Source organism: Cellulophaga sp. L1A9, assembly GCF_009797025.1.
Lineage (GTDB): Bacteria > Bacteroidota > Bacteroidia > Flavobacteriales > Flavobacteriaceae > Cellulophaga.
Genome location: NZ_CP047027.1, coordinates 2,595,217 through 2,652,887, shown reverse-complemented (window position 1 = coordinate 2,652,887; position 57,671 = coordinate 2,595,217). Strand labels below are relative to the sequence as shown.

Sequence of the window (57,671 nt, the reverse complement as noted above, 5' to 3'; positions counted from 1 at the left end):
TACGAAGCCTGCAGCAAAAGGAGCGGTAAAATTAGCTACTTCTGTAGACGAATTAATTAACTTATTACATAACGAAGCAAAGGTAATCTAACCGATATTTCTTATTGAAGTCTAAACTAGTCTCCCTTCATTGGGAATAAAAAAATAAAATTATTATGTCAGTATTAGTATATACAGAATCTGAAAACGGAAAGTTTAAGAAAAATGCTTTTGAGGCTGCTTCTTACGCTGCCGAAGTAGCAAAACAAATGGGAACTACAGCAACAGCGGTTTCTTTTAACGCTAATGAAAATGAAAGCCTAGGAAACTACGGCGTTTCTAAAGTATTAAACATTAGCAATGACAAATTAACAACATTTAACGCCAAGGCTTATGCAAGCAGCATCCGTCAAGCAGTAGAAAAAGAAGGCGCTAAAGTTATTATATTAAGTTCTAGCACCGACACCAAATATTTAGCCCCATTATTAGCGGGTTACTTAAAAGCAGGTTATGTGCCAAACGTTGTAGCAGCACCTGAAAGCACTGCTCCATTCACGGTAAAAAGAACAGCTTTTAGTAATAAAGGATTCGCCTTTTCTGAAATAAGCACGGAGATTAAAATTGTTGGCGTTTCTAACAACTCTTTTGGTTTGCATGAAAACAAGACTACAGCAACTGTAGAAAGTTTTGATGCTGCCGTTAGTGATGCAGATTTCTCTACAAAATCTGTAGAAATTGATAAAGTAGTTGGTAAAGCTACTATTGCTGATGCCGATATCGTGGTTTCAGCAGGTAGAGGAATGAAAGGTCCTGAAAACTGGGGAATGATAGAAGAGTTGGCAGATGTTCTAGGAGCAGCCACCGCTTGTTCTAAACCAGTATCTGATTTAGGATGGAGACCACATGGAGAACATGTTGGACAAACAGGGAAGCCTGTAGCAAGTAACTTATACATCGCAATTGGTATTTCTGGTGCAATTCAGCATTTAGCCGGAGTAAGCTCTTCTAAAGTAAAAGTGGTGATCAATTCTGATCCAGAAGCACCATTTTTTAAGGCAGCAGATTACGGTATTGTAGGTGATGCTTTTGAAGTTGTGCCTCAGTTAATCGAAAAATTAAAAGAATTTAAAGCTCAAAACGCTTAATTTTTGTTAAATTGTGCCTCTTAAAAGGGCTGTTTAAATACATAGGTCTAACCTTTTATTTAAACAGCCCTTAGTGTTTACATGATATTTATGAGCTTAGTTAGATTAAAAATAAAGGGGATATCTTACAGTCAGACGCAAAATGGTGCGTATGCCCTGATATTGAATGAAGTTGAAGGTGATCGGAAGTTACCTATTGTTATTGGTGCTTTTGAAGCTCAATCCATAGCTATTGCTTTAGAAAAAGAAATAAAGCCTCCTAGACCCTTAACGCACGACCTATTCAAAAATTTTGCTGATAGGTTTGACATCGTGGTCAAACAAGTGATTATTCACAAACTTGTAGATGGTGTTTTCTATTCTAGCATTATCTGTGAACGCGATAAAATCGAAGAGATCATTGATGCAAGAACTAGTGATGCTATTGCTTTAGCACTTCGTTTTAACGCTCCAATTTTTACCTATAAAACTATTTTGGACAAAGCTGGTATTTTCTTGAAATTTTCAAACAAAGACAAAGAAAATGAAACGGCCGATGATAGCATCATGGTTAATGAAATTTTACAAGAAGGAGAGACCGTAGAAATTACAGGATCTGCCTCCGACGGCTATTCTGAGCTTTCCATAGAGGAGCTCTACAAAGAATTAGACAATGCAGTGACCAGTGAAAATTATGAGAAAGCTGCCAAATTAAGGGATGAAATTTCCAAACGCCAATAATTACTTTATTTTAATTTTATTTTGATGAAAAAAAGCCTTTGGTTAACGCTAATCTTAATTGTACTAGCTCTCCCTGTTTTTGCTCAAGACATTATACCGTTAGACACTATTACAGCTTCTGCGGATACAAGCACCATAAATGATCTTTCTTCTTTTGAACTTGTTTCACCTAAAATACTTCCAAATGAAGGTTTTACGCTTAATAGCTTTTTAAGAGGAATTTTAGGAATGGTCTCTTTAATTTTAGTTTCTTTTCTTTTTAGCTCCAACAGAAAAGCCATTAATTGGAGAACAGTATTGATTGGTTTAGGCTTGCAATTAATTATAGCTATTGGAGTTTTAAAAGTGCCTTTTATTCAATACATATTTGACAAAATTGGCAAACTTTTCGTAAAAGTTTTAGAATTTACAACTGCGGGTAGTAAATTTTTATTTGAAGGTTTAGTGGTTGACATGGATACTTTCGGATTCATATTTGCATTCCAAGTGCTTCCTACCATTATCTTCTTTTCGGCATTAACCTCTGTCCTCTTTTATTTAGGAATCATTCAAAAAGTAGTAAAAGTTTTAGCTTGGCTACTCACCAAAACTTTAGGCATTTCTGGAGCAGAAAGCTTAAGTGTTGCCGGTAATATCTTTTTAGGCCAAACAGAAGCTCCGCTTTTGATAAAAGCCTATTTAGAAAAAATGAATAAATCAGAAATTCTTTTAGTCATGATTGGCGGTATGGCGACCGTTGCTGGTGCAGTTTTAGCAGCATATATCGGATTTTTGGGGGGAGATGACGAAATTCTTAGATTACAATTTGCAAAACACCTTTTAGCAGCATCGGTAATGGCAGCTCCTGGAGCCATTGTAATATCCAAAATATTATATCCACAAACGGAACCAATTAACACAGATGTACATGTGTCTACAGAGAAAATTGGATCTAACTTTTTAGACGCTATTGCTAACGGAACCACTGAAGGCTTAAAATTAGCGGTAAATGTTGGCGCGATGCTTCTTGTATTCGTAGCTTTCATTGCTATGATTAATTCGGTTTTTGCAGAAATAGGAGATTTCACCCATTTAAATGGTTGGATTGCCGAAAACTCATCTTATGGAAAACTATCTCTTGAATCTATATTAGGTACCATTTTCGCACCACTTATGTGGCTTATTGGTATAGGAAAAGAAGATGTTATGCTTATGGGGCAATTGCTAGGAATAAAACTTGCGGCTAGTGAATTTATAGGCTACATACAATTAGCAGACTTAAAAGATGCTGCCAATGGAGTACATTTTACCTATAATAAATCTGTTATCATGGCAACTTATATGCTGTGTGGATTCGCTAACTTCGCTTCCATTGGAATTCAAATTGGAGGTATTGGATCATTAGCTCCGGGCCAACGTAAAACGTTATCTGAATTTGGTCTTAAAGCAGTATTAGGTGGCTCCTTAGCCTCTTTACTTTCCGCTACCATTGCAGGGATGATTCTAGGGTAATTCGCTACGGTAATAGCAATCTCCTTTTAAATATATTACAAGCACATGAATTCTATTTATTTTAAAATAGAATCACATTCCATTTGATTTCTTATTTTTGATCCTAGATAAGCTTTCACACCATAAACATAAGCTACCTTACTATTATGAAACAATATCACGATTTATTAAACCACGTATTAGAAACAGGAAATCAGAAAGGCGACCGTACAGGTACGGGAACTAAGAGTGTTTTTGGGTATCAAATGCGATTTGATCTAAGTGAAGGGTTTCCAATGATTACTACCAAAAAATTGCATTTAAAGTCTATCATCTATGAATTGCTTTGGTTTTTAAAGGGTGATACCAATATTGCTTATTTGAAAGAAAATGGCGTACGTATTTGGAATGATTGGGCAGATGAAAATGGCGATTTAGGTCCTGTTTATGGCCATCAATGGCGTAATTGGAACAGTGAAGACATCGATCAAATAAAAGACGTGGTTGAAACGTTAAAAAACAACCCTAATAGCAGAAGAATGCTCATCTCTGCATGGAACCCTAGTGTATTACCAGATACCACTAAATCCTTCTCTGAAAACGTTGCCAACGGAAAAGCCGCGTTACCTCCATGCCATGCTTTCTTTCAGTTTTATGTTGCAGACGGGAAATTATCTTGTCAGTTATACCAACGTAGTGCAGATATATTTTTAGGGGTCCCTTTTAATATTGCTTCCTATGCTTTATTTACAATGATGATGGCGCAAGCTTGTGGCTATGAGGCAGGAGATTTCATTCACACTTTTGGCGATGCACATATATATAACAATCATATGGATCAAGTGGAACTGCAATTGAGTAGAGATCCTAGACCACTACCAAAAATGCTTTTAAACCCAGAAGTGAAGAATATCTTTGATTTTACATTTGAAGACTTTACCTTAGTAGACTATAATCCGCATCCACATATAAAAGGCGTGGTTGCTATATAACCACACCATGAAAAAAATCTATGTAATCGCTTTCTTATTTCTAAGTTTTCAAAACGTAGCAACAGCACAACAAGAGATAAGTATCGAAGAAATTGAAGATGACACCCCTGAGGTTCCTTTTATGATTTTAGACCAAGCTCCCATTTTTCCAGGTTGCGAAGGTGAAGAAATAGAAGATAAAACAGCATGTTTTCAAGAAAAATTGATGGACCATATTAATGCAAATTTCAGGTATCCGGAGGAAGCGAAAAAAGAAAACATTCAAGGGAGGGTTTTTTGTAGATTCTTAATCGATGAAACAGGAAAAATAACGAACATATCTGTTAGAGGATCTCACGAGTTATTGGAAAATGAAGCTAGAAGAATTACGGAGTTAATCCCCAATATGCTACAACCCGGCCAACATGGCGGCAAAATTGTTAGAACCCCATACTCACTTCCATTTACCTTTAAACTTTAATATGAAGCACATTTTCACATACCTCTTAGTACTAATTTCTAGCACAACACACCTTTACAGTCAAGAAGATACCGCAATAACTTATTTTCCTGCAGAACAATTGATACATCAAAATTGTAAAAATTCTAAAGCCCCCAATCAGTGCTTAGAATCTATTATTTTAAAAAAAGTAGAAACAGCATTATCCAACATAGAAAATCCCACTAAAACCTATAAAGACACCTTAAACATTTTTGTAAATTTTAATACAAACCCAGTAGGCGAAATTATTGAAGACAACATATTGACTTTTGCAAACGATTCAATCATTAGACGGAAAATTGGAGATTCGCTAAAAAAGTCTATTGCCAAAATTCCTGCGTTCAGAGTAGAAAATAGAAAAACGGAGAAATACGCATCAGTACACGCATTTAATTTCTATTTCAGACAAGGAGCTCGTCATAACTTCATACCAATCAACACTCCAGAAAATGAAATTTATCAAGGCGGAGAAATTACAAGAATCCCCATATTTGAACATCAGACATATATAGATCAACGTACGGATCAACGAAATTTTAATTCAAAAATAGCTAATCACATTAGAAAACAATTAAGATATCCTGAAATAGCCCTAGAAATGGGCATACAAGGAGTTGTCTATGTAAATTTCAAAATTAATAAAGAAGGAGAGGTAGAAAAAATGAGAGCAAAAGGACCCGCACCTTTAATTGAAGAAGCTCTATCCATTATCTCTAAACTTCCAACATTTAGACCTGGAACACTAAATGGACAGGCAGTTAGTATTGCTTTTACAATTCCAATCTCATTTAAATTATGAGTCGTCCTAAAATAGGTTGACAGTTTTTAAATAATTAATATTAAACCAGAGAAGCTAGCTTCTCTGGTTTTTTGTTGTGTATAAAGTTAGGTGTTTTATATTTTAGACTCAAGTGTGGTCTTTTGTTATTATACGTTCTTATTGATTCTGCTACGAGCTTTTTCAACTCTTTGCCACTGTTACATTTATAGATTAAGAATTCCCCTTTCAATATGCCGTTCATTCGTTCTGCCAATGCATTTTGGTAGCAATCATACCCATCTGTCATTGATGCGGTCATATTACTTAGCTGTAGTTCTTTTTGGTATATGGCCGAGCAATACTGCAATCCTCTATCGGAATGATGAATTATATCTTTGTTCGTTAATCTATTGTTGTTCGCCATTTTTACTGCCTTTACCACATTCTCGGCACTCATATCGTCACTAAGATGATACCCCATTATTTTTCTACTATAGGCATCGGTCACCAAGGATAGATAATGTGTACGCTCCCTACTTTTAATGTATGTAATATCACTGACGAAGTATTCCTCTGGTCTAGAAACTTTGATTTCTTTCATCAGATTAGGATGTTTTCTAAGCCAATGGTTAGAGTTTGTTGTCTTGGTGTAATTCTTCCTTGGCTTTATAAGCATTGATTCTGAGCGTAAATATCCAAACAGGGCATCTCTTCCTATTTTTAATTTGTGCTTTGCGAATTCATCCTTTAACAAATAATACAACTTTCGTGTACCGAGCCTGGGCATATCCTTACGAAGACCTTCGACCAAGTTCTTTACTTTTACTAACTCTTGATCTCTTTTTATGATACGTTTTTCTGCTTGGTAGACAGCTTGTCTACTTATCCCAAACAATCGACAACAACGAGATAAACTTAATCGTTGTTCTTGTCGGATGCGCTGGATTGAATGGGCAAATGCTTTTTTCTAATAGCAGTACCATACTGTTTATCAGAGATGTCGATCATAGTGTTGAGAATTTTATTCCTCAATTTTTCATCGGAAAGCTCTCTCTCCAAGCGTTTGATTTTCTGTGCAGGTGTTTCTTTTGATTTTGGCATTTGACGGCGTATAGGTTTGCTCCAATCTAATGTACCATGTTTTCTCAGCCAAACCAAAACAGTACTTCTACCTTGAATACCATAAGCCTTCTGCGCCTGCTTATAAGTCATCTCGCCTTTTTCAACCTGATGGACAACACTTAATTTAAAGCCCAGATTATAATCGCGCTGGGTACGCTTGTTTACTGTAATAATTGTACGTTTCATGAATAAGTCGATTTTATGTCAACTTATTTCAGGACGAGACATTACAATAAAAAAAGCCGAAACAATTTGTTTCGGCTTTATATAGGATTTAATACGTTCAATTATAATTCTAGCACAGCATTCTCTGCTCCTGCAAATTCATTCCATTGATAACGATCTGCCTCCGCTTCATTAACATAGGTATCATCAATAAGATATCTAAATTCGTATGACGCCTCTTTAGGTAAGTCCATAGTACCTTTAAAAGTACCATTCTTTAATTTCCTTAAAGTTCCTTTTTTAGGATTCCAATTATTGAAATCTCCTACTACATAAACTTTAGAAGCTTCTTCTGCTGGTACTGTAAAAGTTACTTTACATACCGGCTTACTTTTTAAATACTGTTTTGTGATGGCCATAGCGTTATCGTTTAAATTCATTACAAAGCAAATCAATATATAATTGATAAACAACTAGTTAACATCGATTTGTCAAATTGGTAAATTTACATTTACAAAAAATTAGAATTCTCAATTAAATATAAGATTTTTTTGTATATACGAAGTCTTTAGCTCATTTTTTTTATGACATTTATAACTTTAGCAACATTTTTGGTGGTATTAAAGAAATGAAAACTAAGTCTTATGCCATCTCCTCGTTGCGAACATATAATGTCATTATTGCGTAAAGCATCGAACATTTTCTGATCTCCCCTAATATTAAAAATAGTACTATGCTTTTTTCTTTTTAAAACAACATCTTCTAATAAATTTAATTTAGAAAACTCTCTAAATGCCAATTCACCCAACGCTTTATTAGTATCGCCAATAGAATCCATTCCTACATCTTTTAGGAAATCAAGAGAACATTTTAAACTTCCAAAACTCAATGTATCTAAATGTCCTGGTTCAAAATGTTTAATAAATTTTATGCTCTCAAATCCATCAACCATACCGTCCGCAGAATTAAAGCCAGCACTCTTTAAATTAAAATGATTTTTAACATCCTCCTTAAAAAGCATAAATCCATTACCACTTCCTGCCAATAACCATTTATAGCCACTGGCTCCCAAAACATCTATGGCAGAATTTTCAAAATCAAAATCTTCCGTACCACAGTATTGCGTACCATCTGCAATAATTATTAATTCAGGAAACTCCACCTTTAATTTTTTTAAAAAATCTAAATCAATTTTAATTCCATTTAACCACTGCACAATACTAAGTGCTAAAACCGTGATTTTTTTTGTTTTAATTTCTTTAAGTATTTCGTCCTCTAGATTATCTTGTTGTATAGACACATAATTAACATCAAACCCACGGCTCACAAATGGCCATTTAAGCGATGGATAGTCATCATCTAACAATAGTACCTTATGCTTTGCATCTAAGCCCTCTAATAACATATTAATCCCCAGTGAAAAATTCTGGACTAAAGCCACATTATCCGTAGAACAGTTAAAAAAAGAACCTACAGTTTCTCTTACGCCCTTTAATAATTTAGCTGCCTTAAGTTTAAAGTCGCTACCCACAATCAAATAATCTAAATCGTGTTCTTGACGCCAATCTAATAAGCCATCATACATGATACCGTATGCGGCTGTATTCGCATAAATGGATTGATCTAAAATTGGAAACTCTTTAATTATCTTTTGCATGATGATATGTTAAAATAGGATTATACTATCTTTGTGAGTAAAGATACTAATTGAGATGTTTTCAAAAGCAAAAAAAGAAACGGATATAAATTTAGAGCAGCATGAGCTATTAGAACATGCTCAAGTACGTATCAAGCAAAAGAAACGTCTTTACGCACATTTTATCATTTTTTTAGTTGGGAGTGTCTTTTTGGTGCTCATTAATAAAATACTTAAATACGGCGAAGCGTATGACTGGTTTATTTGGGCAATACTGTTCTGGGCATTTTTATTTGTAATGCATCTTATAAATGTATTTGTTACCCAAAAATTTATGGGTTTAGATTGGGAACGTAGTCAAAGAGAGAAGTTAGTTAAAAAACAAAAATTGCGAATTGCAGAACTTCAAAAAGAAATAGAGACTGAATTTCCTATTTCTCAAATAAATAAAAAAAAAGAAGATTGAAAACAGTTACTCTAATAGCAGCTGCAGCTGAAAACAATGCCTTAGGAAAGGATAATGACTTGCTTTGGCACCTTCCTGATGATTTTAAGCGATTTAAATTGCTTACGACTGGCCATCCGATACTCATGGGGCGAAAAACCTTCGAAAGCTTTCCTAAACCATTACCAAACAGAACACACATCATCATCACCAGAGACAAAAACTATACGACCGACTTTGAAAATTGCATCGTGGTACATTCCCTAGAAGACGCATTGAGTGCTGGCACATTACTTCATGATGATGTATTTATTATTGGCGGTGGTGAAATATATGCTTTAGGTTTAGAAAAAGCAACTCACATAGAACTTACAAGAGTGCACGCAAATTTTGAAGCCGATGCTTTTTTTCCTGATTTTGATAAAAATAGATGGAAATTAATCAAAGAAACTTACCATCCGAAAGATGAAAAGCACGATTATGATTTTACTTATATGACGTATCAATTAAAAATTTAAAAAATCTACAGACACCTCATAATCCATTAAAAAGTGTTTTAACTCTTCCGAACTTTTATTGCTATAAAACTTGTGTTTTGGTCGCTGATTATTTGCAGATAAATTAAATTTTTCTAGGATACTTTTAGTTTGCTTTGCTACGGCCTCTCCTGAATCAATTATCGTAACTTTATCTGACACTATATCTTGAATTACGGGAATTAAATAAGGATAATGTGTACATCCTAAAACCAAATAATCTATCCCTTTTTCTATCATAGGAGTCAGGTATTTCATCAAAAGCGCCTTAACTTCTATACTATCAACTTTACCTGCCTCAATTAAAGGCACTAAGCCCTCCCCATCTTGATCGAGAAGCGTTATCCCTTCAGAATAATTTTTGGAGGTCGTATTAAAAAGTGCACTGGTCAAAGTCCCCTTTGTTGCGAGCACTCCTATCGTTTTTGATTTAGAGTTCAATGCCGCAGGTTTAATCGCAGGTTCTATACCTATAAAAGGAACATCATAAGTCTCTCTAAGGTAGGCTATCGCATTGGTTGTGGCGGTATTACACGCGACAACTATTATCTTACAGCCTCGATTTAAAAGAAACTCTGTATTCTTAATGCTTAGTCTTAAAATTTCTTCCGCAGATTTTTCTCCGTAAGGCGCATTTTTACTGTCCGCTAAGTAAATAGTTTCCTCATGAGGTAATAATTTGTGTATTTCTTTCCAAATAGAAGTGCCACCCACACCAGAATCAAAAATACCTATAGGCTGTAAACTCATAAGATTAACAAAAATAATTATAGTTTAAAGTTACATTAAAAACACAATCAAAGAAAACAAGTACTACTGTAAATAAAAAAAGCCCACATAAAGTGGGCTTTTAAATAGTTTAAGTTCTTGTATTAGAAACCTAATTCCTTTTTTACTAATGGTAATAAATCTGTTCCTTTAGCAACGATAACACCGCTCCCTTGAGAAGAATCTAATACATAGTTTACACCTTGAGCTGCTGCTACTTTTTCGATAGCCGCTTTAGCTTTATCTGAAATAGGACCTAACAAAGCAACTTGCTTAGTTTGTAATTCCTGACTTGCTTTTTGCTGAGCGCTTTGAATATTTTTTTGAGCTTCTTGTAACTCTAAAGTTCTTTTTTGATTTTCTTCATCTGACTTACTTGGCGCTTCACTTTCGTACTGCTTAAATTTCCCTTGAAGAGAAGTCATTGAACTTTGAATATCTGCACCATACGTTTGCTCTAATTTCTTAAGCTCAGCTTCGGCAGCTTTCATCTCTGGCATTGCAGACATTAGTTCTGTTACGTTAATATGAGCCATTTTATTTTGTGCGTTAACAAAACTTGTAGCTGCTACAAATAAGACTACTGCTACTACTATTCCTTTTAAATGTTTCATGATTTTCAAATTACTTATTTTGAGTGTTAAATTAATGGTTTATTCCCGCTTGGGAGCTTTTTGAATTTAAAATTATTTAATTATTTTCTTTTTCCTCTTCTTCTTGAGCTGCTTTTTTCTTAGCCTCACGATCTTCTAGTAATTTCTTACGCCTAGCCTCATACGCTTTTTTGCGATCCTCACGTAACTTTAACTGCTCTGCACGCTTATCATCTGCTAATTTCTCTCTAGTTTCCTGAGCATCTTCCGCTTGTTCTTTTCTTTCTTTTAAAGCATCAGTCATTTCTCTTTCCACTGGCTCTAAATCACGCTTATTAATTTTCTCTCTTGCTGCACTAACTTTACGTGTTCTTGAAATAGCTTTTAAAACCAAATCACTAATATCTAATCTCTTCTCAGCATACAACATCACTACATCAGCAGATTTATCAAAAATCATATCGTAATTCTTGCTCTGACCAATTTTCTGTACTTCAGTAAAAACCTGATCTTGTATTGGCTGTATTAATCTTTGTTTTGATAAAAATAAATCGCCCCCTGGTCCAAATCTATCTTGCTGATAATCGAACATTTCCTTTTCAAGGATATTAATTTCTTCTTCGCGCTCTTCGATAAGCTCAGCGGTCAATAAAACTTTTTCAGCCATCAGATCCTTTTTCATTTGATCTACAGCACTTTTCTCTTGTTCAATTTCAAGCTTCCATTTCTGAACTTTATTATCGAGCTGCTCGTTTGCTTCTCTATACTCTTCAACGTTTTCTAAAATGTACTCCATATCTATATACGCTATTCTCACACCACGAGTTTGTGAGAAGCCATTTACAGACAGAAGAATTGCACTAATAACTAAAAGAACTTTTGTTTTCATTTCGTTTACATTTACTATAATAGAAAATATCGTGCCAAAATAATTAAATTATTTAAGAAAGCTATAAGATTATACAATTTAACTGCAAAAAACAGTTTTTATCTCACCAATAACAAAAAAAACACGTATTACTATCAAAATTAATAGAATTATTAATTAGGATGAAGGTAATACGTGTTTTTATATTTTTTATTTAAAACTGCTGACCAATAATAAAATGTGTCTGCCAACCGCTTGGTCCTACTGAACCTGGATTTAAATCGCTATCAAAGCCATATCCAAAGTCAATACCTAATAAACCAAAGGCAGGCATAAATATACGCAACCCAGCACCTACAGATCTTTTTATCTCAAAAGGATTAAATTCTTTAAAGCTAGAGAAAGCATTTCCCCCTTCAGCAAATACAAGACCATAGATTGAAGCAGATGGCTTAAGTGTTAAAGGATAACGTAATTCCATAGAAAATTTATTGTAAATCACACCCCCACCTTGCTCAGTACTTCCGGTAAGTTCATTCGTAACATAAGGAGTTATCGATTGATTCTCATACCCTCTCAGCGCAATATTTTCACGACCATCTAAGGTAAAGTTCCCCATACCATCTCCACCAACATAGAAACGTTCAAAAGGCACATCACCAACACTACTGTTATAATTACCCAAGAAACCAAACTCAGCATTGGTACGCAACACTAAAGATTTATTACTCACATTACCAATTAAGGTAGTATACCAATCTCCTTTAAAGTTAACTTTATAAAACTCTAGCCACTTAAAACGTTCACGTTCTATTCTTTCAATTTCATCAGCATCAGAATTTTCATAAGCTGCAATTTCATCTTCATTTAATTGATCATAATCTGTTCCATTAAGCAAAGACCATGGCGGCGTAAATTTTGCTTTAATCTCAAAGTTAGATCCTGATGTTGGAAAAATTGGATTTGTACCTGCCGATCTTCTAGAGATCCCCAAGGTATACGCCAGAGAATTTACTTTCCCATTTCCAAAATTAAATAGGCCTAAATTATAATCTTGAAAATTATATAATTGATATCCTACAGAATGAGATATCGTAAAGAAATCATCTGGCCATTGCACACGTTTTGCAATCCCTAAAGTAATACCTGTAATGGAGAATTGTTGATCTTTATCCACATCATAACTACCACTACTATTATAAGCAGCCGCAAACTGTTGTGTTCTTGATAAAGACATATTAAAACCTACTGGTTTTCTTCCTCCCAACCAAGGCTCCGAAAAGTTTAAGCTATACACTCTATACGTCTGACTTGCTTGTAAACGCAAAGCAAAGGTTTGACCATCTCCCATAGGAACTGGCTTATAAGATTCGCCATTAAATAAATTTTTAATAGAGAAGTTACTAAAAGACAATCCTAAAGTACCGATGAAACCACCACCACCATAACCACCTTGTAGTTCTATCTGACTTGAACCAGACTCTACCAAACTATAATTTAAATCTACAGTTCCTGAATTAGGATCCGGATTTAAAACATCTGGCTTTACATTCTCAGCATCAAAATATCCTAAAGCACCAAGCTCACGGATACTTCTAATAATATCTGCTTTATTGTATTTCTGACCTGGTCTTGTACGTAATTCACGATACACTACATGATCATTTGTTTTATCGTTACCATCTATAGTAACATGGTTAAGGAATGTTTCCTTACCTTCTATAATTCTGATTTCAAAATTAATAGTATCATTTGCTGCAGACATTTCTACAGGATTAATACTAGAAAACATATAACCATTGTTTTGATATAAGCTCGTTATATCATTTGGATCTGGCTTTGTATTATCTGCAATTCTCTCCTTAAGCAATACCCCATTATAAGTATCGCCTTTTCTAATTCCTAAAACAGTACTTAATTGTCTATCAGTATACACGGTATTACCAACGAAATTAATTTCTCCGAAATAATATTTATCACCTTCTTCTACCTTAATGGTAATATCAATAAGATCCTCCCCGTTTTTAGAAATAGAATCTGAAATAATACGTGCATCTCTATACCCTTTTTCCGCGTAGGTTTCTACTAATTTCACCAAATCAGCATCATACTCCTCAGGAATATATTTAGACCTTTTAAGTGTTAAAATATTTTTAAGTGATTTTTCTTTAGTCTTTTTTAGAGCTTTCTTAAGTCTCTTATCAGATAACTTCTCGTTTCCTTCGAAATTAATATTGCTGATTTTTACTTTGGTTCCTTTCTTAATATTAATTACCATGCTTTGTGCATTGGCTTCAGAAGTATCAACCGCTGTAGCAATAGTAACCTTGGTATTTAAAAACCCTTTCTTTTTGTATTTATTCTGAAGGTAATTTTTTGTATTAGAGATCAGGTTTTCAGTAATTTTCTTACCTTTCTTAAGGTCGGTGTCTTTTAAAATATCATCTACCTTACCTTTTTTTACACCATATACTGTTACATTAGAAAGTGTTGGTCGCTCTAGAATACTTAATTCTAAAAAAATACTCTCCCCTTCTATTTTTGTAATATAAAAGCTTATATCACTAAAAAGCTCTAAGTTCCACAACTTATTAATTATGGCACTAATTTCTTCACCAGGAACCGTAATTGGTTGCCCGTCTCTTAAACCGGTATAGGTTTTTACCGTTTGCTCATTGTAACTTTGAAGCCCCGTTACTTCTAAACCACCTAAAATGTACTTTTTACCTTCCTCGTAAGATGAATCATCTTGGGCGGTAGAAATTAGTGTGGATAGTAATAAAATAAAAGTAAGTGCTAATTGGGGAGAGGTGATTTTTTTTACACCTCTAGATAAGTTGTTCGCTAGTTTTTCCAAATCTTCGTTCTCTATTTTGGTAATTTAAAATTGCTTCCACCAAATGTTGCTCTGTAAAATCGGGCCATAAGACATTGGTAAAATATAGTTCAGCATATGCAATTTGCCAAAGTAAAAAATTACTAATCCTATGTTCTCCACTTGTACGTATAAGCAGGTCTACATCAGGTAAATCATGCGTGTAAAGATGGGTATTAATAATGGTATCGTCAATGTTTTCTGAGGAAATTATATTATTTTTAACTTTGATACTTATCTCTTGGATCGCATTTCTAAGCTCTTCCCTAGCACCATAACTAAGTGCCAAAGTCAAAGTCATACCTGTATTATTGCTAGTTTTCTGTATTACATCTAACAATTCTTTGTGCGCTCTTTTAGGCAAAGAAGCTATGTTTCCTATGGTATTTAGCTTAATACCATTTTCCATAAAGCTTGGCAACTCTTTTCGTAGTGATGAGACAAGAAGTCTCATTAAAGTATCTATTTCAAATTTTGGTCTTTTCCAATTTTCTGTAGAAAAAGTATAGAGTGTTAGGTAAGGAATTTTTATTTTAACACAAGATTCAACAACATCACGCACGGTTTTTACGCCATTCTCATGACCAAACACCCTCATTTTACCGTGTTGTTTAGCCCATCTTCCGTTACCATCCATTATGATAGCAAGGTGATCCGGCACTTTTGTTTTATCAATATTCTCTATAGTGTTCATATCTATTAATCAAAACAATCGGAGCAAGGTTTTCTCTTAAAGGTATACGTTAATGTTAACCCTGAGAAAACGTACCAATCGTTACTAAAAATATTTCCAAATTCCACATCTAAGGATTCAAGATTTTCATCTTCAGGATTACTAAAATCTAAGTTATCCGTAAAAGTATATCTTGCTCCTATTTCTCCTCCTAAGATAAGAACCTGGCTAATTCTATATTTAAATCCAATGGTCATAGGAATCGCAAAAGCTCCATCCCTTTGATCATCGTAATTTATCACCTGATTCGCATCTATATAATTGTAATCATATCTAAAATACGTTATCCCTGTATATAAATAAGGAGTAAATGCTGGCCCTAATCTATGCAAGTTATACTCCACAAAATTAAGTTCTAAACCCGCCGAAAACTCCAATATACTATTATCTACCACATAACCTCTTTGTTGCCTAGAGGTCATATCAGATTTTGTGTCGTCTGCAGTAAACTCGCCATACAAGATACTTGCACGCCAGGCATACCGTTTACTCTTATTCCATTTAAAAATACCTCCAAATGCTGGACCAGAGGGTAATATATAATTTGTACGTCCTACATCTCCTATATTATTTAATCCACCAGCCATTACTCCAACCTCGAACGTTTGTCCTTTCATTTCAAAAAAAGAAAAGACAATTATTAGCACCAAAAATGTCCTCATGTATTTTAAAAGTTTGCAAATATAACAATTTCAACAGTTTATAAAACTGAAATTATTAGATTGATGTTCTCTAAGTGATAAACAACATTTCGCAATATTTATTGTTTCAAAACCAATCAATTACGCTTATCCTCACCCCACAATAATTTATTGCGAAGTGTTTTCAAAAAGCTTTCAGAAGTATATTCTATCATTTTAACCGTAATTGCAGATTTCTTGATAATTATTTCTCTACCATTTTCCACGGTAGCAATCCGAGAATCTAATGAGACCAAATGATTTTCTTCTCTCCCGGACACTTTAAGTCTAATCTCTGTATCATCTGAGATCACCAAAGGCCTTGCGTTTAAATTATGTGGCGCTATTGGCGTTAAAATCAATGATTTCACAGATGGCGCTATGACTGGACCTCCGCAGCTTAAAGAATATCCCGTAGACCCCGTTGGCGTAGCAATGATAAGTCCATCTGCCCAATACGAGGTTAAATACTCATTATTTAAATGCGTTTCTACCGTTATCATAGAAGTAGTATCCTTTCTACTCACGGTAACTTCATTTAATGCAAAGTTTAAATTTTCAAATTCTGGTAATTGAGGCTCTGTATGCACCTCCACTAAACTCCGCTCTACAATAGTATAATCTCCAGAAATAAACTCCCTAACAACTTTACGAACATCTTCTTTTTTAAAGGTTGACAAAAACCCCAACCTCCCTGTATTTACACCTACAATAGGAATATTTAAATCGCGAACATAAGTAATTGCACGCAATATTGTCCCGTCTCCCCCAAAGCTGACAAACATGTCAAATGAATCATCCAATCCACTTTCTGCCGTGAAGACTTTAAAATCAGCTACAGTTCTAAAATTTTTCAACAAGTGATAAAACTCTTCTTCAAAATAAACTTGAGCAGGAATAGTATTTAACTCCTCTAATAATTCAACAACATATTCAAGTGCGTTGTCAGAATAGGTTTGTCCATAAATGGCAACTTTCATAAGTACTAAACGTTTAAATATTTATTTAAATAATCAGATCTTTCTTTCAAATCTTCTAAAAATTGATCGTCATTATTACCAAATAAAATGGTGTAATTATACCTTCTAAACGTTTGTATAATTTCATTCAAATTAGAAGCCCCAATTTTTAAAGTTACCTGAATTACATCATTTCTAGAATCTGTAATGAACCCCCCAATTAGTTTAGCATTATTACTTTCTACTATTTGAGCAATTTCACTAAACGAATAATCCTTCACCCCTTTAGCTACTACAAGAATTCCACCAGGCTCCGTAAAAAATGGAGTATCAATAAAAACAGTAACAATATCTGTCAATAAATAATAACCTATCACTTGCGAGTTTTCATCTAAAACAGGTAATATATTCGCTTCGTTTCTAGCAAAGGACTCTAAAACATCTAACCAAGAAGTTTCTTTAGTAACAAAAACAGATTCAAGACTATATCGATATGATTCAACTTTATTCGAAACATCAAAAACCGCCATATCATTTTCTGCTATAACTCCTTGAAACTTTTCATTATCTACGACAGCGACATGAGAATGTGTGGTGTCTTTAAAAAACTTTACAACATCTTTCATAGCACCATCCAACTTAAAGACAGGGAGCGTAGTTATTATATGCGATTGTATATTCATATTCCTTATTATTACTGCAAATTACTAATTATATATGGCAAAAAGCATGCCTTATTTGTATTTTTGTTTTTAAGAAAAACGAAATAATGACAAAGTTAAGTGTTAATATAAATAAAATTGCAACGCTAAGGAATGCCAGAGGAGGCAATGTACCTAATTTATTAAGTGTAGCTAAAGACATTGAAGCGTTCGGAGCTCAAGGCATTACCATACATCCAAGGCCAGATGAGCGCCATATTAGGTATGCAGATGCACGTGAACTAAAGCGTATTGTAACAACAGAATACAATGTAGAAGGCAATCCTAACCAGAAATTTATAGATTTAGTTTTAGACCTTAAACCAACACAGGTTACGCTTGTCCCTGACGCAGAAGATGCCATTACGTCTAATGCCGGCTGGAACACTATAAAACACCAAGATTTTTTAAAAGACGTTATACAAACATTCAAAGAAAAAGGAATCAGGACTTCAATATTTGTTGATCCCGATACTACTATCATAGAAAATGCTGCCAAAACGGGCGCAGACCGTATTGAATTGTACACTGAAAGTTATGCTCACGATTACGGTTTGGCAAAAAATACGGAAGAAAAAGCAGCAGCCGTAAGCCCCTTTACAAAAGCAGCAAAAATAGCTACTTCTGTAGGGCTTGGAATAAATGCTGGTCACGATTTAAGTCTAGACAACATACTTTATTTTAAAGAAAATGTTCCCAACTTACTAGAAGTTTCCATTGGCCATGCTTTAATATGCGAAGCGCTATATTTTGGACTAGACAATGTCGTTAACATGTACTTACACAAATTGAAATAATGCAAATTTTACACTCTCAAATACTAGGTAGCGGAAAGCCTTTAATTATTCTCCATGGTTTTTTAGGCATGTCTGACAACTGGAAAACCTTAGGTAATCAATATTCGGAAAACGGATTTGAAGTACATCTTCTAGATCAAAGAAATCACGGCAAAAGTTTTCAAAGTGATGCTTTCAATTATGATGTATTAGCAGAAGATTTAAAGCTATACATGAATCACCATCAACTTGACAAAGCAATCATCTTAGGGCATTCTATGGGTGGAAAAACAGCAATGCTTTTTGCATGCACCTATCCAGAAAGAGTTGAAAAATTAATTGTAGCAGATATCGCCCCAAAATATTACCCGCCGCACCATCAAAGCATCATTAACGCATTAAATTCAATACAATTAGATGCGCTAACCTCTAGAACCGATGCAGACACAGCTTTAAAAAAACAAATCCGTGATTTCGGAACACGTCAATTTTTATTAAAGAATCTATATTGGAGAGAGAAAGGAAAATTAGATTTTAGATTTAATTTGAAAGTGCTAAGTGAAAAAATGGAAGAAGTAGGAGAAAACATAAACAATACCGCAAGTTACTCAGGTCCTACTTTATTTTTACGCGGAGACAAATCAGAATACATTGCTCTAGAAGATTACCCTGAAATAAAAAGACACTTTCCTGAAGCACAAATAAAAGATATTGAAAATGCAGGGCATTGGCTACATGCCGAAAATCCGAAGCAATTTTATGACATCTCATTTGCTTTCATGACTACTTAAAAAAACATGGTTCCCTCTTAAAGGCATTTTAATTTTTAATTTAAAATTCTATCAATTTATATTCCTAACTTTAAACTACTTATAAACAAGCATCTTTTTTAATATATAAATCTAACTACTATGAAATTTATACTCCGAATATTACTAAGCGCCATAGCTGTAATCATCTTATCTTATCTATTACCTCATGTAACTGTAGACAATTATTACACGGCAATTATTGTAGCTATAGTACTAAGCTTACTCAACTTCATTGTAAAACCAATTTTAGTAATCTTAACGCTACCCGTTACTATTTTAACACTAGGCTTATTTTTGCTAATTATCAATGCGATTATCATCCTTTTAGCCAGTAATTTAATTGACGGTTTTAGAGTTGACGGTGTGCTATGGGCCATCCTATTTAGTCTTTGTTTATCCTTTTTACAATCTATATTTTTCTCCTTATTGAATGATGACAAACAATAAGAAGTTATACTTTTGAAATTCAGCTGTTTAAAAATTTGTCAAAATTAGCAAAATGTAGTACTTTTGCAGCCCATTTTATTGAAGCAAAATTAGATATAGAGATGAATATCACTAAAGAACAGATTAACGAATTAAACGCTGTTGTAAAGGTTGCCGTTACAAAAGATGATTACCAAGACAAGGTAGAAACTATCCTTAAAGACTACAGGAAAAAAGCAGATATTCCTGGATTCAGAAAGGGACAAGTACCAATGGGTCTTATCAAGAAACAATACGGTAAAGCCGTATTAGTTGAAGAGGTAAATAAATTAATACAAGACAATCTTAATAAGTACCTTACTGAGGAAAAATTAGATGTTCTTGGCAATCCTTTACCAAAACAACGTGATAATTTCAATTGGGATGCTGAGGATTTTGATTTTGAATTCGAATTAGGATTAGCACCTAGTTTTGAAGTAGATTTAAAATCTAAAAAAGCAATTACACAATACAAAATTGTTGCTGATGATAAAATGATCAACGAACAAGTTGAACGTATTCAAAAGCAATATGGCATCCTTACCAATAAAACTGAAGTAAGCAAGAAAGACGAAGTTGTTGGTATTTTCAAAAACGAAGAAGAAGAAATTGAAAATAAAGCTACTTTAGAAATAAGTACCTTAAAAAGTAAAAAAGCTACAGATGCCTTAGTAGGCGCAAAAGTTGGTGATGTTATCACCCTTTCTACTAAAGGATTATTTAGTGAAGATCAAGAATTAGCTTCTGCACTAGGAATTCAAGCTGATAAAGCAGATAAACTTGCTGTTGATGTTAGCTTCACTATTGAAGAAATTAACGAAAGAGAGCCTGCTAAATTAGATCAAGAGTTATTTGATAAACTTTTCGGAAAAGATGTTGTATCGACTGAAGAGGAATTAAAAGCAAAAATAAAAGAAGATTCTGAGCAGCAATTTACGCAACAAGCAGATCAAAAATTATTGAATGATATCACTGAAAATTTCATTGATACTACAAAATTTGAATTGCCTGCAGATTTCTTAAAAAAATGGATTCAGGTAACTGGAGAAAAAGTTTTGACAGATGACGAAGCTACTGCAGAATATGAAAAATCTGAAAAAGGCTTACGCTACCAATTAATTGAAGGTAAAATCATTACAGAAAACAATCTTCAAGTTCAGTTTGATGAATTAAAAGAATTTTCAAAAGGATTTATCAAAACTCAGATGGCTCAATTTGGCCAATTAAACCCTGCAGAGGAAGAGTTAGAAAACATCGCAGGTAGAGTTTTATCTAACCAAGATGAAGTAAAGCGTTTGTCAGAGCAGTTAATGAGTCAAAAATTATTAACACTTTACAAAGAAAAAGCAAATCTTAAAACTAAAGAAGTTACTTACGAAAACTTCGTGAAGGAAGTTTACGGGTAGTTTTTGAAAGATAAAATAAGTATCTTTACGGTGTTGGAAATTTGTTTTCAACACCTTTTTTTTTATTTAAAAACATATCTAAATATCTATGGATTACGGAAAAGAATTCAAGAACTATGCTATAAAAGACCAAGGTATTAGTAGCATGTATTACGATAAAATCATGAGTAACATGTATCCTTCGAACATGACTCCCAACATTATAGAGGAACGTCAATTAAATGCAATTGCAATGGACGTATTTTCAAGATTAATGATGGATAGAATCATCTTTCTAGGTACTGGTATCAATGACCAAGTAGCAAATATTGTTCAAGCGCAATTATTATTTTTAGAAAGTGCTGACGCTTCAAAAGACATTCAAATATACATTAACTCTCCAGGAGGAAGTGTGTATGCTGGTTTAGGTATTTACGACACCATGCAATACATAAAGCCTGATGTAGCAACAATTTGCACTGGAATGGCAGCATCTATGGGTGCAGTACTTTTATGTGCTGGCGAAAAAGGAAAACGCAGCGGATTAACACATTCTCGTGTTATGATACACCAACCAATGGGAGGAGCGCAAGGCCAAGCTAGTGATATCGAGATTACGGCGAGAGAAATTTTAAAGCTTAAGGATGAATTATATGAAATCATCGCTTTACACTCTAACCATGACATTGAAAAAGTACGTGACGATAGTGATCGTGACTACTGGATGAAAGCTGACGAAGCTAAGGCCTACGGGATGATTGATGAAATCCTTGTAAGAGACACGAAGTAATTTCGACAAAATATAAACTACCAAAAAGGTAGTAAAATAAAAAAAGTAAACTAAAACGACCTATTTGAGCGTTTTAGTTTACTAATGGTATTAAAATTATGGCAAAAGAAAGTTTAGAATGCTCTTTTTGTGGACGAAAAAAACCAGAGACGAACCTCTTAATTGCTGGTTTAGACGCCCACATTTGCGATCGATGTATTGAGCAAGCTCATGGCATTGTTGCAGAAGAGTCAAAACAAACTAAGAATGAAGACTTATCTTCAGAATTAGTACTAAAAAAGCCTCTTGAAATAAAAGACTTTTTAGACACTTATATTATTGGACAAGAGCGAACAAAAAAAGTGATGTCTGTTGCGGTTTACAATCATTATAAGCGCCTTTTACAACCCTCTTCACTAGAAGATGAAGTAGAAATACAGAAGAGTAATATTATCATGGTTGGCCAAACAGGTACAGGTAAAACATTGATGGCTAAAACCATTGCCAAAATGCTTAATGTTCCTTTAGCTATCGTAGATGCTACTGTTCTTACTGAAGCTGGATATGTTGGAGAAGATGTTGAAAGTATCTTAACAAGACTTTTACAGGCAGCTGATTATAATTTAGAAAAAGCAGAACGCGGCATCGTATTTATTGATGAAATCGATAAAATTGCTCGTAAAAGCGATAATCCTTCCATAACAAGAGATGTTTCTGGAGAAGGTGTTCAACAAGGTCTGCTTAAATTATTAGAAGGCACTGTAGTTAACGTTCCACCAAAAGGCGGCCGTAAACATCCTGATCAAAAATTTATAGAAGTAAATACTGAAAATATTCTTTTTATTGCTGGTGGTGCCTTTGATGGTATTGAACGTGCAATCAATAAGCGTTTAAATATGCAATCTATTGGGTATAGTGCTTCTAAAAATGAAGACAGACCAGATGAGAATAATATTTTACAATACATCATACCTCGAGATTTAAAAGAATTTGGTTTAATTCCTGAAATCATTGGTAGACTTCCGGTATTAACCCACATGAATCCTTTGGATACAGAAACACTAAGAGCCATTTTAACGGAACCTAAGAACGCAATCATCAAACAATATGAAAAATTGTTTAAAATGGATGATGTTACGCTTACCGTTACAGATGAAGCTTTGAATTATATTGTAGAAAAAGCTATTGAATACAAACTTGGAGCACGTGGTTTGCGTTCTTTATGCGAAGCTATTTTTACAGACGCAATGTTTGAATTACCTAGTAGCGATGAAAAGCAACTAAAGGTATCTAGATCTTACGCAGAGAAAAAACTATCGTTTGATACGATTAAAAAATTAAAAGCAGTTTCTTAATCCTGAAACTGCTTTTTAATTACTTTATCAAGCAATTCTAAACAGACTTGCTTGATAATTTTTTCATCTGAATATAACTCGTGTCCAAAACCCGAGGCTTCAGTCTTTGAAATCTTCATTGCTTCAAACCACTCATCCGAAGGTTTAAAACTATCATTTGATCCAAATAATAATTGGAAAGGAAAAATAGGCTTCTCTTTTTCTAAACGGACTCTAGTAGGTGAAATTGCATATAATGATTTTATCGGTAGGCCCTTCAAACCCGCCTTATACACTATAGTACCTCCTGTACTAAAAGCCAAATAATAACTAGAAATTTTCTCTCTTTTTACCAAGTGCGCCACTGCAGTCTCAATACCTCCATTTACAAATTCACTATGTAAGGTCTCCTGAGTTTCTACCGTTAAATTAATATTTGCCAATTCTTGACAATCGTAAAAAACGATATCAAAATGCTGTTGGAGGTATCCTAAATAAGAGGTAATCCATTGCCCCTTTTTAGTCCCCCACATATCAGATATTATTACTAATCTTTCCGTCATATGTATAGTTAATTTTATGGTTTGGTTAGTTTTTACTATAAATGTTAACGTAAAACGGAAGAAAAACTATTTTATTGGTTCATTCCCAACAATTCCTCGACATAGTCCCTTTTATTAGACAGTCTAGGAATCTTGTGTTGCCCTCCAAGTTTATCTTTTAACTTCAACCAATCATAAAATAAATTATTACGTGCTATATGCACTTTAGGCATCTTTAATGTGATGTTATTATAACGCTTTGCTTCGTAATCTGAATTAAGTGATTTTAGCGCATTGTCCAAAATTTCTGTAAAATAAGCGATTTCTTTTGGTGGCTTTCTAAATTCTATAATCCACTCATGTGCTCCTTTTTCTGTTCCTGCCATAAAAATAGGACCTGCAGTATAATCTTTTATTTCTGCATCGGTTTTTAAACAGGTATTTCGCAACGCCTCTTCTGCATTTTCAATAATCAGCTCCTCTCCAAAAACATTAATATGATGCTTGGTTCTCCCTGTAACTTTAATGCGATAAGGACTAATGGAAGTAAATTTTATGGTATCGCCAATTTTATAACGCCACAACCCAGCATTGGTAGTAATGATTATTGCGTAATTTTTATTCTTTACTACTTCCCATAGTGGCACTATTTTCTGAACCTCATCATAATAGGTATCCATGGCAATAAATTCATAGAAAATACCATAATCCAACATTAACAAAAGTTCATCTGAATTATTCCGGTCCTGAATTGCAAAAAAGCCTTCAGAAGCATTATAAATCTCATAATAATTAAAACTTTTTCGTGGTAGTAATTTTTTGTATTGCTCCTTATAAGGGTTAAAACTAACGCCCCCATGGAAATATACTTCCAAATTTTCCCAAACCTGAAAAAGATGATCCTTACCCGTTTCCTCAATGACATTATTCATTAAAACCAGCATCCAAGAAGGAACACCTGCCAAGGAAGTTACATTCTCTTGAGTACTCTCTCTTATAATTGCTTTTAACTTAGATTCCCACTCACTCATTAAAGAGACCTTATTGCTAGGCGTACTACTTAACTCTGCCCAAAAAGGCATGTTATCAATAAGTATGGCCGATAAATCCCCGAAAAAAGTACCATTATCCTCGTACAATTCTTTACTCCCACCTAAACGCAAGCTTTTCCCTGTAAACAGTTGAGAATTCTCATTATTATTCAAATACAAACAAAGTAAATCTTTACTTGATTTATAATGACAATCCTCCAAGGCTTCTGTACTAACAGGAATAAATTTACTCTTAGCATTTGTCGTACCACTACTTTTTGCAAACCACTTAATACTCGTAGGCCAGAAAACATTCTGCTCCCCCCTTCTGGTACGCTCAATATCTGGCTCCATTTCCTCATATGAGGTAACAGGCACACGATTAGCAAATGTTCTATAACTTAATATGGATCCAAATTCATGCGCCCTCCCAATTTCGGTATCTTTCGCAAAAGTCAACAATTGCATGAGCACTTCTTGCTGTACTTCCTCAGGGTATTTTAAAAAAAGTTCTATTTGATGATAGCGTTTTTTCAAGAGCCAAGAAGCTATAGAATTGAATAATGGTATTGACATTTTAGGTATCTTTAAGCTTTATTTGGTTTCGATATTTTAAGTTTAACAATTTAAGAAATCGTTTTATATTTTAAGGTTTTCGATTAAAAATTTACAAAGAAATATTTTATGCAGTACGAAGGTGTTTTACGAAAAATGCAAACTGAAATAGGACACCCTATTCAGTATTATATGATTTTTGAAAATGATTTTCTAAATGTAAATCAAATATTAAACAAAGAGATAACTATTAATTTTATAAAGTACCAATGTTTAAACTGTGGCCTTGACAAACCTATCTACCGTCAAGGTTTTTGCAAGAGTTGCTTTTTTGATATTCCATCTGCGGGAGATTGGATTATGCGCCCAGAGTTAAGCACAGCACATTTAGACCAAGAAGATCGAGACCTTGCGTACGAGAAGAAAGTACAACTACAACCACACATTGTATATTTAGCCAACTCTAGCAACGTTAAGGTTGGTGTAACAAGAAAATCTCAAGTCCCCACGCGTTGGATTGATCAAGGAGCTCATGAAGCTATTGAAATTGTAGAAGTACCTAACCGTTATATAGCCGGTATTACAGAAGTTGCTTTAAAAAACTATGTAGGCGACAAAACGAATTGGAGAACGATGCTTAAAAATGAAATAGTTGATGAAAATCTAATCGATTGGAGAAACAAACTGAAACAATATATCCCGGAAGAGGCCTTACCTTACTTTATAGACAACAATATAGAAACACACTTAGATTTTCCTGTTTCTCAATATCCTAAAAAAGTAAAAAGCCTCAATCTCAGCAAAACTCCTAGTTACACTGGAACTTTGATTGGGATTAAAGGCCAATACTTTATATTTTCAGACGATACCGTTTTTAATATTCGCAGTAACGAAGGACTCTACGTTTCTATGACAATTAATTCGTAGTATCCTTTTTCTTCTTACTTAGAAACCCTCCTAAAACTGATTTTGCCGCATCTTTAACTGCAGTATTTTTTGTAGCCGCTGCTGTAGAATCAGTTTTAGTTGTTGTAGTTGTAGTCGTTTCCTTTTTATTAGATAAAATTCCTCCTAAAACATCCTTTACTTGTGTTTTTGTATCTACTGCTGTAGCCGACGAATCCTTCTTTGCCTGATTACCAGACAACAGACCTCCAATAAGATCTGTAGCCTTATCTTTTCCTTTAGCGATAAGTTTCTGCTTCTCAATTTCAATTAGCTTAGACGTTAAATCCTTCACTCCTGAAGTTAAATCTGTAGTTACAGTAGGACTTGAATAATTACCACCTATGGAAGCCGTTACTGGGACTGTTAAATTATCTAAGGATTTATCATCAATTTTAGAAATTAAACTCGTGATATCTTTTCCTAAATATTTCGAAGGAACATTAAGTACCGCAGCATAATTCATTTTTTGATCAAACGTATGACTTCCGTTCACTGTAACTGCTATATCCTGATAATTCACTGTAAAAGGTTTTACTGTTACCGTTCCATTGTCAAAAGTTAAAGCTGTTTTTAATCCTTTTAAGTCCAGCTTATCTAAAGACAAGAAGCTAAGCTTACTATTTAATGCGGATAATACTTTCGTCTGATTAGGATCTACTTCTGTTCCAAAAATTTCAGCTAATAAATTTCCTGATATAGTGGCTAAATTTGGTGTAAAGTCATTGTTTAGCATTCCCGATATAGAAATATCCGAATTTAATTTACCCTGAATTGCATTTGCAACAGGCGCAAGGACTTTAAACAATTCCAGCGATTTAAAAGTTTCGCTAATATCAAAACCATTCATTCCCAACTTCATATCAAAAGTAGGCGTCTCATTTTTAGTAGAAACATCTCCATTGAATGCTAGTTTCCCACCAAAAATAGCAGAGGTCATATTTTGCAAGGTTGCTTTTTCATCTTTAATAATCAAGGTTCCCGACACATCTTTCAAACTAAGATTATCATAAAGAACAGTCCCTGCAGAAGCATTGATTGTTGCATCCAAGAAAGATGGTATTTTTATTTGCTCTGAGGTTGAACCTGTCGTTACTGGTTTAGCATCTTCTGTATTTTCCGCAACAGCTTCTTCAACCATAAAGTCATCTACTGCAAAAGTGTTCGACTTTAAATTAAAATTACCTTCAACATTCTCATCATTAAACATGAAACCCAAAAGATTATTGATAGTTCCCGTTGCACTGAAATCCGTTTTACCTGTAACCCCACTTAGTTCATTTAAAGTAACTGTTTTCGGATTGAAAGTAACTGCTGTGGAAGTAATTTTAACGGGATTCTTAAGCTCTTCAGAATTATAAACAAAATTCTTTAAAGTTAGGTTTCCGTTTATATTGGTATTTTCATATTTTTCACTTTCTATGGATGCCATATCAAAAGCAGCATTTACATCTGCTGTTAAGATTCCTTCAAGCTTCAAATCTATCGGAACAGGATATGCTTGGGCGATATTTGCTAAATTCATTCTACCATCAATATGAGACGTCACTTTCGTATTCCCCATTAAATCTTTAATATTGGCAACCATGTTAAATTTATCTTCATCAATCATAAAAGATAAATTTCTAATATCAACATACGTGTCGTCTACAATCCCTGTTTCATTGGTTATTTCTGTATCTATAAATACATTACGTACTGATTTTGGTAAATCAGGATATTTAAAAGAAGCATTTTCAGAATTAATATCAATCTTAAATTTTGGAATATGTGTATCATCAACAATTCCATTAAATTTTCCAGCAATACTAAAATTCCCTGTTGTTGTTACGTTTTCTATATTCTTAGAATATTCAGCTGGGATTACTGCTAGAAAGTTTTTAAAATCTGAAGACGGAGTTTTAAAGCTAATATCAATTTCTTGACTATCATCATTCAATTTTATAAAACCATCAAAAACCAAAGGCAATTGATTTATCAAAGCCTCATTCTTTAAAAAACTATAGGTACTAGTTGCCAAATCTACACCGATTAAAGCATCTAGTTTAATTGGATTTTTATTCAAATAATTAGTGCTATCCATTTCAAAAGATACTAAGCCGCTTGTTTTTGTATCTAATTCAGATTTTTCAACTGATAAATCACCAGAACCAGAATGATTCATATCTACCAACTCAAAACGCATTCCCGAAGCTTTATCTAAATACTTTATTCTTGTATTCGTAATAGCATAAGATTTCATAGATAAGGTAAAATTACTAGAGGCATCCGTTTCTTCAGCAGCAGTTTCTGTTGAAGGCACGGCAATGTCATAATTCGCAGCACCATCCTCGTTTGCGATTATATTTATTAAAGCATTGTCTATTGTGAGGCTAGATATTGCAATAGGCTCATCTGCTCCTTTGAATAATTCTTTGATAGACATTTCTAGAGCCACCTCATTTGAAGAAAATAATGTATCGCCAACAAATGGTGCTTTATTTACCAATGAAATAGCATTCATGGTAAGCTTTGCATTAGGAAAGGAAGAAAACAAGGTTAAATCTGCATCCTCAAAATCGAAAGTTGCCGTTATACTATTATTCACCTTATTTTTAATAATATCTGCTATTTTGCCTTTTAGAAAAAATGGCGCTGCAATTAAAGTAATTACAAATAGTAGTAAAATAATACCGACAATCTTTAATATTTTCTTTTTCATCTAGTTAACATCTTATGATTCTTATTCTTATATAATTCCTACGCATTAAAAACGAAGGACAAAATTAAGGGCAATCTACCCTCTTAATTAATTGAATTACTAATTGTTATAACTCAATCCCTCTCAGATTATTTCAATATTCAAAAACTATTTCTTCACCAAGCTTCAACTTGAATCGTTTTCTACATAGATAGACGCAAAAATATAAGAAAGGAGTATCTAGAAATGCTATAATTATCTTAAAAATAAAACCACTAACCACAAGACCTTTAAACATACTCCAAGGCAAGACTTTAAAAATGCACAATAGACCAACCACCACAAAGGTGTCTATAAATTGAGAAAGAAAAGTTGAAAAATTATTTCGAAGCCACAAGTGCTTGCCTTCTGTTAGTTTTTTCCAAAAATGATAAATCGCTACATCAATATATTGCGCTAACAAATAAGCGATCATAGATGCTAATACTGCTATCGGCGATAATGCAAACACCTGACTAAAGGTGTCATCCTTAACAGGAGAACCTTCTATTGCTGGGACATAATTGGCAAGCAATACAATCCCCATAGAAAAAAACGAAGCGAAGATACCAGCAGTAACCACTTGATTCGCCTTTTTCTTCCCATACATTTCTGAAATAAGATCTGTAATTAAAAAAGTTATAGGATATGGTAAAATACCCACCGAAACTTCAAATAAATTAGCACCAAAAACAGTAACATCACCAAAAGGTTTCCAATAAAAAAACTTTTGAAAAATTAAGTTAGACACTACTAATGAGGTGATAAATAGTGCTGCCAAAAATAAATAAAGCTTAAAAGCGAACTTTTTATCTGCTGTAGTCATCTAAAAAATCTACTTTTATTTTACACTCAAAACAAAAGGCATTCTAGCCTGCACCCCTTCTTGGTCCATTGTTGCTTTTACTTCTTTAAAGATAGTATATGCTTCTAAACCAATTTCTTCACGAATAAAATCTTGCTTAATTTTAGTACTTGCTCCTCCGTAATCTTCCATAAAACGTTCGAAGCCCGATTTATATTTTGGAAATATTTTTACTCCAAAATCTCCAATTTCGGCTAATGCCGCAGCACCTTTGATAGCATCGTCTAAACTCCCTAATTCATCCACTAATCCTAATCTTTTAGCATCAAGACCACTCCAAACTCTACCTTGCGCCATGCTATCTGCTTCAGCAACGGTAATTTTTCTTCCTTGTGCCACACGCTCCAAAAATGTATTATAGGTACGCTCTACTCCCTCTTGAACCATACTTCTAAAGCCATCTGACATAGGCTCGAATAACGAATAGTCTACTGAATTTTTATTAGTCCCTACTTGCTCTGCATTTATACCGATATTTTTAGCTAATTCTGTTGCATTAGGTATGGTTCCAAAGACACCTATTGATCCGGTAATCGTTGTTGGTTCTGCAAATATCTTATCTGCACCTACTGCAATATAATACCCTCCAGAAGCAGCTACATCTCCCATAGACACAACAACAGGCTTGATAGCTTTCGTTAATTCTATTTCTCTCCAAATAATATCTGACGTTAAAGCACTACCTCCTGGAGAATTAACACGGAGTACAATTGCTTTTACAGACTCGTCTTCTCTCGCTTTTTTAAGCGACTTATTAATTATTCCTTGACCAATTACATCTGGACCACCTTCACCATATAAAATTTCGCCTTGCGCATAAATTACAGCAATTTTATCGTCGCCTTTATACAGTTTTGTTTTATTAGCAGTATCAATATAATCTTCAAGAGACACATAATTAATATCCTCATCTAAAGCTATTTTTACTGCATTCTTAAGTTTGTTCTCGTATTCATCAAAAAACAAAACATCATCAACTAAACCAGATTGCTTTGCTAATTGCGGCATTCTACCTCCTAAAGTATCTGCAATGACATTTAAATTTTCTGGAGTCATCCGTCTACTTACTGAAATCTCATCAACCATAGAACCCCAAAGTGAGCTCAATAATTCTTTTATTTGAGTCCTGTTAGCCTCGCTCATCTCATTCGCTAAATAAGGCTCAACAGCACTTTTATATTTCCCATGCCGGATCACTTCCATTTTAATGCCTGCCTTTTCCTGTAACTCTTTATAGAATAACACTTCCGATGAAAGGCCTTTAAAATCTAAAGTTCCTACTTCATTTATAAACAAGCTATCTGCTACGGATGCCAAATAGAAATCTTTTTGCACATATAAATCTGCATAGGCGTAAACAAATTTGCCAGAGGTTTTAAAATCCTCTAATGCCCTACGAATAGCTTGTGTTTGTGACAAACCAGCCAATATGAAATTATTATTTATACTAATCCCTTTTATTTTGCTATCATTTTTAGCCACTTTGATGGCGTGAATAATTTCATTTAAACCTTGGGCTTGCTGAAACAAGCCTGCAAAAGGATCAGATTCATCACGGCCAACGTAATCTTGTACCGGATTTTGAATTTGAATTTCTAAAACAGCGTCACTTTTAATTGTTTTTTCATCATCTTCGCCACTCAAAAGTGCCAGAAATATTAAAAACATTCCAAATAATACACCAAACGCAATTAAGCAACCAATAATGGCTGCCAAAAGATTTCTCAAAAATTTCATTAAAATTTCGTTATAAATTCCTCACAAAGATAACTAATGTTAAATTGTTTTATTTATTTTGTTCCGCTATTATGAACAACCCCAAAATAATATATTTATCCTTAGGTAGTAATCTTGGCGACAAGCTCTACAATCTACAAAGCGCTATTTTCAAAATTTCTGAAGATATAAGTGCGGTTACCGCTATTTCAAATGTGTACGAAAGTCCGTCTTGGGGCTTTGAGTCCGAAGATTTTTACAATTGCTGCATTGCCATACAATCAACTATGGAACCTGACCTTGTACTTCAGAAAATACATATTATTGAAAAAAGCTTAGGTCGCATTAGAGAAAGTACAGAAGGCTATGCTGCAAGAAGTATTGATATTGATATTCTTTATTATGAATATGACATCATCAACTCTAGCTCCTTAACACTTCCGCATCCCTCTTTACAGGACAGAAAGTTTGTTTTAAAACCGTTAAGTGACATTGCTCCGCAATTCTATCACCCTATATTTAACAAAGACACTCGAAACATGATACAGATGTGTCGTGATAAAAGTACGGTTACAAAAACTAATTTAAAGCTTTATAAAACCCGTGAATTACTTTTCTCTAAATTGAATTTTATTGCGATTGAAGGTAACATTGGTGCAGGAAAGACAACTTTAGCTAGCAAAATTTCTGATGATTTTAATGCGAAGTTAATCTTAGAACGTTTTGCCGACAACCCTTTTCTTCCTAAGTTCTATGAAGACCAGGCGCGCTATGCTTTTCCTTTAGAAATGTCTTTTTTAGCAGAACGATATCAACAGTTTACCGATGACACTTCTCAATTTGATCTTTTTAAGAGTTTTATGGTCAGTGATTATGATATTTTCAAATCACTAATTTTCGCAAAAGTAACCTTACAGGAAGAAGAATTTAAATTGTATCGAAAGGTTTTCAACTTCATGCATAAAGAAGTTAAAAAACCAGGTTTATATGTATATCTATATCAAAATACAGAACGTTTATTAGAAAACATAAAGAAAAGAGATCGTGATTATGAACAAAATATTCCTTCAGACTATTTAGAAAAAATTAATCGCGGGTATTTAGATTTCATAAAAAGTGCCCCCGATCATAATACCTTAATCATTGACATTAGCGAGTTAGACTTTGTAGAGAAAGAAAAGGACTACAAATTTATTGTAGACCAAATTACCAAATACAGTGTAGGAATAGAAAATTAAGACAATATTCACAGTAATAGTTGCATAGTTAGAATGATTTTCCTTAATTGCATCTATTAAAAGTAACTATTAAGCATTGTTTAATAGCTGCTTTTAGAACTAACTAACTCAAACTATACAAAAAACCCTAACTGAAAAGTTAGGGTTTTTTTATGAGCCAAATCTAATTAAAAAAATTAGGCGTTTAACTTTGCCCAAAAATCCCAGATCACGACTCCCGCACTAACGGAAATATTTAAGGAATGTTTTGTACCATATTGCGGAATTTCAATAACGTTAGCACAATTAGAAACCACCTCTTGAGAAACCCCTTTTACTTCATTCCCAAAGATTAACGCATATTTTTGGTCTGCAGAAACCTTAAAGTCATTTAAAAACACGGCATTTTCAGCTTGCTCAATAGCAATCGTAGTTACACCATTGTCTTTTAATAATTGAATAACATCCATAGTATTCTCTACATATTCCCAAACTACACTTTCCGTTGCACCTAAGGCTGTTTTATGAATATCTTTATGTGGAGGCTGTGCTGTGATTCCGCATAAATATATTTTCTCGATTAAAAAAGCATCTGCAGTTCTAAAAACAGAACCTATATTATTTAAACTTCTTATATTATCTAGAACTATTATTAAAGGAGATTTTTCTGCTTCCTTAAACCCATCAACATCTAAGCGATCTAGTTCGCTATTCTTTAATTTCCGCATGTTTCTTAAATCAAAAACTTATTTCAAAATATCAACAATAATGTATATTCCCTAAAGAAAATAGTACATTCGTTTTTCATTATTTTGATGCAAAAATAGGTTAATTATATAGCTTTTGGCAAAGACAGAAAAAAAGAAGGTAACTCCTTTAATGAATCAGTACAATACCATCAAGAAGAAATATCCTGATGCCCTCCTACTGTTTCGCGTTGGTGATTTTTACGAGACATTTGGAGATGATGCTATAAGGGCCTCACAAATATTGGGGATTACCTTAACTCATAGAAATAATGGTGGCGAAAAAACCGAACTAGCAGGTTTTCCACACCATTCAGTAAATACTTATTTACCTAAATTGGTCAAAGCAGGCCTGCGTGTTGCTATTTGCGATCAATTAGAAGATCCTAAACAAACCAAAACTATTGTAAAACGTGGTGTTACAGAATTGGTAACCCCAGGTGTTGCCTTTAATGATGATATTTTAAATGCAAAAAGCAATAATTTTCTTGCTGCCGTACACTTTGGAAGAAAAGGTATTGGGGTTGCTTTTTTAGATATCTCTACAGGAGAATTTCTAACTTCTGAAGGTAATGAAGACCAAGTAGACAAACTACTACAGAACTTTGCCCCTAATGAAATTTTAGTTTCCAAATCCAATAAAAAAGAATTTTTAGAAACTTTCGGAAAGCAATTCCACACTTTTTTTATGGAAGATTGGGTTTTTCAGGATGATTACGCTGTAGAAACGCTCACCGATCATTTTAAAACTAAAAGTTTAAAAGGTTTTGGCGTTGATCATTTAAGTCTCGGAATCACCGCAGCTGGCGTAGCCTTGCATTACTTAACTGAAACTCAACATCGCAAACTGCAACACATTAGTAAATTAGAGCGTATTGCAGAAGAAGAATATATTTGGATGGATCGTTTTACCATTCGTAATCTTGAATTATATCACGCAAATAATAGCAATGCCATTACCTTACTTGATATCATAGACAAAACAATATCTCCCATGGGAGGTAGAATGCTTAAGCGCTGGCTAGCATTACCATTAAAAAATATTGAGAAGATTAAAAGAAGACATGAGGTGGTTTCCTATTTAAAAGCAAATGAACCTACACATGCTAAATTTCAAAATCATATTAAACAAATTGGAGATTTAGAGCGATTAATTTCTAAAGTTGCTACTGGAAAAATAAATCCAAAAGAAGTCATACAATTAAAAAATTCTTTAGAAGCTGTTGTTCCTATCAAACAACTCTGTATCCACAGTGAAAATGAAGCCGTTAAATTTATTGGAGACCAATTACATGCTTGTGACTTATTGCGTTCTAAAATAAAAGAGATGATTCATGAAGAAGCTCCCGTAAACATGCTCAAGGGCATTACTATTGCCAAAGGGTATTCTGAGGAATTAGATGAACTACGAGGACTGGCTTTTTCTGGAAAAGATTACCTAAATAAAATGCTAGAACGAGAAACGGAACGCACTGGTATTAGCTCTTTAAAAATAGCTTCAAATAATGTTTTTGGATATTACATCGAAGTTCGCAATACACATAAAGATAAAGTACCTGAGGAATGGATTCGCAAACAAACCTTAGTAAATGCAGAACGCTATATTACGGAAGAGCTAAAAGAATATGAAGGTAAAATCTTAGGGGCAGAAGAACGTATTTTAACTTTAGAGCAACAACTCTTCTCGCAACTGATCATGTGGATGCAAGAATATATAGCTCCTGTTCAAAATAATGCATTCCAAATTGCACAATTAGATTGTCTTTGCGGATTTACTCAATTAGCTAAAGAAAATACCTATGTATTACCCAACATCAATGATTCTACAGAAATTGAAATCACGAATGGAAGGCACCCTGTTATTGAAAAGCAACTTCCTTTGGGAGAAATTTACATTGCAAATGATGTTATTCTAAATAGAGAGGAGCAACAAATCATCATGATTACCGGTCCAAATATGAGTGGTAAGTCGGCTATATTAAGACAAACCGCACTTATAGTTTTACTGGCACAAATGGGAAGTTTTGTTCCTGCTGAAAGTGCTAAAATAGGTTTTGTAGATAAGATATTTACTCGCGTTGGCGCAAGCGATAACATCTCTATGGGAGAATCTACATTTATGGTTGAAATGAATGAAACCGCTTCTATCCTAAATAACCTCTCTGAACGTAGCTTAGTGCTATTAGATGAAATTGGCAGAGGAACTAGCACCTATGATGGTATTTCTATTGCCTGGGCTATTTCTGAATACCTACACGAACATCCTGCGCGCGCAAAAACGTTATTTGCTACCCATTATCATGAAATTAATGAAATGGCTACCACGTTTGAACGTATTAAAAATTACAACGTTTCTGTAAAAGAACTTAAGGACAATGTACTTTTCTTACGCAAGCTTACGCCAGGCGGTAGCGAACATAGTTTTGGAATTCATGTCGCCAAAATGGCTGGAATGCCGCAACAAGTGATAGCGAAGGCAAATAAAATCCTGAAAAAATTAGAAAAATCGCATTCAAGCGAAGAATTAACAGGAAAATTAAAAGATGCCCAAGAAGAAATGCAATTAAGTTTCTTCAATTTGGATGATCCTTTGCTGCAGCAAGTGAAGGAAGAAATTACACATTTAGACATAAATACCCTTACTCCAGTGGAAGCTTTGATGAAATTGAATGAAATTAAACGTCTTTTAACTAAAAAAGAAAATGCTTAAGTAAAAAATTAAAAAAGCTAAATAGCTGTATTTTAATACATAGCAAACACACAAAAGCAGTTAATTATTTTTTTTTATTCTTTTCTGCTTTTTTCCTTTGGTTTTTATAGAATTATATTAAATTTGCATCCGCATTTGGAACGAATGTGAAGTTCTTTTAAATAAAACATCAACTGCGAAAGTAGCTCAGGGGTAGAGCATCACCTTGCCAAGGTGGAGGTCGAGGGTTCGAATCCCTTTTTTCGCTCTGTATTAAATAGTATATTTGTATACTGTTTAAACAATGATCCTAGCCATAGCGGCAAATAGGCTCGAGTGGTGGAATTGGTAGACACGTTGGACTTAAAATCCAATGGACATTAGTCCGTGCGGGTTCAAGTCCCGCCTCGAGTACAAGAACCCTTGTTAATCTTATGATTTTCAAGGGTTTTTTATTTTAACTAATCAACATTTAGTCAACCAATTAAATATAATGTATTTCTAGACAAGGTAAATAGCAAATAAATTAACACAAACACTCAATCTTACTATACCCAATATTTCATGTTAATATATTAAGAATATAATCGACCAATTCCCGTAAAGCATGATTAACTTTAAATAATAATAGAAGGAGAAAAAAAATTATATTTGTTAAATACAAAATAAACAGGATGAGTCAGTATAACGAAACTAAATTTACTCTAATAAAAAAATGGTTCAAAAGAAACTTGACTTGGGTGTATTTTACAATAGCAATCATCTTTATTCTATTTCCAAATACAAGCTTCTCACCTTTCTCTAATTTATGGAATGGAGTACTCGAAAAAATTGGATTTGTTGGATTAACTTCAGGAGTATTTGCTAGTGTTCTAAAATCAATTCAGTTTACTGGTTTATTTCAAGAGGAATTAACAAAAATAATATCGGGAAGTGAATTCCTGAACAACAGGAAAGATCTTCCTGAGTTGTGGAAAAAAATATCAAAATCAATTTGTGCACAAAAATTTCCCGAAATCAGTGATTTACTAGAGGACAGAATACTGACATCGTATTTTCCTTTGAATAAAAATCACTACAACGAAGACTTAATCGTATCAATTGTAATTCATGATATAAATGATGATTTTGTTATTAACTACACGCAGACTATCGAATATAATGCAATATTAGACTCCGAGAAAAACGAATCGACCATTGCATACACAGACACTATAACTGACAACCAAGGGGTAGAAGAAAAAAATGAATTGCTATCTTTTAAAATAGATGGCATAGAATCTAATCTAGATGAAATAAAAAAAGAGAAAATAGAGGAAGGTAAAAAAATTTACTTCCATGAAATCCCAATAAGCGGCAAAAAAAAATTTAAAATTTTTCTTAAGGTAAAGAATACATACTCCCTAAAAGGTGAAAATGTAAAATTATTGAGATTTAACACCATTACTAGAAATGTTGATGTTATAATATCACACAATAAAAATATAGATGTTTCGTTTTTCAATGTAGGACTAGTAAACGATTTTGTACCAATACATACAGATTTAGAAAACACCATAAGCAGAAGACATAGAGACGACTTAATTTTACCAAGACAAGGTTTTGGTTTGAGTTTTAACAAAAGATAAATAGTTAATAAGTATTTATATTATATATTTGTTACATAGAATTACAAATTTAGTTAATCAACAAAAGAAAATAGATATGGCAACACAAAGAGCAATTATCAACGGTAGTGATGGATTAATAGGTTAATTAAGTCCTAAATTATATAAAAAGCCCAATAAAATTAATTTTATTGGGCTTTTTCATTTTCACACATTATTAACTAATATAATAATTTATGCATTCAAATGTTTAATACATTTCTCTTTCGAATTATTGAATAGCCTACTAATCAATTTATGAAATATTTCATTCGAAAATTCACCAATTAAAAGCTTTTCAGAACCATGCCGGATATCGTTTAAAAACGGCATGCACCCCTTGATTTGCCCTTCTATTTTCTTAAAGATTTCTCGATTCTCAAAAATCAATTTTCTTTTTTCTATCTCCTTAATATTCATGATTTCATGATTTATAATATTCCATTTACAATGTCCTCAATATCATTTTTTTGTGTTTTTTATATTTTTTCATAAGTCAAAGAATTCACAATTCTTTCAATTTCTTCTTTACTGACTTTTTCTGATTCCTTCATGATTATTACTGTTATTAAGATTTTTTTTATAGCTTGATTAGCATCTCACAATTCAGACACAGTAATCTGCTATATTTTTAAACTAGAATAATCTCTATATTTTCTATAGTGCGCATAATGTCACATACCCACTTTCAAAAACTTAAATTTCATATTTATCGAGATCGATACCAAGTCTTTCTGCCGTCTTTCTTCTAAATTCATCACTTGCCCCTGATTGGTCTGATTGTCCTGAACTGTTATTTGATTTTTTTTCATTTGCTTTCATAATTAATTGATTGAACTTTTCACGCAACTTTGAAGTTGAAAGGATGTTTGATTTCCAAAATTCACCTTCATTGCTTTTTAAAAAATTAAAAACAATAGTCAATTGATCTTTTGAAACACTATCATTTTCCATCATCAACCGGATAGGATTTACATAAGCTATGAATTTTGCTTTTTCCTGATTTGAAGCAGAAGCACCTTTTTCTTTTTGATTTTTAATAAACAAATTTCTGTAAGTGTTTTGACCCCTATAAAACAAGAGTAATCTTTTAAATTTCGATTATAGCTTAAGCTGTTATTTTTTTCATTAGAATTAGGTGTTTATCAGCGTTCCATTTTTCCATTGGTGTAATACGCCCTAAGAGCCCATGTAACCTAGTATTGTTGTAAAAAGTCACATACCTTTTTAAGATTTGTTCAATTTGCCCAAAACATGTGTAATCCACTCTTTTAAAAATTTCTTTTTTTAGTATTCCATGATAGGCTTCTATATGCGCATTTTCTTCTGGTGTGGCTATATGTGTAAATTCTTGCTGAACCCCAATTAGTCCAAGGTATTCACGTACATTATTTGCAATAAACTGACTACCGTTGTCACTTCTAATAACAACGTTATCAGGGTATTGGTATTCTGCAAACAACTCTGATAAAAACGCTATCACCTTATCCTGTTTAATAGAAAAAGAAAAATAGTCTTTTAATATTCTACGAGTATGTACGTCTATGATGGATAATAAATAAGCGTTTTTACCCACATTAGGAATCCATACCATCTTTATATCCATCTCTAAACATTCCATTGGTCTTGAGGTATTTACTTTTCTGAATTTTACAAATTTACGCCCAGAACCACTCCTGTTTATCCGATTCTCTAGTTTTAGCATTCCCTGTTCTTTCATAATTCTGTAGAGCTTTTTATGATTAATCAGGTATGCTTCTTTTTTTAAGTAAGAAGTCATTAATCGGTAACCACAATCTATAAATTCATGACTTAAAATCTCTTTTATAGAAGCAATAAGAGCGTCTTGATTAACCCAACCTCTAGATTTATGATAGGTGAGTTTACTAGGAGTATTACCCTTTTTACCAAAACTGGGAGTACGGTAATAGCTACTATGAACCATCCCTACCATATTAATTATGTTGGTTTTACTAATTTTATGCTTGCTATAAACAGCATTCACTAAATCTTTCTTGGATCGGACGTTCCAAACTTTTTTTTTAAAAGTTCTCGTTGTACTTCTAATTCAATTTCCTTATTGCTTAGAAGCTTACGTAGTATTCGGTTTTCTTCTTCTGCCTGCTTGTGTTCTTTACTTTTAGTATCATAGATGACTTTTAAGCCTGCTTCTCCTTGACTCTCATGTTTCTTCTTCCAACTATAAAAAGTACCTGTACTAACTCCGTATTTACGACAGGCTTCTATGATGCCGATCTCTTCTGAACTAGAGAGAATTTCTAACTTCTGATCTAAGGTCCATTTCTTGTATTTCATATCTCAAATATATTAAGTTTGAAATTTAAAAGATCACTCCGAACTTATTAGGGGCTAAACTAGTAAGCTTCAGCTATTTGAAAATAAGACTTCAATTTTTCTTCTTCCAAGTCTGAAATTTTAATTTCTGACATAAGAGAATTGTTATATTGTTCTTTGTTATATTGTTCCTTGTTCTTTTGTTTATCTATTATGGTAGTTTCAACAGCATTTTCAAAAGTATATTCATTGGTAACTGCATTGATATTAGCTTTGTCAATAGCACTGGTATTTACGTTGGTAATTTTTCCTAATGCTATTTTCCTGCTTACATAAACATTTTTAGATTTTTGAATTTCAATGATAAATTCATGTTCAATTAATTTGTCCAATGCTTTTTTATAAGTCTTGTAACTATTAATCTCTAAAGCCTCCATGGTAGCGTCAGTTGGTAATCCAAAAATTTCTTTCTGACCAACCCTATTCCATAAATCAACTATGTAGAAGAACATTTCTGCATGAATGGATCTTAATTGCATTGGATTATTGGATTTGTAGTTAAACCAACTTCTAGTGAGATTGTAACCATTGAGGACCGACTTACTTGCGTCATTTTTTTTATTACTTGCCATTATCGGTATTATTTTTAGTTATTAAGAGTGCGTTAGCACTAAGATACCAGGCACTGAATCCTGTAACTTTACAAGGCTTCTTCTCAACTTCATAAAGTAATCCCTTTAATTCAAGATCACGCTTGTAGCGGCAGACGGATTTTTGAGGAACTCGCGTTGCCTCAGAAACCATTGTTGCAGTTGCAACATTATTTTGAAGATAGTGAAAGATGGTTTTTAATTGTGTGGTTTTTTCTATAGCTTTGTTCATAGCTAAATTTGTCATAAATTGTCATAAAAGACGAAATATCAAGAACCTCAACTGTTGCTCAATCAGTTGAGGTTTATTTTTGTAGTGAAGTCATAGCTTCTTCAATTTCATGAAGCTTATAGTAAATTCGACCTTCTAATTGGTATGATTTTAATGTTCCTTTTTTGGTCCAATTAAAAACTGAACTTACATTTATCTGCAGCAAGTTTGCCACATCTTCTCGAGTGAGGTATTTAATAGGTTCAACGACTTCAGGAGGCTTTACAACCCCTCTGATTTCAATAAGGATTGCTTCAAGTGAGGTTATTTTTTGATCGAGAATTTGAAATGGATTATCCATTAGACACCTCCTTTTTGTTTGAAGCAATCTGTTCAATATATTTTTTACAAAAAATATATCCAGTTGAATGTTGAGGATTTAAAGGCTTCAACTTTCCGGTCTCAACCCTTTTTGCAATTGTTCGTGCAGTTACACCCAGTAGCATTGAAACTTCCTTCGTATTTAAATAGGACATTTTGAAATAGCACTATTGCTATGTATTGTTGCGCAACTTTAAAAAAGATGCTGAAATATTCAGTACCTGAGTATGTAATTCAGGATTTTAGAAGAACTCTAATTATTTAGCAAAACTAAAGAATTATAATATAAAACTCTAATTTCGGAAGCATATTTATTCGCTTATTGCATTTTTAACAACCGTCATATTACCCTCTTTTTTCTCTCTTAATGTTTGTAAAGTATAGAAATCTGCTATTTGCTGTGCATAATCAAGTGATCCTTTACCAATGTAATTGAGAAACATTTTTTCTGTACTATGGGCCGTAATTCGCATTATTAATGCCGTTGGCAATACACCGTATAAGTTTGTAGCAAATGAGCGCCTACAAACGTGTGATGTCATCAGTTCATACTTAGGATAAAGTCCATTGACTTTCCGCTTCACCCCTTTCTCGAGATAATTACCATTAACATCTTTCAAAATCTCTTTACCATTTGAATCAACCATCATAATCTTACCACCTTTTACAAACTCATCAATACTCGCTAATCTGCACACTTCCTTTATTTTTTCATTCAGTCTTTGTAAGGAAATTTGATGAGGCAACCCACTTTCAAGTATTTCTTTGGTAGTAGGCAATACCGGAATAGTAACATCCTTACCTGTTTTTTGCTGTTTCAACTCGATAACATCTAAACCATTTCTATTGATGAAATTATCATTTGATAGACTTAATAGATCTCCTCCTCTTTGGCCAATGCTACACCCAAGAAGAATCCATTTACTGACATTTATTAAAGATTCATGCATGAAAATTGTACTCTTTATTTTCAATAATTCGTCAGGGTTTAAATAAAGAATATTTTCATTTTTTGGTTTACCTCCTTTCACCTTTTTCAATTGCAAACTAGTTTCAATACCATAAATACCCGCATCACTACATACTGTTTTCAAATCATCTATCTTTTTTCTAGCATAACCTTCAGAATAATTTTTTTCTGTTAGCATCCAGTTTAAGAAATCTTTACCAAATTTTATATCCACATCTTTGACTTTAAAAAACTTATTGCCCTGGTAAATTTTAATAATGTTAAGTAAATTTTTATATGAATTTATTCTGCTTTTTGAAAGACCTATACCCTTTTGAGAATTTTCTCTAGTATTAGCAGTATCAATTACGTTGACAATGGAATCTGTAAGCAACTCACTTATACCGTTTTCAGATTTCCTCTTGAAATATACTTCAATGCAGTGTTGCAGCCATTCTCCGTTGATTTCAGCACCTTTGGCATTAGAATCATTAAACTTATCTATAACTACTACAGCAAGTTTTTGCAGCTGACTAGATGTATTTTTATTACTTGGAGTAGTTTGTTTAGGCAAGGATGTATTGGAACTCCAATCAGAAAAATTAATAAATAGGCCAGTTTTTCTTCTGATCACTAAATTTCTATTGATTGACAACCTTAAATAAATTGGTGAGTTATCTTTTTTACTTTGGAGTTGAAATTTAACTGTAGCCATTATTAATAAAATTTGATTGTACAAAAATAAGATCAAAATAATATTTAATCAACATTTAGTCAACCTATTTTAAGATCATTTAAACTTTATTAGATGTCGTTATGAGATTTCACATATTGAAAATATACAAATATTTCTTATTTTAATAAGCTTACCAGCATTTTTTAAAGAGTTTGAAGAAATATTAAATTCAATACCTTCAAGTCCCGCCTCGAGTACAAGAACCCTTGTTAATCTTATGATTTTCAAGGGTTTTTTATTTTTATACTATGATATGATGGACTATTTACCTTCCTTTAATCGAGAAAGCATTAACTCCATTAACTTATTTGCACTTACTTCTCCTTTTTCTTTAATAAAATCTCTAGGCGTATTATCCCCTATTTCAAACACTAAAGCTTCTGCCTCATGGGCTACAAAAAAATAATTTTTAGACACTGCCGTGGGTTGTAGTTTGTCGCTAGACTTAATGTTTGGGTCATAGCCTGGTAAATCTGCTTTTACTGCAGTTAGCCAATCAGGGACTAAACCTGGCATATTCCCTTCGTATTTAGAATCAATAGTATAATAAATATCATCCCAAGTGGAATGAAAGTCGATACCAAAATAAAATTTACCTTCCGTTTCTTTTTCTTTCGCTACCATAAAATCTCTAACCGCACTTGTTTCTGGCTGATTAAAATTAGCCCAATCTCTATTTAAATCTATACCCCCTAGATTGTGCCTCCAATGTCCATTATCTACACCATCTGGATTCATTAATGGAACCACAAATACGCCGAACTTTTTTCTGAATTTTTGGGCCAGCTTACTATCTGAAGTAAGCGTTTCTACAAAAGCTTTCATTGCCAAATACCCCGTTACTTCAGGAGGGTGTTGCCTAGAAATAATCAGGATCATGTTTTTTGAATCTGCCTTCCCTATAGACAAAAGCCCCATATCCCTTCCTTCTTTACTTTTTCCAATACTGCTATAAGTAATATCCTTTTTAGTAGTTAAGTCCGTTGCCCATTCTCGTACGCTAGCAGAAGTTTCCAATTCTTGACCTGCAACCCATAGCGGCTTATTGCTAACACTCAACTTTAAAGTTACCGATAACGGCAAGGAGCCCATACCAAAATCAGCATTACCTTTTTCGTAAGCGGTATAATTAGTACTGTCTAAAACCTCCCAATTCTCACCATCATCACTTAATTTAGGGTAATACCTATGCTTAATACCCTCTTGATAGGTAAGTGTAACATTTATTTGTTTTGGCTCCTTAGAGGCTACTTTAAACGCATACCACGGACTAATATTTATAGGTGTATTCTCTGAAGTAATTAAAGCGATAAACGTACTATCATTTTCTTTAATGATTCCGTTCAATCGCGCTCCATCGAAATCATTAGAAAAAATAACATCACTATCTTTAAAAGTGAAGTTTCCTTTCCATTGTTTTTGGGTTGGCTTAGCATCTGTGGGTACAATTACCGTTTCTCCCTGTCCTGCATATACTGTTGCTTTTTTTACATCTTGTGCCTGAAGAAAAATAGTGCTGATACAAGTAAATAGAAAAATAAATTTCCTCATTTTTAAATAGTCTTAAAATTATTTCTTCTTAAAAATACAAGAAAAATTACGTAAGCATCCATTATATCACCTGAATTCAGAATAAGATAATTAAAGGAATTTTTATTTCAATAATCATAAATACACACAAGGATAAAAAGTAAATCCCGTGCCTTACATTATTCACGACAACATCTATCAAATACAATCAATTTCACGTATTACTAGATCCATTTATTCACTTTAAGTTCCTACATATACAAGTTATCTTAAAAAAGAATTGAAAATGACAGGGCGAACTATTATTTTTGCCAATTACAACCTCATCATATTATCATTTAAAAACATATGCTAAATCAAGAAACCAATAAGGTTTTTAAAATAATTCCTATTTTACTTTTCTTACTGGGAGGCTTTATTCATGCGCAAGGGCAAAACCTAACGCTAGTTCAAACGCCAAATTTTTCAGATACCACAGCAACTAATTGGCAGTCTTTTAAATATGATTTAGGCAGCGTTTTTGGAGGGGTTGGCTATTCCTATACAAGACCGTTGCATTGGAAAGGAAAACAATGGGGAACTTTTGGTACCGTTATCGCCGGAACAGGTGTATTGTATATTTTTGATAAGGAAACTTCCGAGTTTTCTATAAGGCAAAAAGAAGGGATTCCACAATTCATAAGAGATTATGGCAGTGAATTTGGAAGTCCGCAATACAATTACATGTTTACAGGAGGGCTATACCTAACAGGCTTATTTACTAAGAATGAAAAACTGAGACGTACTGGAGTTTTATTGATTGCTTCTGCCACTTCTGCAGGATTGCTACAACAGTTAACTAAATCTCTTGTGGGTAGAGCACGCCCTGTAAGTGGAAAAACTAAAGATACTTTTGACCCCTTCAATCCAAGCAGAAATTTCCATTCTTTTCCTTCTGGCCATACCATGTTAGCTTTTACAAATGCTTACGCTATAGGTAAACAGTTTAAAAATCCATGGGTAAAAGCAGGGATTTACACGGTAGGCTTAATTCCAGGAGTATCTAGAATGTGGGACGGACAGCATTGGTTAACCGATGTTGCTCTAGGTGTCGCTATTAGTATTTTTACAGTAGAGTCTATTGATCGTTACTTAGACAATCGATACAGTGAAAAATATAATGATCAAACAAAAAAGGTAAGTTGGAACTTAGATCTGGGGCCTGGAACTCTAGGCGTTGTAGCACGCTTCTAGTTTTACTAGCTATAGAAAGCCTTTATAGCTTTGGATTTATGACCAATATATTTTATACGCTAAAAATTATCAAATAGTTTTACTGCCCTATGCTGGAAGAACTTATTAAAATAGATAAAGAGCTTTTTTTATACCTAAATGGGCTGGGCACACCTGTATGGGATGGATTTTGGGTGTATTTATCGCGTACTTTAAGTTTTATCACCATCCCCATTTATTCTTTGTTATTATTTTACACGTATCGAACGTTTGGACTTAAGAATACCGCTTATATTTTAGCTGCACTTATCCTATTACTCCTTGGCACAGAACAATTATCCATAATTTTTAAAAATAGCGTAGCACGATTAAGACCTTGCCATGATGATGCGATAAGGGATCTAGTAAGGAATGTAAAAAATCATTGTGGAGGCAAGTTTGGTTATTTTTCGGCACATGCTGCCAATTCATCTGCACTCGCCAGCTACTTTAGCGTTGTTTTTTTTAGAAAAAATAAGCTAGTGCTCTTTCTTTTAGCTCCATGGAGCTTACTTGTTTGCTATAGTCGCATATATCTTGGAGTTCATTTTCCGTTAGATGTCCTAACAGGCTTAAGCTTCGGTGTATTTTTCGGTTGGTTATTTGCAACTTTGGTTCAAAAGCTAAAAATATTTAAAAACGTATAATGATTATTTAACGCGTCAGAAATTAGCCTTATATTGAAAATAAAAAAACTTAAAAGAGTATTCATTTAAAGTTTTTTATAGCTACCTTATCTGAATTTGCCTTTAGCAAGGTTTAGAAACAACAAACTAATTGCTCTTAAAGACTACATTTGACACCAGAAACAATTGATTGCAAAGACTACAAAAATAGCCAACAGACGCAAAGAAACATCCCTTATCTTCATACTCGCATCGAGGTATTAAGTAATGCTATCACAATTCCATATATTTAAAACTCATACTGTTTTAACTATTAAACATATTCCTTAAATTTTAAATTATATACCAAAGAAACTAAACATGAAAATTGTAATTCTATCTGCAAATCAAAACTTATATTCCACAAAAAGACTTGTTGAAGCCGGTGAAAAAAAAGGCCATGAAATGCTTGTCATTAATCATACAAAGTGCGACTTGGTCATTGAAAAAAAGAAACCTGGCATCATTTACAAAGGAGAAGAGATCACCAATGTAGACGGAGTCATCCCTAGAATTGGCGCTTCAGTGACATTTTACGGAACCGCAGTTGTGAGACAATTTGAAATGATGAAGGTCTTTACTGCTACAGAATCTCAAGCCTTGGTTAGGTCAAGAGATAAATTAAGAAGTTTACAAATTTTATCTAGAGCTGGTTTAGGCTTACCAAAAACAGTTTTTAGTAACTACTCTAAAGAAGTGAGTGGTATTGTAGACAAAGTAGGGGGCGCTCCTTTAGTCATTAAATTATTAGAAGGCACTCAAGGACTAGGAGTCGTTTTAGCAGACAACCGTAATTCTGCAGAATCTATACTAGAAGCTTTTAATGGATTGCAAGCAAGAGTTATTGTGCAAGAATTTATAAAAGAAGCAAAAGGCGCAGACATTAGAGCCTTTGTAGTCGATGGTGTAGTCGTAGGCGCTATGAAAAGGCAAGGTAAAGAAGGTGAGTTCAGGTCTAATTTACATCGCGGTGGCTCTGCCAATATTATTGAGTTGACAGATGAAGAGGAAAATGCCGCATTAAAAGCTGCCAAATCATTAGGATTAGGAATTGCTGGTGTTGATATGTTGCAATCTGCTCGCGGACCGTTAATTTTAGAAGTAAATTCTTCTCCGGGATTAGAAGGAATTGAAACTGCCACAGGAAAAAATATTGCAGGACATATTATTAAATACGTTGAAAGAAATGCCGAATAAAAAAGTAAAGATTTTAGGCCAAGTAGTCTTACCAGGTGAAACACACCAATTATCTTTAAACATAGCAAAATTACATACAGGATCAACTATAGAAGTCCCCGTTATTGTATCTAGAGGTAAGCAAGCCGGCCCAACAATACTACTTACAGGAGGTATTCATGGCAATGAAATTAATGGCGTTGAAATAGTCCGAAAAATTATAGCTGAGAGATACCATATTCCAACAGCTGGAATGGTCATCTGCATCCCTGTTGTAAACGTATTCGGATTTTTAAGTCAGACGCGAGAATTCCCAGATGGTCGAGATTTAAATCGGGTATTTCCAGGTAGTCTCCGGGGTTCATTAGCTAGTAGATTTGCCTACCATATCGTAAAAGAAATTGTGCCCAACATAGATTACTGTATTGATTTTCATACCGGAGGCGATCGTCGTTTTAATGCACCTCAAATCCGAATTGGTAAAAATGACATAAAGAGTCTTGAACTAGCAAAAAAATTTGGTACTCGTTTTATTATTGCATCAGCTAAAAGAGAAAAATCTTTTAGAGAAACACTTTACAAGCTTAATAAAAAAGTATTGCTATTTGAAGGAGGTAAGTCTTTAAACATAAACAATGAAGTTTCCAAAATTGGACTAACAGGAACGCTTAGAGTTATGCAAGAATTAGGGATGCGTAATTTTCAAAAGGAAATAGCCCTCTTAAAATCCCCTGCTGAGACAACGTATTTGGTCGAGGATTCAGCATGGATTAGAGCGAAGTTTTCTGGACTTTTCCACCCAACAGTTCAACTGGGTCAATATGTAAACATAGGTGATAATCTAGGGAGCTTATCAGATCCTTTCGGGTATTTTGAGAAAAAACAAAAAGCAACTTTTGCAGGTCACGTGATATGCGTGAATCAATCTCCTATTGTAAACCAAGGTGATGCCATTGTTCATATAACCAAAAGTGAAGTGAAGTTAGACTAACTTCATTCTAAAAATATTCTTAGACACAATAAAGGCTCAAGAAAAAATTTCTTGAGCCTTTATATGTAAATACCGAAAAATTGTTACAACACAAGCTTTCCATTTAAACGTTTATCAATTTTACGCTTAATTACGGTCAAACGTTTCATAACGTCCATCAACTCAGTATCCTTACTTTCCTTGTATATTTCATTAAGTGCTAATATCAAGGTTTTAACTTCTCTTGAAGCTTCTACTCTATCGCTCGTTGTCATTCCTGACATCTTTCGCCCTTCAAATTCTAATGCTTTTTCTAATACATCCATAGCTACATTTTTTAAATCTACCTTGTCTATAAAATCATTTTGTTTCAAATACAATAACAATTAAAGACCCTTTCTTTTAAAATTCAAACATATTTTAGTTCCACAATTAATGCAAGTAAATTAGTTAAAAAGTTTAAAATCTTATAAACAAATCTACAAAATACCTAAGTACACTAAACTCTAATTTTTACAATTAGTAATACTATAACCCTATTTAAATATAAGAAGTTCTTATGAATCTTAGGTAATTTAATAAACTTAAAAACAAAAGTATTATTGTTTCACTTTTTCTATTATCCATTCTAATTCTGGATCCTCGTTATTTAATCTATTTTCTTCAGTTGGAACAATAACCACCTCAGGCTTAATACCATAGCCTTTTTCTGAATTCTCATAAGGTGATTGTATGTGCAATAATCCAAAACTTATCGTAACCTTAGAATTTGGTAATTGAATAAATTTGCTAATCCCTGCAACTGTTCCGTTATAGTGACCCCCCGTCTCCTCCCCAACAAACGTAGCCCTCTTTGATCCTTTCAATGCCGTTGAGAGAATAGAAGATGCCGAAAAAGAATTGCCATTAATTAACACATAAATAGGACCTTTAAAATTAAGCTCCTTTGGCTTTCTATTTTGTTTAGATGTTCTAAATTTATAATACAATACACCATCTTTTCTATGCGTTCTGCTATACTCCAAAGGAATGGTAATTGGAGCTACAAGAACCCCCAATGCATTAAGGGCAAAAGGATTTCTACGAGATAATAATGCTTTATGAAAAGGAAACCGTGTCATGCTCTCTCCTTTTTTAATAAATTGGTATTTTTCATCGGTCAAGTAAGAATACAAAAGTGCTATCTCATCTAACCTACCTCCAGTATTATCCCGGAGGTCTAAAACCAGTGTTTTTGCATTTGCTGAGTCTATTTTCTGAAAAGACTCCTTATAAAAATCTGAATATTTCCCATTAGAAAACCCCCTAATTTTCATGTAAGCAATATCTTGGTCTTGCTTTAGAAATCTAAAATTACGGGTAAATTGCTTTTTCGTGTTTTGGTACCCATACTTTTTATTGTTTTTCCTTTTAATTCTATCCAAACGTTTTTTATCCTTTTTTTCTAGCTTGGTTAACACTGGCTCTTTTACCGTAGAATCTTTTGGCATCTTCTTTACATTTGAAGAGTCTTTTGGAATAGTCCTTAGCATTTTCGTAAAAATAGAATCTTTATGTTTTAGTTTTAACTCCAAGCTATCTAGGCGCCCTTTATCGCGTAAATAAAAAGTTGAAAATCGCAAGGCGACAAACCTATCTTTAAAAGTAGTATTATACCCATCTGAAGAAAATACATGCTCATAATTAGCGAGCAACTGTTCTATAGGCTCCCCATTTACTTCTAAAACTTCCGAACCAACGATGGTGCTATCTAGTCCATAATTGTCATGAATTAAAAAAGCATCGTTAACCTGTTCAAATGCCAAATCATAAAATTCAAACTTATTCTTTCTTCGTGATTTTCGTTCTTTTCTTGTGAATTTTGAAAATGGTGGACTAATAGAAATATGTCCCTGCCTAACTTCAGAGACCACAGGAGCTAACATCCTATAGAAATCTGTACTAGACATCGGCGTGTTTATCGCTATTTTTAAACTATCAAACTTGTCATCTAATTGTTCTTTTGTAATAAATTGATATAATCTTGGATGCAACTTTATCAGTTTATAATAGGCAAAATCTACATCTTGGTGGAGTTCTTCTACCGAATGCAATTCTGCAATTTGATTGTTATAGTTTTTTACACTTACACAAGAAGTAAGAAATAAAAACAACAAGAAAATAAGAAACCGTTCTTTCATAATTATATTGATAAATGCCACTAAACTTAAAAAGGCTAGAAATAAAGTATTAAAACCTGAAAATACTATTTTACTAGAAAAGGACTTATAGAATAAGGTTTTAATTATCTTTATTCCTAAGTTTAGAAAATATGCTTAAAAAAATTCTTAAAGTAATTGCTGTCTGCATGGTGCTATTCTTAGGCACTTTGTTTACCTGTAATTACGTAATTAATGCTGCAACAATAGGACAAACCTATACTTCCGTAGAAAAAACACCTACAAATAGAGTTGGATTAATTTTAGGAACTGCAAAAAAACTTACCACCGGTCATCCAAACCCTTATTATTCGAACAGAATATTGGCTACTGTAGCCCTGTACAAGGCTAAAAAAATTGAATTCATACTTGTGAGTGGCGATAACGGAAGCATCTATTACAATGAGCCTGAAGCTATAAAAAAGGATTTAATGAAAGCAGGAATTCCCGCAGAAAAAATATTCCTAGACTATGCTGGTTTCAGAACATTAGATTCCATGGTAAGGGCTAAGTATGTTTTTGGATTAGACAAAGTAACTGTAATTTCTCAGAAATTTCATAATGACAGGGCCATTTATCTTGCGCGTAAAAAAGGACTAAAAGCAATAGGCTTTAATGCTAAAGACATCTCTGGAAGAAATGGGCTAAAAGTGCAATTAAGAGAATATTTTGCTCGGGTAAAAGTATTCTTAGATTTACTCACGAACAAGCAACCTAAATTTTATGGAGAAAAAATAGTTATAAAATAAACCATAAGAAATCCATCAGTTAAGCGCTAACAAAAAACAACACTCTTAATATATATTTTGTTTACACCTCTTAATTTAACTCCTCGTAATTAAGCACTGTAATTAAGGTTCTATCATTCTGATTGTGTAAAAATTCTAAACAATAAACACCATTCTTACATTGGTTCAATACTAAGTTTTCTCCGTACCCGATGTACTCCACGATGTTTTTACTTAAAACACCTTTACTTAATAAATATTTTCTAACCGCACTAGCTCTATCTTGAGAAAGTGATAAGTTTTTTACACCGCTACCACGACTATTGGTATGCGATTCTACTTTCAGTTCTATTTCTGGAAAATTAACAACAATTGCTGCAACCTTATCTAACTCTTTAGCAATTGCGGGAGTAATTGTACTAGACCCTTTGCTAAAATAAAATTTCTGAAGTTTAATAACGGTTTTGTCTTCTTTTTCTTCAACCACATCCTGAATGAAAGGCAAACCAATTTTTAAATGCTCAGTGATTGCCTCTGCATCCTGATCGTTCTGAAACGCGGCGTAAAAACGCCCATGACCCTTCTTAAAAGCCTTTACAGAATATCCTTTACGAAATGGTATTTCAAATTGATAATTACCCGCTACATCACTTAAAGTTTGTTTGAGTATATTTTCATTTTCATCAAATAGTGTAATACTTGCTTCTTCAATACCTCGATTATTTGCAGGGTTCACCACTAATCCTTTGACAATTATCGTTTTTAAACCTGGCTTTTCATCGACTTTAAATCCATAAATATCGTCATTACCCTTACCGCCTTCTCTATTGGAAGAGAAATAACCAAGATAGCTACCATCAGTGTCATTTTTTCTTAAGACAAATCCGAAATCATCATAAGTACTATTGATTCCTCTACCTAGATTTACAGGTGTGCTAAACTCGTCAACAGACATATTAGACGTATAAATATCCATTCCTCCTAGACCGTAAAAAATATCAGACGAAAAAAACAAACTCCCTTCAAAAATAAAAGGTGCTATTTCATTCCCTGAAGAATTAATTTTTGGACCAAGATTTATTGGTGCAGACATAATTTGTCCGTTACTCGTATGTACATAATAAATATCTGTTCCTCCGAATCCACTTTCGAAATTTGCAGCAAAATAGAGCTTACTTGTTGCTGCATCATAGTATGGATAATAGAAAGATGTACTTAAGTCTCTTAATAAATATTCAAAATTTCCTTTTTCACTCACCAAGCCAATGGCTAATGTATTCTTTCCATTTTCATCAAAAAGCAGGTTGTCTCCATCCGCGTTCGATAGCATGTAGATGATACCATTCAATGCTTCAGAAAAGTAAGGTGTTGCTTTATGATACTTAGAATTTGACACCTTCTTAAATACTTTGGGCACAGTCACATCGCCATCGGCTTGAATTTTACCAGAATAAATATCTAAATAAGATTCCCCAGATGGTGCATAAATCTTCCCTTTCTCTTTAGTACGCCCACTCGTGAATAACAATTCATCTTTGTAAAATGCTGGAGAAAAATCGGCTTGTGGACTGTTTAAATAACAATTAAAAAGTAAAAATTCTTGATTCTCAGCAGTATTATTCTCTAAAATTTCAAAATTAAATTCTGAATTATCTATCAATTCTTTGGAGAAGAATTTTGAAAATTTTGAAGTATAGCTCTGAAACTCTTCCCTATCTTTTGTTTTACTACTAGCTAAGAGTAATTTATTTATATACGGCGTCGCTAAAGTGGTATCTTTTTGATATTGCTTTTCATAAAGCGCTGCTGCTTTAGAATAATTACCAGTTTTTAAATATGAATCGGCAAGGTTTAAATACTGCTGATTGGTTAAACTTTTTTTAACTTGCTCTTTGGTATATTCTTTAATAGCATCTTTGTAAGCATACTCAAAAAAGAAATTATCTCCTTTAGATTTATTTTGCGCATAGCTAAATACACTAAACATCAGTAGAAATAATAGGATGGCTTTTAGTTTCATTTTCATGCTTTATAGTTAAAAGAATCTTGGTGTATCTATCTGTTTTGGTTTCCCTTTGGCTTTTCCGTTATTTTTATTCTTATTATCTCCTCCTCTACCTAAGAAAAACTTAAGAACAACTTCATGAGACCCATCGTTATAACTTGAAAAACCATTGACAGAATAATCATAAGAATACCCTACATACATGCTATTGGAAACTTGTACTCCTGCCAGACCACTCACGGCATTATCAAATCTGTATGCAGCTCCTAACGTAACCACATCATTAATTAAAAAGTTTGTAGAAAGATTAGCATTTAGAGGCAGTCCTTTTAAATAGTTTAAAAGTATAGCAGGCTTAAATTTAAGTCCGTCTGATAAATCAAAAACATAACCTCCTATAAAATTAAATTGAGGTTTATCTTCAATAAAAACAGAAACCTCATCATTGTACACGATATCCGTTAAAAAATTTGGAATAGAAACTCCTGTATACCAATTGTCTCCATATAAAAATACTCCAGCACCCACAGTTGGGTAGAATTTATTTAATGAGTTTTCTGAATTTAGAAGCGGTTCTCCTAAAACTTCAAAATTACCTTTTGTATAGTCAACATTTAATAATGCTCCTCCTGCATCTACTCCAAAGGAAAGCTTTGTATTATCAGAAACTTTAACTTGAAATGAATAGGCTACATCAAAATACGTTTGTGTTGACGGGCCTAACTCATCATTAATAATATTTAACCCTAGTCCGTTTTTTTTATTCGAAAAAGGTAAGTTAACACCTAAACGCATTGTTTTTGGTGCACCATCAACAGAAATCCATTGCGCTCTATAGGAACCTGTTATTTCTGTATTTTCAACAGTACCCACATATGCGGGGTTAAAGCTACCTATATTATACATGTATTGTGTATACTGCGGCTCTCGCTGCCCATAGGAAAAATTTATTATTCCCAATAAACATGCAAGTACCGTAACGATTTTTATATTCAAATTTTTCATTTTAAAAGTGCTTTGCATATTATCTTATAATTTGAATCCAACCTTTGGTTATTGGTGTGCCATCACCTAAATTCAAAACATAATAATATGTTCCTTTTGGAAGATCTCCATTCTTACCCGTCCCATCCCAGTTATTTTGATAACGTACTTCTTTATATACTTGATTCCCGTAACGGTCAAAAATTTCTATGCTATTATCAGGGTAGCTTTGGATACAACTAATGGTCAGAAAATCATTAACACCATCACTATTTGGCGAAAACTGATTAAAGAGAATTCCACATTCACTATCACAAGCACCTGCTGCAGTATTTGGGATACAAGGATTAAAATTCGCAGGGTCTAATTGATCTACCACACCATCCAAATCACTATCAAGAACATTAGAATCTAAAGCATCTATAATTCCGTCACTGTCTTCATCTAAAGGATTATCCACATCATCACCTACCTCAACAGCATCTAAAATACCATCATCATCAGAATCATCATTATCTGGGTTTGTACCTAGTGTATTTTCCTCCGCATCTGTTAATCCATCTAAGTCTGCATCTAAAACACATGCTACCACTGTTACCGTGATGGTTACTGAAGCATCTGAACAAGGTGCTACTGCAGTATCTGTTGTAAATGTAAATGTGTAGTTACCCTCTGGAGCATTAATAAAATCTACCGTATCTGTTCCAGAAATTGTTAATGCACTAGTAGGATCAGACGCTATTTCCCATGTCCCTGATACATTTTGAGTAAGTCCTGAATTTAAATCTATTACTGTTGGGAAATCTGCATCGGCAACATTACATACATTTAAAGGCGTTGTTGATGCTTGCACTACAGGCTCATTACTAATTGTTGCAATTACAGGTATACGATCAGATGGGCAATTACCTAATACCGCCTCTGCATAATAGGTTGTAGTTTGTGTTAAGTTTGGCGTAGTAAAACTACCCGTATTTTCTTCTAAAGGTGTTGTACTTGTTTCTGTTGCATACCAGTTAATAGTACTCCCATCTGTTGCAGTAGCTTCTAAGGTCATAATCCCCTCCGAGCATAATGCATTTTCTGTCGCCGTTATTTCTGGTTTTTCATTGATTATAATTGACACAGATAGAACAGGACTTGCACAATCGTCATCACTATCATCTGGAGTTCCTTCATCATTTAAAAAGAAGGCATAAAAAGTTCCTTCTTGAGAAACCACTGTAGATGTTAAGTACACATCCATTCTCGTATAATCATTGCTTCTACTCCAAACCAATCGGGTCCCTGATGGAGCTGTGCTGTCTGTATATAATGCTAAATCTTGACTTATAGTCTCCCCATCGACGACACAAAATTCTGTTGGCACGTCAGTATTTAACTGAGGAGGCGTGTTTCCTGCATCACATGGGGTACATTCTGTAACAAAAATAGTAACCTCAATACTTTCAACCGGACACGAAGGTGCTCCAGCATAGTTTGGAGTATAAGTATATACGTACGAACCAGAAGGTTGCCCGCTATAATTGACTCTATTGCCACCATTTATAGTTGTGGTCTGCCCTTCTGGGCTATCGATCAAATTCCATACACCACCCAGAGTTTCTCCTGTAAGTGCTAAATCTAAATCCAAAGTAGTACCGCTAAAACCTTGGTTACACGCTTGGTTATTACTACTTAAGCTACCTAAGGAAGGTGCTGTATCAAAACTAATACTTGGCAAACTTAAAACAGGAGAAATACACGTTCTACCATTTAAAACCTCATAATAAAATCCATAAAAATCTCCATCAGTTGATATAATTGAAGAGTCTAAAAATGAAGCCTCATCGTCTGGATCTGGATTTGCATCTGTACTCCAACGTAATGTTGTCCCAGCAGGGGTGGCACTATCAACAAAACTAGATAAATCTACCTCAACTCCAGAACAATAATTTGTTAGCGTACTACTATTAAGTCTTGGAGCGTCATCTCCTGCTCCGCAACCATCATTATCTATTAATATAATCAGAGCACTACTACTTGAGTTTCCTGCTATTGTAAAATCTCCGTTGTCCGTACTTTCCAATCTAATCTGCACACTTTCATTCCCTTCAAATGAAGCATCATCTACAGGAACTACGGTTAATTGAGCTGTTCTTGCTCCATTTACAATACTAACACTAGTTCCTAAATCTGCATAATCTGTACCTGAAGTTGCAGTACCACTGAGAATAAAATTTACCGTTACAGTACTGCCTGTATTATTTACAGCACCCAAATCTATTTCAAAAACACCCGTATCATTTGCTGGTGTCCCTTCTGTAGCGATTGCATCTGTTGCGGTAACTACTACTGTAGATTGACCCGACATAAAGATTGGTAAACATATAAATCCGATTACAAGCATTACCTGCGTCAAATAATTTGCGCACCAGAGTTTATAAGTTGGTTGGTATAGGGTATTCATGGTTATAGTATTTTATTTCTTAAAAAACAAAATTACATACAAATTTTGCGGCATTTAAAATAGACCCCAATATTACTCAAAATATCGATTATTGAACCGATAAAAGGGGTGAAATACACCTTTCATCGGTATAACCATGCACTCTAAAATCGTTTAAACAATTTCAGCAGACTTAGCTTCAGCACCTGGATGAATCTTCTTAACCAAACCTTGTAAAACTTTCCCAGGTCCTACTTCAATAAATTGAGTAGCACCATCTTCAATCATATGTTGCACGCTCTGTGTCCATTTCACAGGAGCTGTTAATTGAGAAATAAGATTTTTCTTTATTTCATCGGCATCCATAATTGCTGTTGTACTTACATTTTGATAAATAGGACAAGAAGGAGTATTAAATACTGTGTTTTCAATAGCAGCTGCTAATTCCTCTCTCGCAGGTTCCATTAATGGAGAATGAAAAGCACCACCTACAGGTAACATTAGTGCTCGACGAGCACCCGCTTCTTTCATTTTTTCGCAGGCAATAGTTACTGCTTCTACTTCTCCAGAAATAACTAATTGACCTGGACAGTTATAATTTGCAGCAACAACTATTCCGGGTACTTCTGCACATATTTTTTCTACAACGTCATCTGCTAAAGCTAAAACCGCAG

55 protein-coding genes and 2 tRNA genes (2 of these 57 only partly in view) are annotated in these 57,671 nt (G+C 33.7%); 26 read left to right on the top strand and 31 right to left on the bottom strand.

What is annotated here, in order from left to right; genetic code table 11:
• The 7 genes from GQR94_RS11520 to GQR94_RS11490 all read left to right on the top strand — a co-directional run.
• On the top strand, positions 1-91 hold the final stretch of the coding sequence (locus GQR94_RS11520) for an electron transfer flavoprotein subunit beta/FixA family protein (RefSeq protein WP_158975639.1). The gene continues 650 nt to the left of window position 1, outside the view; 91 of the gene's 741 nt are visible here — the last part of the coding sequence; its start codon lies off the left edge, out of view; the stop codon is at positions 89-91.
• 64 nt (positions 92-155) lie between these two features.
• Positions 156-1,124: an electron transfer flavoprotein subunit alpha/FixB family protein gene (locus tag GQR94_RS11515; protein ID WP_158975638.1), complete on the top strand. Its 969-nt coding sequence runs from the start codon at positions 156-158 to the stop codon at positions 1,122-1,124.
• Positions 1,125-1,214: 90 nt separating this feature from the next.
• The gene (locus GQR94_RS11510) at positions 1,215-1,844 is read left to right on the top strand and encodes a bifunctional nuclease family protein (protein WP_158975637.1); all 630 of its coding nucleotides are present in this window, start codon (positions 1,215-1,217) and stop codon (positions 1,842-1,844) included.
• Positions 1,845-1,868: 24 nt separating this feature from the next.
• Positions 1,869-3,335, top strand: a complete 1,467-nt coding sequence (locus GQR94_RS11505; RefSeq protein WP_158975636.1) for a NupC/NupG family nucleoside CNT transporter — start codon at positions 1,869-1,871, stop codon at positions 3,333-3,335.
• Between the two features lie 146 nt (positions 3,336-3,481).
• A complete protein-coding gene (locus GQR94_RS11500; RefSeq protein WP_158975635.1) occupies positions 3,482-4,306 on the top strand; it encodes a thymidylate synthase in 825 nt (274 codons plus the stop codon).
• Between the two features lie 7 nt (positions 4,307-4,313).
• Positions 4,314-4,766 carry an energy transducer TonB gene (locus GQR94_RS11495; protein ID WP_158975634.1) on the top strand — a complete coding sequence of 151 codons (453 nt, stop codon included), beginning with the start codon at positions 4,314-4,316 and terminating at the stop codon, positions 4,764-4,766.
• 1 nt (position 4,767) lies between these two features.
• Positions 4,768-5,586: an energy transducer TonB gene (locus tag GQR94_RS11490; RefSeq protein ID WP_158975633.1), complete on the top strand. Its 819-nt coding sequence runs from the start codon at positions 4,768-4,770 to the stop codon at positions 5,584-5,586.
• A 40-nt stretch (positions 5,587-5,626) separates the two neighbouring features.
• Here GQR94_RS11490 and GQR94_RS11485 read toward each other — a convergent pair.
• From GQR94_RS11485 to GQR94_RS11475, 3 genes are all read right to left on the bottom strand, one after another.
• A protein-coding gene (locus GQR94_RS11485) for an IS3 family transposase (RefSeq protein WP_370458250.1) occupies positions 5,627-6,855 on the bottom strand; the annotation gives its coding sequence in 2 pieces (ribosomal slippage) (positions 5,627-6,501 and positions 6,501-6,855; 1,230 coding nt in all).
• Between the two features lie 101 nt (positions 6,856-6,956).
• Positions 6,957-7,253, bottom strand: a complete 297-nt coding sequence (locus tag GQR94_RS11480; protein WP_158975632.1) for an isoamylase early set domain-containing protein — start codon at positions 7,251-7,253, stop codon at positions 6,957-6,959.
• A 149-nt stretch (positions 7,254-7,402) separates the two neighbouring features.
• Positions 7,403-8,491: an aminotransferase class V-fold PLP-dependent enzyme gene (locus GQR94_RS11475; RefSeq protein ID WP_158975631.1), complete on the bottom strand. Its 1,089-nt coding sequence runs from the start codon at positions 8,489-8,491 to the stop codon at positions 7,403-7,405.
• Positions 8,492-8,546: 55 nt separating this feature from the next.
• On the opposite strand from GQR94_RS11475, the gene GQR94_RS11470 reads away from it, so the two are divergent.
• Together GQR94_RS11470 and GQR94_RS11465 are read left to right on the top strand one after the other, a co-directional pair.
• Positions 8,547-8,936, top strand: a complete 390-nt coding sequence (locus GQR94_RS11470; RefSeq protein WP_158975630.1) for a 2TM domain-containing protein — start codon at positions 8,547-8,549, stop codon at positions 8,934-8,936.
• Positions 8,933-9,433: a dihydrofolate reductase gene (locus tag GQR94_RS11465; RefSeq protein WP_158975629.1), complete on the top strand. Its 501-nt coding sequence runs from the start codon at positions 8,933-8,935 to the stop codon at positions 9,431-9,433. The genes GQR94_RS11470 and GQR94_RS11465 overlap by 4 nt, the downstream gene beginning before the upstream one ends.
• On the opposite strand, the gene murI is transcribed toward GQR94_RS11465, so the two are convergent.
• The 8 genes from murI to GQR94_RS11425 form a co-directional block, all read right to left on the bottom strand.
• A complete protein-coding gene (murI, locus tag GQR94_RS11460; protein WP_158975628.1) occupies positions 9,422-10,201 on the bottom strand; it encodes a glutamate racemase in 780 nt (259 codons plus the stop codon). The two genes, GQR94_RS11465 and murI, sit on opposite strands and share 12 nt — an antisense overlap.
• Before the next feature lie 122 nt (positions 10,202-10,323).
• Positions 10,324-10,833, bottom strand: coding sequence for an OmpH family outer membrane protein (locus GQR94_RS11455; protein WP_158975627.1), 510 nt, complete (start codon positions 10,831-10,833; stop codon positions 10,324-10,326).
• Positions 10,834-10,909: 76 nt separating this feature from the next.
• Complete coding sequence (locus GQR94_RS11450; protein ID WP_158975626.1) at positions 10,910-11,701, bottom strand: OmpH family outer membrane protein; 792 nt, start codon at positions 11,699-11,701, stop codon at positions 10,910-10,912.
• A 193-nt stretch (positions 11,702-11,894) separates the two neighbouring features.
• The gene (locus tag GQR94_RS11445) at positions 11,895-14,537 is read right to left on the bottom strand and encodes an outer membrane protein assembly factor (RefSeq protein ID WP_158975625.1); all 2,643 of its coding nucleotides are present in this window, start codon (positions 14,535-14,537) and stop codon (positions 11,895-11,897) included.
• Positions 14,509-15,249: an isoprenyl transferase gene (locus tag GQR94_RS11440; protein WP_158975624.1), complete on the bottom strand. Its 741-nt coding sequence runs from the start codon at positions 15,247-15,249 to the stop codon at positions 14,509-14,511. The genes GQR94_RS11445 and GQR94_RS11440 overlap by 29 nt, the downstream gene beginning before the upstream one ends.
• A 5-nt stretch (positions 15,250-15,254) precedes the next feature.
• On the bottom strand, positions 15,255-15,950 hold the full coding sequence (locus GQR94_RS11435) for a DUF6089 family protein (RefSeq protein ID WP_158975623.1): 696 nt from the start codon (positions 15,948-15,950) through the stop codon (positions 15,255-15,257).
• Between the two features lie 116 nt (positions 15,951-16,066).
• Entirely contained in the window at positions 16,067-16,948 is an 882-nt protein-coding gene (locus GQR94_RS11430) for an NAD kinase (protein ID WP_158975622.1), read from the bottom strand.
• A 5-nt stretch (positions 16,949-16,953) separates the two neighbouring features.
• A complete protein-coding gene (locus GQR94_RS11425) occupies positions 16,954-17,610 on the bottom strand; it encodes a CBS domain-containing protein (RefSeq protein ID WP_158975621.1) in 657 nt (218 codons plus the stop codon).
• Between the two features lie 86 nt (positions 17,611-17,696).
• Between GQR94_RS11425 and GQR94_RS11420 the strand changes: the two genes are divergently transcribed.
• The 6 genes from GQR94_RS11420 (at position 17,697) to clpX (ending at position 23,190) form a co-directional block, all read left to right on the top strand.
• Positions 17,697-18,425: a pyridoxine 5'-phosphate synthase gene (locus tag GQR94_RS11420; protein WP_158975620.1), complete on the top strand. Its 729-nt coding sequence runs from the start codon at positions 17,697-17,699 to the stop codon at positions 18,423-18,425.
• Complete coding sequence (locus GQR94_RS11415) at positions 18,425-19,195, top strand: alpha/beta fold hydrolase (protein ID WP_158975619.1); 771 nt, start codon at positions 18,425-18,427, stop codon at positions 19,193-19,195. Before GQR94_RS11420 ends, GQR94_RS11415 begins: the two co-directional genes overlap by 1 nt.
• A 120-nt stretch (positions 19,196-19,315) precedes the next feature.
• Positions 19,316-19,663 (top strand): phage holin family protein, encoded by a 348-nt coding sequence (locus GQR94_RS11410; RefSeq protein ID WP_158975618.1) that lies wholly within the window; start codon positions 19,316-19,318, stop codon positions 19,661-19,663.
• A gap of 101 nt (positions 19,664-19,764) precedes the next feature.
• Entirely contained in the window at positions 19,765-21,087 is a 1,323-nt protein-coding gene (gene tig / locus GQR94_RS11405; protein ID WP_158979584.1) for a trigger factor, read from the top strand.
• Between the two features lie 88 nt (positions 21,088-21,175).
• Positions 21,176-21,856, top strand: coding sequence for an ATP-dependent Clp endopeptidase proteolytic subunit ClpP (gene clpP, locus GQR94_RS11400; RefSeq protein WP_158975617.1), 681 nt, complete (start codon positions 21,176-21,178; stop codon positions 21,854-21,856).
• A 98-nt stretch (positions 21,857-21,954) separates the two neighbouring features.
• Positions 21,955-23,190: an ATP-dependent Clp protease ATP-binding subunit ClpX gene (clpX, locus tag GQR94_RS11395; RefSeq protein WP_158975616.1), complete on the top strand. Its 1,236-nt coding sequence runs from the start codon at positions 21,955-21,957 to the stop codon at positions 23,188-23,190.
• Here the strand turns inward: clpX and GQR94_RS11390 are convergent.
• Both GQR94_RS11390 and GQR94_RS11385 read right to left on the bottom strand, forming a co-directional pair.
• Entirely contained in the window at positions 23,187-23,732 is a 546-nt protein-coding gene (locus GQR94_RS11390) for a hypothetical protein (protein WP_158975615.1), read from the bottom strand. The genes clpX and GQR94_RS11390 overlap by 4 nt on opposite strands.
• 71 nt (positions 23,733-23,803) lie before the next feature.
• Positions 23,804-25,318 carry a GH3 auxin-responsive promoter family protein gene (locus GQR94_RS11385; RefSeq protein WP_158975614.1) on the bottom strand — a complete coding sequence of 505 codons (1,515 nt, stop codon included), beginning with the start codon at positions 25,316-25,318 and terminating at the stop codon, positions 23,804-23,806.
• A 108-nt stretch (positions 25,319-25,426) separates the two neighbouring features.
• On the opposite strand from GQR94_RS11385, the gene GQR94_RS11380 reads away from it, so the two are divergent.
• On the top strand, positions 25,427-26,224 hold the full coding sequence (locus GQR94_RS11380; RefSeq protein ID WP_158975613.1) for a DUF2797 domain-containing protein: 798 nt from the start codon (positions 25,427-25,429) through the stop codon (positions 26,222-26,224).
• Here the strand turns inward: GQR94_RS11380 and GQR94_RS11375 are convergent.
• The 3 genes from GQR94_RS11375 to sppA form a co-directional block, all read right to left on the bottom strand.
• Positions 26,214-28,943 carry an AsmA-like C-terminal region-containing protein gene (locus GQR94_RS11375; protein ID WP_158975612.1) on the bottom strand — a complete coding sequence of 910 codons (2,730 nt, stop codon included), beginning with the start codon at positions 28,941-28,943 and terminating at the stop codon, positions 26,214-26,216. The genes GQR94_RS11380 and GQR94_RS11375 overlap by 11 nt on opposite strands.
• 133 nt (positions 28,944-29,076) lie before the next feature.
• Positions 29,077-29,787, bottom strand: coding sequence for a queuosine precursor transporter (locus GQR94_RS11370; RefSeq protein WP_158975611.1), 711 nt, complete (start codon positions 29,785-29,787; stop codon positions 29,077-29,079).
• A gap of 15 nt (positions 29,788-29,802) precedes the next feature.
• On the bottom strand, positions 29,803-31,563 hold the full coding sequence (gene sppA, locus GQR94_RS11365; protein WP_158975610.1) for a signal peptide peptidase SppA: 1,761 nt from the start codon (positions 31,561-31,563) through the stop codon (positions 29,803-29,805).
• A gap of 71 nt (positions 31,564-31,634) precedes the next feature.
• On the opposite strand from sppA, the gene folK reads away from it, so the two are divergent.
• Positions 31,635-32,780: a 2-amino-4-hydroxy-6-hydroxymethyldihydropteridine diphosphokinase gene (gene folK, locus GQR94_RS11360; RefSeq protein ID WP_158975609.1), complete on the top strand. Its 1,146-nt coding sequence runs from the start codon at positions 31,635-31,637 to the stop codon at positions 32,778-32,780.
• 176 nt (positions 32,781-32,956) lie between these two features.
• Here folK and GQR94_RS11355 read toward each other — a convergent pair whose 3' ends face one another.
• Positions 32,957-33,487, bottom strand: coding sequence for an RNA methyltransferase (locus GQR94_RS11355; protein WP_158975608.1), 531 nt, complete (start codon positions 33,485-33,487; stop codon positions 32,957-32,959).
• A gap of 115 nt (positions 33,488-33,602) precedes the next feature.
• Here GQR94_RS11355 and mutS point away from each other — a divergent pair, with 115 nt between their 5' ends.
• The 4 genes from mutS (at position 33,603) to GQR94_RS11335 (ending at position 37,822) form a co-directional block, all read left to right on the top strand.
• Entirely contained in the window at positions 33,603-36,215 is a 2,613-nt protein-coding gene (gene mutS / locus GQR94_RS11350) for a DNA mismatch repair protein MutS (RefSeq protein ID WP_233268283.1), read from the top strand.
• A 175-nt stretch (positions 36,216-36,390) separates the two neighbouring features.
• A tRNA-Gly gene (locus GQR94_RS11345) sits at positions 36,391-36,462 on the top strand.
• Between the two features lie 62 nt (positions 36,463-36,524).
• A tRNA-Leu gene (locus GQR94_RS11340) sits at positions 36,525-36,608 on the top strand.
• A 260-nt stretch (positions 36,609-36,868) separates the two neighbouring features.
• The gene (locus GQR94_RS11335) at positions 36,869-37,822 is read left to right on the top strand and encodes a hypothetical protein (protein WP_158975607.1); all 954 of its coding nucleotides are present in this window, start codon (positions 36,869-36,871) and stop codon (positions 37,820-37,822) included.
• Positions 37,823-38,536: 714 nt separating this feature from the next.
• Here the strand turns inward: GQR94_RS11335 and GQR94_RS11330 are convergent.
• The 8 genes from GQR94_RS11330 to GQR94_RS11295 all read right to left on the bottom strand — a co-directional run bounded on the left by GQR94_RS11330 (position 38,537) and on the right by GQR94_RS11295 (position 44,613).
• Positions 38,537-38,887, bottom strand: coding sequence for a hypothetical protein (locus GQR94_RS11330; RefSeq protein WP_158975606.1), 351 nt, complete (start codon positions 38,885-38,887; stop codon positions 38,537-38,539).
• A 61-nt stretch (positions 38,888-38,948) separates the two neighbouring features.
• Positions 38,949-39,845, bottom strand: a complete 897-nt coding sequence (locus GQR94_RS11325; protein WP_233268281.1) for an IS3 family transposase — start codon at positions 39,843-39,845, stop codon at positions 38,949-38,951.
• Positions 39,845-40,156: a transposase gene (locus GQR94_RS11320; protein WP_158973676.1), complete on the bottom strand. Its 312-nt coding sequence runs from the start codon at positions 40,154-40,156 to the stop codon at positions 39,845-39,847. The genes GQR94_RS11325 and GQR94_RS11320 overlap by 1 nt, the downstream gene beginning before the upstream one ends.
• A gap of 59 nt (positions 40,157-40,215) precedes the next feature.
• Positions 40,216-40,767 (bottom strand): hypothetical protein, encoded by a 552-nt coding sequence (locus GQR94_RS11315; protein WP_158975605.1) that lies wholly within the window; start codon positions 40,765-40,767, stop codon positions 40,216-40,218.
• A complete protein-coding gene (locus GQR94_RS11310) occupies positions 40,757-41,017 on the bottom strand; it encodes a hypothetical protein (RefSeq protein ID WP_199271477.1) in 261 nt (86 codons plus the stop codon). Before GQR94_RS11310 ends, GQR94_RS11315 begins: the two co-directional genes overlap by 11 nt.
• Before the next feature lie 73 nt (positions 41,018-41,090).
• A complete protein-coding gene (locus GQR94_RS11305; protein WP_158975604.1) occupies positions 41,091-41,357 on the bottom strand; it encodes a helix-turn-helix domain-containing protein in 267 nt (88 codons plus the stop codon).
• Positions 41,358-41,688: 331 nt separating this feature from the next.
• Positions 41,689-43,041, bottom strand: coding sequence for a site-specific integrase (locus GQR94_RS11300; protein ID WP_158975603.1), 1,353 nt, complete (start codon positions 43,039-43,041; stop codon positions 41,689-41,691).
• A gap of 282 nt (positions 43,042-43,323) precedes the next feature.
• Positions 43,324-44,613, bottom strand: coding sequence for a M14 family metallopeptidase (locus tag GQR94_RS11295; protein WP_158975602.1), 1,290 nt, complete (start codon positions 44,611-44,613; stop codon positions 43,324-43,326).
• Positions 44,614-44,940: 327 nt separating this feature from the next.
• Between GQR94_RS11295 and GQR94_RS11290 the strand changes: the two genes are divergently transcribed.
• The 4 genes from GQR94_RS11290 (at position 44,941) to GQR94_RS11275 (ending at position 48,675) form a co-directional block, all read left to right on the top strand.
• Complete coding sequence (locus tag GQR94_RS11290) at positions 44,941-45,825, top strand: phosphatase PAP2 family protein (protein WP_158975601.1); 885 nt, start codon at positions 44,941-44,943, stop codon at positions 45,823-45,825.
• An 89-nt stretch (positions 45,826-45,914) separates the two neighbouring features.
• On the top strand, positions 45,915-46,490 hold the full coding sequence (locus GQR94_RS11285) for a phosphatase PAP2 family protein (RefSeq protein WP_158975600.1): 576 nt from the start codon (positions 45,915-45,917) through the stop codon (positions 46,488-46,490).
• Positions 46,491-46,829: 339 nt separating this feature from the next.
• Positions 46,830-47,705 (top strand): 30S ribosomal protein S6--L-glutamate ligase, encoded by an 876-nt coding sequence (gene rimK, locus GQR94_RS11280; protein ID WP_158975599.1) that lies wholly within the window; start codon positions 46,830-46,832, stop codon positions 47,703-47,705.
• Positions 47,695-48,675: a succinylglutamate desuccinylase/aspartoacylase family protein gene (locus tag GQR94_RS11275; protein ID WP_158975598.1), complete on the top strand. Its 981-nt coding sequence runs from the start codon at positions 47,695-47,697 to the stop codon at positions 48,673-48,675. The genes rimK and GQR94_RS11275 overlap by 11 nt, the downstream gene beginning before the upstream one ends.
• An 83-nt stretch (positions 48,676-48,758) precedes the next feature.
• Here the strand turns inward: GQR94_RS11275 and GQR94_RS11270 are convergent, their stop codons facing one another.
• Entirely contained in the window at positions 48,759-48,980 is a 222-nt protein-coding gene (locus GQR94_RS11270; protein ID WP_158979576.1) for a hypothetical protein, read from the bottom strand.
• Between the two features lie 273 nt (positions 48,981-49,253).
• Positions 49,254-50,834, bottom strand: coding sequence for a S41 family peptidase (locus GQR94_RS11265; protein WP_158975597.1), 1,581 nt, complete (start codon positions 50,832-50,834; stop codon positions 49,254-49,256).
• A gap of 131 nt (positions 50,835-50,965) precedes the next feature.
• On the opposite strand from GQR94_RS11265, the gene GQR94_RS11260 reads away from it, so the two are divergent.
• Positions 50,966-51,601: a vancomycin high temperature exclusion protein gene (locus GQR94_RS11260; protein WP_158975596.1), complete on the top strand. Its 636-nt coding sequence runs from the start codon at positions 50,966-50,968 to the stop codon at positions 51,599-51,601.
• Positions 51,602-51,671: 70 nt separating this feature from the next.
• On the opposite strand, the gene GQR94_RS11255 is transcribed toward GQR94_RS11260, so the two are convergent.
• The 4 genes from GQR94_RS11255 to fabD all read right to left on the bottom strand — a co-directional run.
• Positions 51,672-53,606, bottom strand: a complete 1,935-nt coding sequence (locus GQR94_RS11255; protein ID WP_233268279.1) for an OmpA family protein — start codon at positions 53,604-53,606, stop codon at positions 51,672-51,674.
• A 9-nt stretch (positions 53,607-53,615) separates the two neighbouring features.
• Positions 53,616-54,590, bottom strand: a complete 975-nt coding sequence (locus tag GQR94_RS11250) for a type IX secretion system membrane protein PorP/SprF (RefSeq protein ID WP_233268278.1) — start codon at positions 54,588-54,590, stop codon at positions 53,616-53,618.
• Positions 54,591-54,609: 19 nt separating this feature from the next.
• Positions 54,610-56,922, bottom strand: coding sequence for a gliding motility-associated C-terminal domain-containing protein (locus GQR94_RS11245; RefSeq protein ID WP_158975594.1), 2,313 nt, complete (start codon positions 56,920-56,922; stop codon positions 54,610-54,612).
• Positions 56,923-57,171: 249 nt separating this feature from the next.
• Positions 57,172-57,671, bottom strand: partial view of an ACP S-malonyltransferase gene (gene fabD, locus GQR94_RS11240; RefSeq protein ID WP_158975593.1) — the 3' portion only. 385 nt of this gene lie beyond the right edge of the window; only the last 500 of its 885 coding nucleotides appear in the window; its start codon lies beyond the right edge, outside the window; the stop codon is at positions 57,172-57,174.

Bases quoted from the DNA above. Each gene is read 5' to 3' on its own strand.
- GQR94_RS11425 (WP_158975621.1), bottom strand. From the start codon at position 17,610: ATGAATATACAATCGCATATAATAACTACGCTCCCTGTCTTTAAGTTG.
- GQR94_RS11385 (WP_158975614.1), bottom strand. From the start codon at position 25,318: ATGTCAATACCATTATTCAATTCTATAGCTTCTTGGCTCTTGAAAAAA.
- GQR94_RS11430 (WP_158975622.1), bottom strand. From the start codon at position 16,948: ATGAAAGTTGCCATTTATGGACAAACCTATTCTGACAACGCACTTGAA.
- GQR94_RS11420 (WP_158975620.1), top strand. From the start codon at position 17,697: ATGACAAAGTTAAGTGTTAATATAAATAAAATTGCAACGCTAAGGAAT.
- clpP (WP_158975617.1), top strand. From the start codon at position 21,176: ATGGATTACGGAAAAGAATTCAAGAACTATGCTATAAAAGACCAAGGT.
- GQR94_RS11295 (WP_158975602.1), bottom strand. From the start codon at position 44,613: ATGAGGAAATTTATTTTTCTATTTACTTGTATCAGCACTATTTTTCTT.
- GQR94_RS11455 (WP_158975627.1), bottom strand. From the start codon at position 10,833: ATGAAACATTTAAAAGGAATAGTAGTAGCAGTAGTCTTATTTGTAGCA.
- GQR94_RS11500 (WP_158975635.1), top strand. From the start codon at position 3,482: ATGAAACAATATCACGATTTATTAAACCACGTATTAGAAACAGGAAAT.
- GQR94_RS11320 (WP_158973676.1), bottom strand. From the start codon at position 40,156: ATGAAATACAAGAAATGGACCTTAGATCAGAAGTTAGAAATTCTCTCT.
- GQR94_RS11375 (WP_158975612.1), bottom strand. From the start codon at position 28,943: ATGAAAAAGAAAATATTAAAGATTGTCGGTATTATTTTACTACTATTT.
- folK (WP_158975609.1), top strand. From the start codon at position 31,635: ATGAACAACCCCAAAATAATATATTTATCCTTAGGTAGTAATCTTGGC.
- GQR94_RS11505 (WP_158975636.1), top strand. From the start codon at position 1,869: ATGAAAAAAAGCCTTTGGTTAACGCTAATCTTAATTGTACTAGCTCTC.
- GQR94_RS11495 (WP_158975634.1), top strand. From the start codon at position 4,314: ATGAAAAAAATCTATGTAATCGCTTTCTTATTTCTAAGTTTTCAAAAC.
- GQR94_RS11490 (WP_158975633.1), top strand. From the start codon at position 4,768: ATGAAGCACATTTTCACATACCTCTTAGTACTAATTTCTAGCACAACA.
- GQR94_RS11250 (WP_233268278.1), bottom strand. From the start codon at position 54,590: ATGAAAAATTTGAATATAAAAATCGTTACGGTACTTGCATGTTTATTG.
- GQR94_RS11480 (WP_158975632.1), bottom strand. From the start codon at position 7,253: ATGGCCATCACAAAACAGTATTTAAAAAGTAAGCCGGTATGTAAAGTA.
- GQR94_RS11510 (WP_158975637.1), top strand. From the start codon at position 1,215: ATGAGCTTAGTTAGATTAAAAATAAAGGGGATATCTTACAGTCAGACG.
- GQR94_RS11370 (WP_158975611.1), bottom strand. From the start codon at position 29,787: ATGACTACAGCAGATAAAAAGTTCGCTTTTAAGCTTTATTTATTTTTG.
- GQR94_RS11355 (WP_158975608.1), bottom strand. From the start codon at position 33,487: ATGCGGAAATTAAAGAATAGCGAACTAGATCGCTTAGATGTTGATGGG.
- GQR94_RS11410 (WP_158975618.1), top strand. From the start codon at position 19,316: ATGAAATTTATACTCCGAATATTACTAAGCGCCATAGCTGTAATCATC.
- clpX (WP_158975616.1), top strand. From the start codon at position 21,955: ATGGCAAAAGAAAGTTTAGAATGCTCTTTTTGTGGACGAAAAAAACCA.
- GQR94_RS11290 (WP_158975601.1), top strand. From the start codon at position 44,941: ATGCTAAATCAAGAAACCAATAAGGTTTTTAAAATAATTCCTATTTTA.
- GQR94_RS11265 (WP_158975597.1), bottom strand. From the start codon at position 50,834: ATGAAAGAACGGTTTCTTATTTTCTTGTTGTTTTTATTTCTTACTTCT.
- GQR94_RS11310 (WP_199271477.1), bottom strand. From the start codon at position 41,017: ATGAACAAAGCTATAGAAAAAACCACACAATTAAAAACCATCTTTCAC.
- GQR94_RS11450 (WP_158975626.1), bottom strand. From the start codon at position 11,701: ATGAAAACAAAAGTTCTTTTAGTTATTAGTGCAATTCTTCTGTCTGTA.
- GQR94_RS11435 (WP_158975623.1), bottom strand. From the start codon at position 15,950: ATGAGGACATTTTTGGTGCTAATAATTGTCTTTTCTTTTTTTGAAATG.
- rimK (WP_158975599.1), top strand. From the start codon at position 46,830: ATGAAAATTGTAATTCTATCTGCAAATCAAAACTTATATTCCACAAAA.
- GQR94_RS11300 (WP_158975603.1), bottom strand. From the start codon at position 43,041: ATGGCTACAGTTAAATTTCAACTCCAAAGTAAAAAAGATAACTCACCA.
- GQR94_RS11270 (WP_158979576.1), bottom strand. From the start codon at position 48,980: ATGGATGTATTAGAAAAAGCATTAGAATTTGAAGGGCGAAAGATGTCA.
- GQR94_RS11475 (WP_158975631.1), bottom strand. From the start codon at position 8,491: ATGCAAAAGATAATTAAAGAGTTTCCAATTTTAGATCAATCCATTTAT.
- GQR94_RS11415 (WP_158975619.1), top strand. From the start codon at position 18,425: ATGCAAATTTTACACTCTCAAATACTAGGTAGCGGAAAGCCTTTAATT.
- GQR94_RS11470 (WP_158975630.1), top strand. From the start codon at position 8,547: ATGTTTTCAAAAGCAAAAAAAGAAACGGATATAAATTTAGAGCAGCAT.
- sppA (WP_158975610.1), bottom strand. From the start codon at position 31,563: ATGAAATTTTTGAGAAATCTTTTGGCAGCCATTATTGGTTGCTTAATT.
- GQR94_RS11305 (WP_158975604.1), bottom strand. From the start codon at position 41,357: ATGGATAATCCATTTCAAATTCTCGATCAAAAAATAACCTCACTTGAA.
- GQR94_RS11380 (WP_158975613.1), top strand. From the start codon at position 25,427: ATGCAGTACGAAGGTGTTTTACGAAAAATGCAAACTGAAATAGGACAC.
- GQR94_RS11390 (WP_158975615.1), bottom strand. From the start codon at position 23,732: ATGACGGAAAGATTAGTAATAATATCTGATATGTGGGGGACTAAAAAG.
- GQR94_RS11255 (WP_233268279.1), bottom strand. From the start codon at position 53,606: ATGAAAATGAAACTAAAAGCCATCCTATTATTTCTACTGATGTTTAGT.
- GQR94_RS11285 (WP_158975600.1), top strand. From the start codon at position 45,915: ATGCTGGAAGAACTTATTAAAATAGATAAAGAGCTTTTTTTATACCTA.
- GQR94_RS11275 (WP_158975598.1), top strand. From the start codon at position 47,695: ATGCCGAATAAAAAAGTAAAGATTTTAGGCCAAGTAGTCTTACCAGGT.
- GQR94_RS11440 (WP_158975624.1), bottom strand. From the start codon at position 15,249: ATGAACACTATAGAGAATATTGATAAAACAAAAGTGCCGGATCACCTT.
- GQR94_RS11245 (WP_158975594.1), bottom strand. From the start codon at position 56,922: ATGTCGGGTCAATCTACAGTAGTAGTTACCGCAACAGATGCAATCGCT.
- GQR94_RS11315 (WP_158975605.1), bottom strand. From the start codon at position 40,767: ATGGCAAGTAATAAAAAAAATGACGCAAGTAAGTCGGTCCTCAATGGT.
- tig (WP_158979584.1), top strand. From the start codon at position 19,765: ATGAATATCACTAAAGAACAGATTAACGAATTAAACGCTGTTGTAAAG.
- GQR94_RS11335 (WP_158975607.1), top strand. From the start codon at position 36,869: ATGAGTCAGTATAACGAAACTAAATTTACTCTAATAAAAAAATGGTTC.
- murI (WP_158975628.1), bottom strand. From the start codon at position 10,201: ATGAGTTTACAGCCTATAGGTATTTTTGATTCTGGTGTGGGTGGCACT.
- GQR94_RS11515 (WP_158975638.1), top strand. From the start codon at position 156: ATGTCAGTATTAGTATATACAGAATCTGAAAACGGAAAGTTTAAGAAA.
- GQR94_RS11260 (WP_158975596.1), top strand. From the start codon at position 50,966: ATGCTTAAAAAAATTCTTAAAGTAATTGCTGTCTGCATGGTGCTATTC.